Source organism: Brevibacterium sp. LAARM3_SD1 (assembly GCF_057364765.1).
The window spans coordinates 1-43,377 of record NZ_JBNFOL010000033.1 but is presented as its reverse complement, the minus strand read 5'-3'; the positions used below and the strand labels follow the sequence as shown (position 1 = coordinate 43,377).

At 65.2% G+C, this 43,377-nt stretch carries 37 protein-coding genes, 1 tRNA gene and 3 pseudogenes; 34 read left to right on the top strand and 7 right to left on the bottom strand.

What is annotated here, in order from left to right:
• Positions 1-55: 55 nt before the first annotated feature.
• Positions 56-1,876 carry a BCCT family transporter gene (locus AC2W7L_RS15665; RefSeq protein WP_486005179.1) on the bottom strand — a complete coding sequence of 607 codons (1,821 nt, stop codon included), beginning with the start codon at positions 1,874-1,876 and terminating at the stop codon, positions 56-58.
• Positions 1,877-2,157: 281 nt separating this feature from the next.
• Positions 2,158-2,230 (bottom strand) — tRNA-Asn (locus AC2W7L_RS15660).
• Positions 2,231-2,317: 87 nt separating this feature from the next.
• Between AC2W7L_RS15660 and smc the strand changes: the two genes are divergently transcribed.
• The 19 genes from smc (at position 2,318) to AC2W7L_RS15565 (ending at position 21,236) form a co-directional block, all read left to right on the top strand.
• Entirely contained in the window at positions 2,318-5,866 is a 3,549-nt protein-coding gene (smc, locus tag AC2W7L_RS15655; RefSeq protein WP_486005178.1) for a chromosome segregation protein SMC, read from the top strand.
• A 238-nt stretch (positions 5,867-6,104) separates the two neighbouring features.
• Entirely contained in the window at positions 6,105-6,506 is a 402-nt protein-coding gene (locus AC2W7L_RS15650; protein ID WP_025777325.1) for a hypothetical protein, read from the top strand.
• Positions 6,507-6,666: 160 nt separating this feature from the next.
• A complete protein-coding gene (gene ftsY / locus AC2W7L_RS15645) occupies positions 6,667-7,809 on the top strand; it encodes a signal recognition particle-docking protein FtsY (protein ID WP_167197486.1) in 1,143 nt (380 codons plus the stop codon).
• Positions 7,810-7,979: 170 nt separating this feature from the next.
• The gene (locus AC2W7L_RS15640) at positions 7,980-9,200 is read left to right on the top strand and encodes an ammonium transporter (RefSeq protein WP_025777323.1); all 1,221 of its coding nucleotides are present in this window, start codon (positions 7,980-7,982) and stop codon (positions 9,198-9,200) included.
• A gap of 308 nt (positions 9,201-9,508) precedes the next feature.
• Complete coding sequence (gene ffh, locus AC2W7L_RS15635; RefSeq protein WP_486005177.1) at positions 9,509-11,122, top strand: signal recognition particle protein; 1,614 nt, start codon at positions 9,509-9,511, stop codon at positions 11,120-11,122.
• Positions 11,123-11,279: 157 nt separating this feature from the next.
• A complete protein-coding gene (gene rpsP, locus AC2W7L_RS15630; RefSeq protein WP_486005176.1) occupies positions 11,280-11,711 on the top strand; it encodes a 30S ribosomal protein S16 in 432 nt (143 codons plus the stop codon).
• Position 11,712: 1 nt separating this feature from the next.
• Positions 11,713-11,943: an RNA-binding protein gene (locus tag AC2W7L_RS15625; protein ID WP_039210974.1), complete on the top strand. Its 231-nt coding sequence runs from the start codon at positions 11,713-11,715 to the stop codon at positions 11,941-11,943.
• A 178-nt stretch (positions 11,944-12,121) separates the two neighbouring features.
• Positions 12,122-12,622: a ribosome maturation factor RimM gene (rimM, locus tag AC2W7L_RS15620; protein WP_486005175.1), complete on the top strand. Its 501-nt coding sequence runs from the start codon at positions 12,122-12,124 to the stop codon at positions 12,620-12,622.
• A gap of 56 nt (positions 12,623-12,678) precedes the next feature.
• Positions 12,679-13,497, top strand: a complete 819-nt coding sequence (gene trmD / locus AC2W7L_RS15615; protein ID WP_167200938.1) for a tRNA (guanosine(37)-N1)-methyltransferase TrmD — start codon at positions 12,679-12,681, stop codon at positions 13,495-13,497.
• Positions 13,498-13,669: 172 nt separating this feature from the next.
• Positions 13,670-14,011, top strand: coding sequence for a 50S ribosomal protein L19 (gene rplS, locus AC2W7L_RS15610; RefSeq protein WP_486005174.1), 342 nt, complete (start codon positions 13,670-13,672; stop codon positions 14,009-14,011).
• A gap of 31 nt (positions 14,012-14,042) precedes the next feature.
• Complete coding sequence (gene lepB, locus AC2W7L_RS15605) at positions 14,043-14,666, top strand: signal peptidase I (protein ID WP_486005173.1); 624 nt, start codon at positions 14,043-14,045, stop codon at positions 14,664-14,666.
• 161 nt (positions 14,667-14,827) lie between these two features.
• Complete coding sequence (lepB, locus tag AC2W7L_RS15600; RefSeq protein WP_486005172.1) at positions 14,828-15,535, top strand: signal peptidase I; 708 nt, start codon at positions 14,828-14,830, stop codon at positions 15,533-15,535.
• Entirely contained in the window at positions 15,535-16,191 is a 657-nt protein-coding gene (locus AC2W7L_RS15595; protein ID WP_486005171.1) for a ribonuclease HII, read from the top strand. Before lepB (AC2W7L_RS15600) ends, AC2W7L_RS15595 begins: the two co-directional genes overlap by 1 nt.
• A complete protein-coding gene (locus AC2W7L_RS15590) occupies positions 16,170-16,352 on the top strand; it encodes a hypothetical protein (RefSeq protein WP_486005170.1) in 183 nt (60 codons plus the stop codon). Before AC2W7L_RS15595 ends, AC2W7L_RS15590 begins: the two co-directional genes overlap by 22 nt.
• Complete coding sequence (locus tag AC2W7L_RS15585) at positions 16,349-16,666, top strand: DUF2469 domain-containing protein (protein ID WP_135810242.1); 318 nt, start codon at positions 16,349-16,351, stop codon at positions 16,664-16,666. Before AC2W7L_RS15590 ends, AC2W7L_RS15585 begins: the two co-directional genes overlap by 4 nt.
• A gap of 132 nt (positions 16,667-16,798) precedes the next feature.
• A complete protein-coding gene (locus AC2W7L_RS15580) occupies positions 16,799-17,236 on the top strand; it encodes a YraN family protein (protein ID WP_486005169.1) in 438 nt (145 codons plus the stop codon).
• On the top strand, positions 17,233-18,861 hold the full coding sequence (locus AC2W7L_RS15575; RefSeq protein WP_486005168.1) for a YifB family Mg chelatase-like AAA ATPase: 1,629 nt from the start codon (positions 17,233-17,235) through the stop codon (positions 18,859-18,861). The genes AC2W7L_RS15580 and AC2W7L_RS15575 overlap by 4 nt, the downstream gene beginning before the upstream one ends.
• Complete coding sequence (gene dprA, locus AC2W7L_RS15570; protein WP_486005167.1) at positions 18,858-20,087, top strand: DNA-processing protein DprA; 1,230 nt, start codon at positions 18,858-18,860, stop codon at positions 20,085-20,087. The genes AC2W7L_RS15575 and dprA overlap by 4 nt, the downstream gene beginning before the upstream one ends.
• A gap of 27 nt (positions 20,088-20,114) precedes the next feature.
• Complete coding sequence (locus tag AC2W7L_RS15565) at positions 20,115-21,236, top strand: tyrosine recombinase XerC (RefSeq protein ID WP_486005166.1); 1,122 nt, start codon at positions 20,115-20,117, stop codon at positions 21,234-21,236.
• A gap of 16 nt (positions 21,237-21,252) precedes the next feature.
• On the opposite strand, the gene AC2W7L_RS15560 is transcribed toward AC2W7L_RS15565, so the two are convergent.
• On the bottom strand, positions 21,253-22,323 hold the full coding sequence (locus AC2W7L_RS15560) for a D-alanyl-D-alanine carboxypeptidase family protein (RefSeq protein ID WP_486005165.1): 1,071 nt from the start codon (positions 22,321-22,323) through the stop codon (positions 21,253-21,255).
• Between the two features lie 551 nt (positions 22,324-22,874).
• Between AC2W7L_RS15560 and rpsB the strand changes: the two genes are divergently transcribed.
• The 9 genes and pseudogenes from rpsB to AC2W7L_RS15515 all read left to right on the top strand — a co-directional run bounded on the left by rpsB (position 22,875) and on the right by AC2W7L_RS15515 (position 31,157).
• Positions 22,875-23,756, top strand: coding sequence for a 30S ribosomal protein S2 (gene rpsB, locus AC2W7L_RS15555; RefSeq protein WP_486005164.1), 882 nt, complete (start codon positions 22,875-22,877; stop codon positions 23,754-23,756).
• Positions 23,757-23,789: 33 nt separating this feature from the next.
• Positions 23,790-24,616: pseudogene (tsf, locus tag AC2W7L_RS15550) on the top strand (translation elongation factor Ts).
• A 184-nt stretch (positions 24,617-24,800) separates the two neighbouring features.
• Positions 24,801-25,552 (top strand): annotated as a pseudogene (gene pyrH, locus AC2W7L_RS15545) (UMP kinase).
• Between the two features lie 209 nt (positions 25,553-25,761).
• The gene (frr, locus tag AC2W7L_RS15540; RefSeq protein WP_486005163.1) at positions 25,762-26,319 is read left to right on the top strand and encodes a ribosome recycling factor; all 558 of its coding nucleotides are present in this window, start codon (positions 25,762-25,764) and stop codon (positions 26,317-26,319) included.
• 247 nt (positions 26,320-26,566) lie between these two features.
• Positions 26,567-27,336, top strand: a pseudogene (locus AC2W7L_RS15535) (phosphatidate cytidylyltransferase).
• A gap of 206 nt (positions 27,337-27,542) precedes the next feature.
• Positions 27,543-28,772 carry a 23S rRNA (adenine(2503)-C(2))-methyltransferase RlmN gene (gene rlmN / locus AC2W7L_RS15530; RefSeq protein ID WP_486005181.1) on the top strand — a complete coding sequence of 410 codons (1,230 nt, stop codon included), beginning with the start codon at positions 27,543-27,545 and terminating at the stop codon, positions 28,770-28,772.
• Positions 28,773-28,884: 112 nt separating this feature from the next.
• Positions 28,885-29,445, top strand: coding sequence for a DivIVA domain-containing protein (locus tag AC2W7L_RS15525; protein WP_025777300.1), 561 nt, complete (start codon positions 28,885-28,887; stop codon positions 29,443-29,445).
• Positions 29,438-30,178: a hypothetical protein gene (locus AC2W7L_RS15520; RefSeq protein WP_486005162.1), complete on the top strand. Its 741-nt coding sequence runs from the start codon at positions 29,438-29,440 to the stop codon at positions 30,176-30,178. Before AC2W7L_RS15525 ends, AC2W7L_RS15520 begins: the two co-directional genes overlap by 8 nt.
• Before the next feature lie 73 nt (positions 30,179-30,251).
• Entirely contained in the window at positions 30,252-31,157 is a 906-nt protein-coding gene (locus AC2W7L_RS15515; protein ID WP_486005161.1) for a N5-glutamine methyltransferase family protein, read from the top strand.
• 206 nt (positions 31,158-31,363) lie between these two features.
• Here the strand turns inward: AC2W7L_RS15515 and AC2W7L_RS15510 are convergent, their stop codons facing one another.
• A complete protein-coding gene (locus tag AC2W7L_RS15510) occupies positions 31,364-32,563 on the bottom strand; it encodes an acyl-CoA dehydrogenase family protein (protein ID WP_486005180.1) in 1,200 nt (399 codons plus the stop codon).
• A 159-nt stretch (positions 32,564-32,722) separates the two neighbouring features.
• Here AC2W7L_RS15510 and dxr point away from each other — a divergent pair, with 159 nt between their 5' ends.
• Together dxr and AC2W7L_RS15500 are read left to right on the top strand one after the other, a co-directional pair.
• Positions 32,723-33,943: a 1-deoxy-D-xylulose-5-phosphate reductoisomerase gene (gene dxr, locus AC2W7L_RS15505; protein ID WP_486005160.1), complete on the top strand. Its 1,221-nt coding sequence runs from the start codon at positions 32,723-32,725 to the stop codon at positions 33,941-33,943.
• Positions 33,940-35,379, top strand: a complete 1,440-nt coding sequence (locus tag AC2W7L_RS15500) for a M50 family metallopeptidase (RefSeq protein ID WP_486005159.1) — start codon at positions 33,940-33,942, stop codon at positions 35,377-35,379. The genes dxr and AC2W7L_RS15500 overlap by 4 nt, the downstream gene beginning before the upstream one ends.
• A 20-nt stretch (positions 35,380-35,399) precedes the next feature.
• Here the strand turns inward: AC2W7L_RS15500 and AC2W7L_RS15495 are convergent, their stop codons facing one another.
• Positions 35,400-36,800, bottom strand: coding sequence for a serine hydrolase domain-containing protein (locus AC2W7L_RS15495; protein ID WP_486005158.1), 1,401 nt, complete (start codon positions 36,798-36,800; stop codon positions 35,400-35,402).
• Between the two features lie 240 nt (positions 36,801-37,040).
• Here AC2W7L_RS15495 and ispG point away from each other — a divergent pair, with 240 nt between their 5' ends.
• Both ispG and AC2W7L_RS15485 read left to right on the top strand, forming a co-directional pair.
• Positions 37,041-38,204 (top strand): flavodoxin-dependent (E)-4-hydroxy-3-methylbut-2-enyl-diphosphate synthase, encoded by a 1,164-nt coding sequence (ispG, locus tag AC2W7L_RS15490; RefSeq protein ID WP_486005157.1) that lies wholly within the window; start codon positions 37,041-37,043, stop codon positions 38,202-38,204.
• 81 nt (positions 38,205-38,285) lie between these two features.
• Complete coding sequence (locus AC2W7L_RS15485) at positions 38,286-39,167, top strand: GNAT family N-acetyltransferase (protein ID WP_486005156.1); 882 nt, start codon at positions 38,286-38,288, stop codon at positions 39,165-39,167.
• Between the two features lie 12 nt (positions 39,168-39,179).
• Here AC2W7L_RS15485 and AC2W7L_RS15480 read toward each other — a convergent pair whose 3' ends face one another.
• Together AC2W7L_RS15480 and AC2W7L_RS15475 are read right to left on the bottom strand one after the other, a co-directional pair.
• Positions 39,180-39,596 carry an RNA-binding S4 domain-containing protein gene (locus tag AC2W7L_RS15480; RefSeq protein WP_486005155.1) on the bottom strand — a complete coding sequence of 139 codons (417 nt, stop codon included), beginning with the start codon at positions 39,594-39,596 and terminating at the stop codon, positions 39,180-39,182.
• A gap of 1 nt (position 39,597) precedes the next feature.
• Positions 39,598-40,446 carry an NUDIX hydrolase gene (locus AC2W7L_RS15475; RefSeq protein WP_486005154.1) on the bottom strand — a complete coding sequence of 283 codons (849 nt, stop codon included), beginning with the start codon at positions 40,444-40,446 and terminating at the stop codon, positions 39,598-39,600.
• A gap of 206 nt (positions 40,447-40,652) precedes the next feature.
• Here AC2W7L_RS15475 and AC2W7L_RS15470 point away from each other — a divergent pair, with 206 nt between their 5' ends.
• Positions 40,653-42,500, top strand: a complete 1,848-nt coding sequence (locus AC2W7L_RS15470; RefSeq protein ID WP_486005153.1) for a proline--tRNA ligase — start codon at positions 40,653-40,655, stop codon at positions 42,498-42,500.
• Positions 42,501-42,509: 9 nt separating this feature from the next.
• Positions 42,510-43,319: a TSUP family transporter gene (locus AC2W7L_RS15465; protein WP_486005152.1), complete on the top strand. Its 810-nt coding sequence runs from the start codon at positions 42,510-42,512 to the stop codon at positions 43,317-43,319.
• Positions 43,320-43,377 lie beyond the last annotated feature (58 nt).

The following is a 43,377-nucleotide window of genomic DNA, read 5'->3' as shown; positions in this document are numbered from 1 at the left end:
CCCAGCAACCTCGCGCGAGGTAGCTGGGCCGCCGTCAGGTAGTAATCAATGCGTTTTAGGCCTTCGGGGAGTCCTCGTTCTTGGACTTCGTGGCCGACTCGGCCTTGTCCTTGTCTGCATCCTCGTCCACTTCCTCGATCTGGAGTTCCGAGGTTTCGAGGCCGAAGATCTCGCCGTCGTACTCGTCGACCGCGGTGGCCACCGAAGTCTCGAGCACGTGTGCGGCCAGCTGCTCCTGGATGATGAGCGGATCCTTCGACAGGTCCTTCCAGACAGCCACGCACAGCAGCAGCATGACGATGACGAACGGCAGGGCGGAGACGATCGTGATGTTCTTCAGTCCGTCGAGCGCCTCGGCAGGATCGGAACCGCCCGCCAAGAGCATCACCGCAGCCACGGCACCGGTCGCGGTGCCCCAGAAGATGACGAGGCCCTTGCCCGGTTCCTGCACGCCGTTGGCCGACAGGGTGCCCATGACGATCGACGCGGAATCCGCGCCGGTGACGAAGAAGATCGCGATGAGGATGACCGTGACGATCATGAGGATGATCGCAATGAGGTTCGGCAGCGGCAGAGCGCCGAGGAGGTCGAACAGGATCGTATCCATGTTGATGTCCGGTTCGCCGTCGACGACCTTCGCCAGCGCCTTGACCGTTCCCTCGCCGCGCTCGGCGCGCTCCTGGATGCCGATGGCGCCGCCGCCGAAGATCGCGAACCAGATGGTCGAGACGACGGAGGGGACGATGAGCACACCAGTGACGAACTGACGGACGGTGCGACCGCGCGAGATGCGTGCGATGAACAGGCCGACGAAGGGCGACCATGACACCCACCAAGCCCAGTAGAAGACCGTCCACGACGACAGCCACTCATTGACACCCTGACCGTCGGCGGCGGTGCGCGAAGCCAGCTGCGGCAGATCCTGGATGAACGAACCCACCGAGGAGGGGATGACGTTGAGGATGAACAGCGTCGGTCCGCCGATGAAGACGATGAGGGCGACGATGACCGCGAGCACCATGTTGATGTTCGACAGCCACTGGATGCCCTTCTCCACACCCGAGACCGCCGAGGCGACGAAGGCGGCGGTGAGGATCGCGATGATGATGACGAGGACCGGTGAGGAGACATCGGACATGATGCCTGCGGACTCGATGCCGCCGCCGATCTGGATGGCGCCCAAGCCCAGCGAGCAGGCCGAGCCGAACAGAGTCGCGAGGATCGCAAGGATGTTGATGACCTTGCCGCCGATTCCGTTGACGGCGCGTTCGCCGAACAGCGGGGTGAACATCGACGAGAACAGCTGCGAGCGTCCCAGACGGAACGAACCGTAGGCCACGCCGAGTCCGACGATGGCGTACATCGCCCACGGGTAGAGCGTCCAGTGGAACAGAGTCGTTCCCATGGACGTGCCCATCGCCTGGGGGGTGGACCCGTCGACCGTGTTCGGGGGAGGGGACATGTAGAAGAACAGAGGCTCGCCGACCGCGGAGAACACGAGTCCGATGCCCATGCCCGTGGCAAACATCATCGCAATCCACGAGGAGGTCTTGAACTGCGGCTTCTCATCGTCCTTGCCCAGAGGGATCCGACCGAACTTGCTGACGGCGATGACGATGACGAAGATCGTGAAGATCGTGGCGGCGATGACGAAGAGCCACCCGAAGTTGTCCATCACTCCGGTCAGCAGAGTACCCGCCACCGAACCGAGGGACTCGGGGGAGACGAATCCCCAGACGACGAACGCGACGGCGAGGATGCCGGCCGCGAAGAAGACCACCTTGTCCAGACCCTCACGTTTGAAAGGCCGGAGCGCGGTCGTCGGATGCTTCAGGTGCTCGATGAGCTCCTGAGTCTTTGTATGTTCACTGCTCATAGTGATCGGGCCGATCGGGGCGGGTCCTCGGTGGAGCAGTTGAGAACGAGCTGCCGCCTCGGCGTTCCTTCCTTGACTGGACTGCATCGGACAAGTGGCCGAAGGGACCCGAGCCGAGTGCACCCGAACGCCTCTCACACATGATCATGGCAGAACATGAGCGAAGATAGTCGGAAAACCTCTTCTCGAACCACCATCGGTCGCCATTCGCTGTGCTTCACCGCCGCACGGCCGCGGTGAATAGCGAGGGACCCTGCCGCGCACGACAGGGCCCCTTCCAGCTCCCCCGGCTGGGCTCGAACCAGCGACCCTTCGATTAACAGTCGAATGCTCTGCCAACTGAGCTACGGAGGAAAACGGCGCAGTCGCCTACGCACGAGGAGAAACTCTACCAAAAGATTCGGGATCTCGCCGCCGCCTGCAGATATGCTGGTGCCCAATATGCATCTCAAAAGCCTGACACTGCGGGGATTCAAGTCCTTCGCCTCGGCGACGACCCTCCGATTCGAGCCGGGAATCACCTGCGTCGTCGGACCCAACGGCTCGGGCAAGTCCAACGTCGTCGACGCCCTGTCCTGGGTGATGGGCGAGCAGGGTGCGAAGAATCTGCGCGGCGGAAAGATGGACGACGTCATCTTCGCCGGAACCTCGAAACGTCAGGCTCTGGGCCGCGCCGAGGTGACCCTGACCATCGACAACACCGACGGAGCCATCCCCGTCGACTACACCGAAGTGACCATCTCGCGGACCCTGTTCCGCACCGGCGGATCCGAATACGCCGTCAACGGAGCGCCGGCGAGGCTGCTCGACATCCAAGAGCTGCTCAACGACTCCGGCCTGGGCAAGGAGATGCACGTCATCGTCGGTCAGGGCCGCCTCGACGCGATCCTCCATGCCGACCCGCTGGAGAGGCGCAGCTTCATCGAAGAGGCCGCCGGGGTGCTCAAGCACCGACGCCGTAAGGACAAAGCGGTCCGCAAACTCACCGGACTGCAGACGAACCTCGACCGGCTCACCGATCTGCGCACCGAACTCAACCGGCAGTTAGGGCCCTTGGGACGGCAGGCCGAAGCCGCAGCGAAGGCCGCGACCGTGCAGGCGACGCTGCGTGACGCCACCGCCAGACTGCTCGCCGACGATGCTGTGCGGATGCAGTCTTCCCTGGCCTCGACGAGCGAGGGCGAAGACCACAGCGACCGCATCGCCGAACTCGACCATCGACGCACTCGCACCGAGGCGCGCCTGGCGGAGATCGAAGCTCGGCTGTCCGAGCTCGACAGCGAACTCGAAGTCCAGCGCACCGCCGAATCGCGGACGCAGACGCAGGTCGTGCGTGCTCAGGGCTTAAGCCAACGTGCCGCGGACAAGCGTTCCCACCTGCTCTCGGAGGTTACGAGCCTGGGACAGAGGGAAGCGAAGTCACCCGAAGAGCTGCGCGAACAGGCCGAACGGTTCCGCGGTGAGCTGGGCGACGCCGAGGCGGCCGTGACCGAGAAGACGACCGCACTCGAGGCCAGCCAGCAGCGGAAAGAAGAGCTCACCCAGGCTCTGCGCACCGCCGAAGACGAGGTCAGGGCCGCACAGATCGCCATCACCGAAGCGGTGAAGAACCGGTCGGCGCTGCAGTCGAAGCAGACGCAGGCGGCCGAGCGGATCACCGACCTCAAGTCCCGGATCGAAGCCAACCGCGCAGAGATCGACACCGTCACCGCCCGCATCGCCGAACGTGAGAGGGAACTCGAAGCGGCCGAGACCGGTGTCGAGGACGTCGAAGCCGGTGAGACCGAACTCGACTCCGCCTACGAGGCGGCGCAGGAGAGCCTCGAGAAGCTGGAGACCGAACGCACTGAGCTGCAGGAACAGCGGGCGAAGGTCGCGTCCGAATTGTCCTCGGCGAGGGCCCGTGCGGAAGCCCTGGCCTTGGGCACCGCCCTGGAGGCCGACCTCGAAGACATCGTCAACGCGAACTTGCCGGGAGTGCACACGGCCGTGACCGAACGGCTGAGCGTCGACCACGGATTCGAGATGGCCGCGGCAGCGGCCCTGTCGACGACGGTCTCCGGTGTCATCGTCGATGACAGCGCAGCGGCGCTGGCAGTGCTCGACCACCTCGGCGAGGACACGAACGTGTCACTGACGATCCCCGCCGGAGTCGAACCAGCAGCAGGGAAGGGCGGTGGGACCACCCTTGACGCACTGCCGACCCTGCCCGCGCTGCCTGCGGTGGAAGGCCTGCGATGGCTCTCCGACGTCGTCGACAGCGAAGTCCCCGAACTGCGTGCTCTGCTGGCCCGGGCGCTGAATGGTGTCGTCTGCGTCCCCGATGCGCGCACCGGCATCGAACTGACCGAGGCCCGGCCTGAACTCACCGCCGTCACCGTCCACGGTGAAGTGCTCACCGCGACCCGCATCAGCCGGGCCCGGACCGCCTCGGGCACACGCCTGGCCTCGCAGACCGCGCTCGAGGACACCCATTCCCTCATCTCCGACCTCGAAGCTCGGGCGGGCAAGCTCGACGCCTCCTTGACCGAACTCGAACCGCGCCTGACCGCAGCACGTGAGGAATCAGCCGCAGCCCTCGACGCTCTTCACTCCTCGGATGCGAAGATCATGGCCGCGGCCGAGGAGGTCTCGCGCATCACCGGTGATATCGGTGTGGCCCGCACTCGCCTGCAGCGCGCGCAGGAGAACGCGACCGAACTCGAATCCCGCCTGGCAGCCGCCGAGCGCGACTCTCAGTCGGCCGCGGCAGCCCTGGCCGGAGCTGCCGAGGTCGACGAGGTCGTCGATACCGCCGCGCGGGACGAACTCAGCGTACAGGTCGCCCAATCCTCGGAAGACCTCGTCGAAGCCCGCATCAGCCACCGGTCGGCTGCCGACCGGGCGCGGTTCCTCAGTGACCGGGTGGACTCCCTCCTGCGGGCTGCGAAGGCCGAAAAAGCGGCGCGGGAGCAGACGCAGCGGACGATCGCGAAGAAGAAGCGCGCGGCCGCCTCGGTGCAGCTCATCGCCGAAACCGCGGCCGAAGCCGCGGAGCTGGCCACCTCCACGGTGACCGAGCTCGGTGAGGCGATCCAGGTTCTCGTCGACGAACGCGGCGGTCTGCGCGAAGAGAAGGCCCGCCTCGGCGAGGAATTGGGATCGACGCGAACCCAGCTGCAGAAGCTCAAGGACGCCGCGGCCGAAGCCGAACTCGCGAAAGAACGTTTCCGCCTGAGGCTCGAGGAGATCGCGCACCGATCGGAGGAGGAGACGGGGCTGGGAATCGACCGCCTCATCGACGAATTCGGGCCGCATCTGCCCGTTCCGTCGTTCGAGGAGGACGTCGAGGACCGGCCGTATGTGCGCGCCGAAGTGGAGAAGCGGCAGAAGCAGGCGGCGTCGCAGCTCAAGCGCATCGGCACGGTCAATCCGCTCGCGCTCGAGGAGTATGAGGCGCTGAAGGAACGGCATCAGTTCCTCGAGAAGCAGATCGCGGACATCGAATCCTCGCGCAAGGACCTCATGCAGCTCGTCGAGGAGGTCGACCGGCACGTCGAACGCGTCTTCGCCGAAGCCTATGCGGATACGGCGCGGGAGTTCGAAGACATCTTCTCCCGCCTCTTCCCCGGAGGTGAGGGCGCACTGAGCCTGACCGATCCGAACGATATGCTCACCACCGGTGTCGACGTGCACGCCCGCCCGGCCGGCAAGAAGGTCAAACGTCTGTCTCTGCTCTCCGGCGGGGAGCGGTCGCTGGTGGCCGTGGCCATGCTGGTCGCGATCTTCAAGGCTCGGCCGAGCCCGTTCTACGTCATGGACGAGGTCGAAGCGGCACTCGACGATCTCAACCTCTCGCGTCTGCTCACGGTGTTCAAGGAGCTGCAGGATTCCTCGCAGCTCATCGTCATCACCCACCAGAAGCGGACGATGGAGATCGCGGATGCCCTCTACGGAGTGACGATGCACGGTGATGGGGTGTCGAAAGTCATATCGCAGCGGATTCCGTGAACCGCAGCCCACGATCTGCCCGGCGCGCCCGAGGTGACAGGCCCGCCGCTGGGGCACAAGGTCGTTTGACGGTGATGCCCAGGACAGTCCCAGGGAATTTTGCAACTGCCGTACGGCGGGCGAGCACAATTGTCGTGGCCGAGGACTATAGACTTGGGCCGAGACACAGGTATTCGAAGAACGTGAGGAGCGAGACGTCCATGGCCGAGGCTGCTGTACTGCGAGGTGGCTCGAGGGCATGAATTCGGTACTTGTCGTCATCGTCGGACTCGCGATCTCCTTCGCTCTGGCACTCGTCGTCGTCCTCCTCGTGGCTCTGCCCGGCCTGCGCGCTGAAGGGCGCCTGCGATACTCCTCCGACGTGCAGCGATTCCGCCTGCCGCCCGAGTGGACCGGCTACGACGACGAAGTCCACGAATTCTTCGGCCACGATGACGGCACCTCGCACCTGGCGACCAGGGAACAGGCGGCGGTGACCGCGATCCGCGATCACTCCTATGTGCTGCGCCCCCAGCCCAGGCGCCATGCGGCCCCCTCGCTCATCACGGTGCGCCCGCGCACCCGCCACTGGAAGATCCCCGAGTCGGGAACCGGGTGGAAGACCACCGCCGGGCTGCTCTTCGGCAGCCGGGGGTCCTGACCTGAGACCCATGCGGCCTCGAGTGGTCGGGGCCGCGGACAACGGAGATCGCGCCGTCTGATTCCGGCGCGCTCACCGACACACAGACACCACCGGAAGAGTCCGGGAACTCGAGTGCCGACGGCCCGAACGGCGGCACTCAAAGGAGGACGGAAGAACCATGGATCAGCCGATCATCTTGCTCATCGTCGCGGCGATCGTGTTCGCAATCGTCGTCGGCGTGGGCATCTCCCTGCGCGTCAACGCCCGCAAGAAAGGCCTCGACGACAAGCGCGGCATCGATGCGGAGGTCACCGGTGAGCTGAGCATCGATGACGTCGCCGAGGCGGTCGAGAAGGACAAGGCCGAAGCACGCGGTTCCGAGGTTCCCACCGAACCGGCCAGCCGCCTCGTCCGCCTGCGCGAACGCCTGGCGAAGTCGAATTCGGGGCTCGGACGCGGACTGCTCAACCTCCTCTCCCGTGACAACCTCGACGAGTCCGCCTGGGAGGAGATCGAGGATACGCTCATCCTCGCCGACGTCGGCGTCGAACCGACGACCGAGCTCGTCGACCGCCTGCGCGAACGCGTCAAGGTGCTCGGCACCCGGGATCCCGAAGAGGTCCGCGGACTGCTGCGCGAAGAGCTCATCACACTCGTCGATCCGACGATGGACCGCTCGCTCGCCGATACCGGCAAGGGCGATGACCCCTCCGTCATCCTCGTCGTCGGAGTCAACGGTGCCGGGAAGACGACGACGGTGGGCAAGATCGCCCGCGTGCTCGTCGCCGAGGACAAGACCGTGCTGCTCGGTGCCGCGGACACCTTCCGTGCCGCCGCTGCCGAACAGCTGGCCACCTGGGGTGAACGCGTCGGCGTCGAAACCGTCCGGAAGGAAGAGGGCGCCGACCCTGCCTCGGTGGCCTATTCGGCCGTCGAACAGGGCCAGGCCGATGGCACCGATGTCGTCCTCATCGACACCGCCGGACGTCTGCAGAACAAGCGCGGACTCATGGATGAGCTCGGCAAGGTCAAGCGAGTGGCCACCCGCCCGCTGGGGGAGGGCCACGAGATCGACGAAGTGCTCCTCGTCCTCGATGCGACCACCGGACAGAACGGCATGCAGCAGGCGAAGGTCTTCGCCGAGGCGGTCGACATCACCGGAATCGTGCTCACCAAGCTCGACGGGACCGCGAAGGGCGGAATCGTCGTCGCCGTGCAGCGGGAACTCGGAGTGCCGGTCAAGCTCATCGGGCTCGGCGAAGGTGCGGACGACCTCGCTCCATTCACCGCCGAAGGGTTCGTCGACGCGCTTCTCGACTGATTCCGCACACTGATTCTGCCGGGTCTCACCCTTGTCTCTGCTGGGTGGGGCCCGGCTCGTCATATGCACGAAACATGACCGAAGCATCACTGTGACATGCGTCATGCAGACTGTGTCTGCCCGGTTCGTTTCGGAACCGGCCGAGACACGAAAGAGACGAAAGAGACGACATGGAACTCGATGCAGTGAATGTATGGATGATGGTCGCCGCGGGGTTGGTGCTGCTCATGACCCCCGGGGTGGCGTTCTTCTACGGAGGAATGACGCGGATCACCTCGGCGATCAATATGATGATGATGGTCTTCTCCGCGATGGCCGTCGGTGGACTCGTCTGGGTCCTCTTCGGCTACGGACTGAGCTCCGGTGACTCGATCGCAGGAATCGTCGGCAACCCGCTGTCCGAACTCGGACTCACCGGCTCGGTCGCGAACGACCCGGCCTCGCTGATCTCCATCGGCTACGGTTCGACGTTCGCGATGATCGCGATCGCCCTCATCGCCGGCGCGGTCGCCGACCGGGCGAAGTTCTCCACCTGGCTGGTCTTCTCCGCCGCGTGGGTGACCCTCGTGTACTGCCCCCTGGCGTTCATGGTCTGGGGAGACGGACTGCTCAGCGAATCCGGCGCGATCGGCAGTCTGTTCGGGCCGGCCATCGACTTCGCCGGAGGCACGGTCGTCCACATCAATGCCGGCATCTCCGCCCTGGTGCTCGTCGTCGTCATGGGTCGTCGCGCCCGCTTCTCGACCCCGCACAAGCCGCACAACATCCCGATCACCGTGCTCGGGGCTGCGCTGCTGTGGTTCGGCTGGTTCGGGTTCAACGGCGGTGCCGCCACCACCATCGAACAGGGCGGACTCATCTGGATCAACACGCTGGCAGCACCTGCCGCTGGCATGATCACCTGGATCATGATCGAACGCCTGCGCGCCTCGCGACCGAGCAGCATCGGCAGCGTCTCGGGAGCTATCGCCGGCCTCGTCGCGATCACCCCGGCGTGTGCGAACGTCGATCCCTATGCGGCCATCCTCATCGGAATCGCGGCAGGCGCCGGTGCGATCTTCGCCGTCGAAGCGAAGAACCGTCTGCGCTATGACGATGCGCTCGATGTCGTGGCCGTCCACCTCGTCGCCGGAATCATCGGCACCGTGATGATCGGGTTCTTCGCCTTCCCGAACGAAGACGGACCGGCCGGCCTCTTCTACGGAGGCGGACTCGAACTCCTCGTTGCACAGGTGCTCGCCTGTCTCGTGGCCATCGTCTTCGCCGGTCTCGTCACGCTCGCGATCTCGCTGGTCCTGCGCTCGACGATGGGGCTGCGGATCGACCCGCGGGAGGAACTCGAGGGAATCGACACCTTCGAACACGCCGAGCAGGCCTACTCGTTCCGGTGACCCCAACAGACGCCCGTCCAGGCGGCCGGTGGGTCTCGCCGGCCGCGTGAACGGGGGAGAGTGCGACGTCGTGCTCATTGATCGCCTCGGCAGGGTGGAAGCAGACCACCCCGCCGAGGCGATCGGCCGTTCCGCTTGCAGGTGAAGCATTTGTGCCGCCTCGGCGTTCGGCAATTGACGAATACTGGAAGGCCAGCGCCACCTCGGCGAGGGTTCACGGGGCATTGTCAGCACTCTTGGTTTCAGCCCGGCACGGGTGAGTTGCTAGTCTAGAGAGTCGACCAAACCATCGTGAAGAAGGCTTGTACGTGTTTAACTCTCTGTCCGACAGGCTCACCGCGACTTTCAAGAATCTGCGCGGGAAGGGCCGGCTGTCCGAAGCCGACGTCGATGCCACCATTCGTGAGATCAGACGTGCCCTGCTCGACGCCGACGTCGCCCTGCCTGTCGTGCGTGCCTTCACCGGCCGGATCCGGGAACGCGCCCTGTCCGAGGAGGTCTCGGGCGCACTCAATCCCGGCCAGCAGGTCGTCAAGATCGTCAATGACGAACTCGTCGGCATCCTCGGCGGTCAGACCCGTCGCCTCAACTTCGCCAAGCGTCCGCCGACGGTCATCATGCTCGCCGGCCTCCAGGGTGCCGGTAAGACCACCCTGGCCGGAAAGCTCGCCCACTGGCTGAAGTCCGAGGGCCACCGGCCGATGCTCGTCGCGGCCGACCTGCAGCGTCCCAACGCCGTCAACCAGCTCCAGATCGTCGGCGAACGTGCCGGCGCCGTGGTCTACGCTCCGGAGCCGGGCAACGGTGTGGGCGATCCGATCCAGGTCGCCACCGATTCGATCGAAGTCGCGAAGTCCAAACTCCACGACGTCGTCATCGTTGATACGGCCGGCCGCCTCGGCATCGACGAGGAGCTCATGCAGCAGGCCGCGGACATCCGCACCGCGGTCAAGCCCGACGAAGTCCTCTTCGTCATCGACGCGATGATCGGTCAGGACGCGGTGAAGACCGCCGAGGCGTTCCTTGCGGGCGTCGACTTCACCGGAGTCGTGCTCTCGAAGCTCGACGGTGACTCCCGCGGCGGTGCCGCGCTGTCCGTCGCCGAGGTGACCGGAAAGCCGATCATGTTCGCCTCGACTGGCGAATCGATGAAGGACTTCGAACAGTTCCATCCGGACCGGATGGCCGATCGGATCCTCGACATGGGCGACATCATGACGCTCATCGAGCAGGCCGAGAAGAACTTCGACGAAAAAGAGACCGAGAAGCTCAAGAAGAAGGTCGAATCCGGCGAGGACTTCGACCTCAACGACTTCCTCACGCAGATGGCGGGCCTGAAGAAGATGGGCTCGATGAAGAAGATGCTGGGCATGATGCCCGGCATGAGCCAGTATAAGGAGCAGCTGGCGAACTTCGACGAGCGTGAGGTCGACCGGGTCGAAGCGATTGTGAGATCGATGACACCCCAGGAGCGCTCCAACCCGAAGATCCTCAACGGCTCCCGTCGCGCCCGCATCGCCAAGGGTGCCGGCACCACGGTCACCGCGGTCAACCAGCTCATGGAGCGCTTCACTCAGGCGCAGAAGATGATGCGGTCGATGACCCGCGGTGGGGGTGGCATGCCCGGAATGCCCGGTGGCGGCGGGATGCCGCAGATGCCCGGAATGGGCGGAATGCCTGGTGCGGCGGGTGGAAAGAAGAAGAAACCCGCAGGGAAGAAGAAGGGCCGCAAGGGCGGTCAGTCGGGCAACCCGGCCAAGCGTGCGCAGGAAGCGCAGGCGCTGGCCGACAAGAAGGCGGGCAAGACCCAGGATCCGGTCGGTTCGGCCTTCGGCGGAGTCGATCTGGGCAAGGACGAGGAATTCGATCCGGCGAACCTGCCCAAGGGCTTCGGCGGAATCTTCCCAGGTGGCAAGAAGTAGCGCCTTCTGGCACAATTGACTCTTGTACTTTTGCTCTCGGTCCGGGCCCTCTCATCCGCGCCGAAGTGATAGTCCGAGCCGCGGCTTCCAGCAGATCAACCCCACGATTCTTCTGGTACAGCTGTGCACACAGAACACAAAAGGAGACACCACTAAAGTGGCAGTCAAAATTCGTCTGACCCGCATGGGCAAGATCCGTGCACCCTTCTACCGCGTCGTCGTCGCTGATTCGAAGACCCGTCGTGACGGTAAGGCCATCGAGCAGATCGGCATCTACCACCCGACCCGCGAGCCTTCGGTCATCGAGATCGATTCCGAGCGCGCTCAGTACTGGCTCTCCGTCGGTGCTCAGCCGAGCGACCAGGTCAAGGCACTGCTCAAGCTCACCGGTGACTGGCAGAAGTTCAAGGGCGAGGGTGAAGCGGTCAACACCGTGAAGCCGCAGCCGGAGAAGGAAGCCTACGTGGCCCCCAACGCCGAATCGGTGATCAAGGAAGCCATCACGCAGAAGGGCGGCAAGTCCGCTGAGGCTGCCGAGGAAGCAGCCGAAGCCGCACCTGAGGCTGCTGAAGAAAGCGCTGAAGCCTGAGATGTTGCCTGATTCGCTCGAACATCTGGTCCGCGGAATCGTCGATCATCCCGACGACGTCTCCGTTCGTTCGCGTTCTTCGCAGCGCGGCACGACCCTCGAGGTCCGGGTTCACCCCGAAGACCTCGGTCGGGTCATCGGCCGTGCAGGCAGGACCGCCAAGGCCCTGCGCACCGTGATGAACTCGCTGGCCGGCCGTGAGTCGGTGCGAGTGGACCTCATCGAGGCGTAATTCCAACATGCGAGAGGGGATGCGGCGCATATGCGCCGCATCCCCTCTCGTGCATTCACTTACCAGTCGCCGACTACACTGGTGCCAGAACACGGCGGTCCGCCGGCTGAGCGCAAGCGCAGTCATCCGGAGGCATGAACGGCCGGACAGACAGAGACAGCAGACTTCGAGGAGCAGTATGGACACGGTGATCGCCCGGCTGGGCAAGCCGCACGGAATCAAGGGCGAATTCACCGTCGAGGTGCGCACCGACCGACCCGAGGAACGGCTCAACCCCGGAGCGACCTTTGCCACCGATCCCGACATCGGACCGCTGACACTGAAGTCGGCGAGGTGGCACCGCGACCGTCTGCTCCTGGCCTTCGACGAGGTCCCCGATCGCAATCGCGCCGAGGAGATCCGCAACACCCTCATCCTCGCCGAGGCGGACGAAGAGGAAGACGAATCCGACGCCTGGTACCTCGATGACCTCATCGGACTCAAGGTGTATGAGAACGACGCCCTCGTCGGCGAAATCGTCGACGTCACCAACGGCATCGCCCAGGATCTGCTCCACATGAAGCACACCGCCGGTCACGTCGTCCTCATCCCCTTCGTCACCGAGATCGTGCCCGACGTCGACATCGACTCCGGCCGCATCAGCGTCACCCCGCCCGCCGGCCTCTTCGACGCTGAATGAGCGAACCGTCCCCGATGACCGACAACGACACCCCCACCGAGGCGGCCGGCCCGCAGATGTCGATCGACGTCGTCTCGATCTTCCCCGAATACCTCGCCGGACTGCAGCTCTCGCTCATCGGCAAAGCCGTCGACCGCGGGCACCTGCGCCTGGATGTCCACGACCTGCGCGACTTCACCTTCGACCGGCACAACACCGTCGATGACTCGCCCTACGGCGGGGGAGCGGGAATGGTCATGAAGGCCGAACCCTGGGCCCTGGCCCTCGAGCACATCCTCACGGGACGGGGAAGCGCCGAGGATGGTGACAGCCCTGATCGCGGCCTGGTTGACGGTGCCGCGGCTGGACCCAGACCGACGCTCATCGTGCCCAGCCCCGCCGGGCAGGTGTTCGACCAGCGCATCGCCGAAGACCTCGCCGGTCGCGACCACCTCGTCTTCGCCTGCGGACGCTACGAGGGTATCGACCAACGCGTCATCGACTGGGCGGGAGAGCACTTTGACCTGTTGCCCATGAGCATCGGCGACTACGTCCTCAACGGTGGTGAAGTCGCCTCGATGGTGATGATCGAAGCCGTCAGCCGCCTCATCCCCGGTGTCATCGGCAATCCCGAGTCGCTGACCGAGGAGAGCCACGAAGACGGACTGCTCGAATACCCCATCTACACGAAGCCGTCGACCTGGCGCGGACGCGAAGTTCCCGAGATCCTGCTCAGCGGCAACCACGCCGCGATCGCACGCTGGCGACGTGACCGACGTCTCGAACGCACCGCCGAGGTCAGACCGGATCTGCTCGAGAAGCTCAATGACCTGAACAAGGACGATCTGGCGGCGCTCGAGCGGTTTGAGTCTGAGCGCTCAACCGTGACAGAATAGAGCGTCGCGTTTGTTGGCACTCACCTGCTTCAGGGGGATGAGTGCCCACGGTGGCCCGTCGCTTCGATCGGCGGGTCGAAGGGGAGAGATCCCGACAGACGATCCAGCTACCGGTTCACCGGTCCGATATGCGTGTCCTCGACCTGAAGCAGAGGCCACAGGAGAAACCACAATGCAGAAGCTCGATGTTGTAGATGCAGCCTCGCTGAAGTCTGACGTTCCCGAATTCCGTCCGGGCGACACCCTCAACGTTCACGTCAAGGTGATCGAAGGTTCGCGCTCGCGTATCCAGGTCTTCAAGGGAATCGTCATCCGTCGCCAGGGCGACGGCATCCGCGAGACCTTCACCGTTCGTAAGATCAGCTTCGGCGTCGGTGTGGAGCGTACCTTCCCGGTGCACTCGCCCAACGTCGACAAGATCGAGGTCCTCACCCGCGGTGCCGTGCGCCGTGCGAAGCTGTACTACCTGCGCGAACTGCGCGGCAAGGCTGCTCGCATCCGCGAAAAGGCCTGATTTGCCCGGCGCTGTGGGAGATGATCACACGGTGCCGAACAGACATGAAGACGCGACCTTCGGGTCGCGTCTTCTGTCTTCGGCACGGTTCTGGAAGACGATCGCGGCGATCGTCGTCATCATCGTCGTCCTCGGCGGATCGATCCGCGGATTCGTCATCCAGCGCTTCACCATTCCGAGCGCCTCGATGGAGCCGACCCTGAAAGTCGACGACTCGATCACAGTGTGGCGACCGGACGCCCTGCGCGGAGAACTCCAACGCGGAGACATCGTCGTCTTCGACGGCCGCGGATCGTTCGTCGACGATGCGCTGCCCACTCCGCTGCAGAAGATCGGATCCTGGGTCGGACTCGGCCCCCGTGACGTCTACTACGTCAAACGCGTCATCGCCGTCGGCGGTGACACCTTGGAGTGCTGCGACGCGAAGGGGCGTCTGCTCCTCAACGGCAAACCTTTGAACGAAGACTACGCGCCCACCCCCGCCTCGGCGGTGGAGTTCTCCATCGAAGTCCCCGAGGGCACGATGTGGGTGATGGGCGACAACCGCAATGACTCCGCCGATTCGCGGTCGCTGTTGGGACGGCCCGGTGGGGGATACATCCCCACCGACCGGGTCATCGGCCCGGTCATCGGACACGGTTCCTCGATCGACTGAGCGCCCGCCTCGGCGAGGGCGATCGTCCTCGACTGAGTGTCTGTGAGGAGTTCTGAGCGTTCGCACGGAACTGCATTGCGGCTGAGTGTTCGGCGACAGCTGTGCTGATACGCTCGGTTCAGTCCACAGCCGCAGTCCTGGTCCGATGTGAAAGCGAACGAATGACAAGCGAATCCGAAGCTTCCCCGCCATCCGCCTCGAAACGGTTTGCGCGCGGGCTGCTGGAGACCCTGGCGATCATCGTCGTCGCCCTGCTCATCTCGACGGCGCTGAAGACGTGGGTCGTCCGCGCTTTCTACATTCCGTCCGAGTCCATGATGACCACCCTCCAGGTCGATGACCGGGTGCTCGTCAACCAGATGGCGCACCGCTTCGGACCCGCTGATCGCGGCGACATCATCGTCTTCGACGACCCGGATCATTGGCTCTCGGCCGCCGAGACCGCCGAGTACACACCGAACCCGATCCTCGAATTCATCGGCCTGGCGCCCTCGGATTCGGGAAATCAGCTGATCAAACGCGTCATCGGCGTCGGCGGTGACACGATCAAGTGCTGCGACGCCGAAGGCCGCCTGATGGTCAACGGCGAACCGATCGACGAGACCTACCTCGATGAGGGCACCGCACCCTCGGACGTCGAATTCGAAGTCACCGTGCCCGAAGGCCACTACTGGGTGATGGGCGACAACCGCAGCAACTCGGCCGACTCGCGGTATCATACGGACACGGACCCCTACGTTTCCGAAGATGACGTGGTCGGCACCGTGTTCCTCATCAACTGGCCGTTCAAGCACTTCAGCTGGGTCTCGACCCCCGATGAGGTCTTCGCGGACGTTCCGGACACCCCAGCAGGAGTCACCGGGAACTGATGGCTGCACGTGGACTGACCGACCTCAGCGTCGAACGAGGACTTCTCAGCGAGGGATTCGACTTCGTCATCGGTGTCGACGAGGTGGGCCGCGGGGCGCTGGCCGGACCCGTCAGCGTCGGTGTTGCCCTCTTCGACCTGCGCGCTCTCATTGCCGCCGAGGTGCCCGCCGGCATCCATGATTCAAAGCAGCTGAGCGCGCAGTCGAGGCAGGAGGCCACTGATCGCGTGCGATCGTGGGCGACCGCCGCGGCAGTGGGGTCGACGACCCCCGCCGAACTCGACGAGGTGGGGATGACGATGGCGCTCAACCTCGCCGGACGTCGCGCCATGCTCTCGATGTTCGGCGAATGGGTGGGCGCAGGGTCCGCCGCCGGGTCCACCGGGAACGCTCTGGCCGGTTCTGACGGCTCCGGCGGTTCCGAGGGGAGCGGGGAAGCCGCCTCGGCGAGGGGATTTACGGAGCGGACGATAGTCCTCCTCGACGGTCGCCACGATTGGCTCTCGGCCCCACTCACCCTCGACACCCTGGGGATATTCGGTGACTGTGCCGACCTCGAACTGCCGCCGGTGCGCACGTGGTCAAAGGCGACGGCTCCGTTCCGGCGATCGCGGCAGCGAGCATCGTGGCGAAAGTGGCACGCGACGAGACGATGATCGCGCTGGCCGAAGCCCACCCGCACTATGGTTGGGAATCAAACGTCGGATACGGGACGGTGAAGCACCGGCAGGGCATCACCGAACTCGGACCCAGTATCCACCACCGGAGAAGCTTCCGCCTGAGCGTGGACACAGGAGCGAAGGAGGGCCTGTCATGAGTGCCGATGATCTTGACGACTACGAAGCACAACTCGAGCTTGCGCTGTACAAGGAATACCGGGACGTCGTCGGGCTCTTCGCCTATGTCGTCGAGACCGAACGCCGGTTCTACCTGGCCAACCACGTCGACCTCAAGGCTCACAACGACGCCGGCGACGTGTACTTCGAACTCACCCTGCGCGACGCCTGGGTCTGGGACAGCTACCGGTCGTCACGGTTCATCAAGACCGTGCACGTGCTGACGTTCAAGGACGTCAACATCGAGGAGATCGCGAAGTCCGATCTCGAACCGCCGACGGCCATCCGCGGCTGAGGCACTCCTGCGCCGATCGCTGTGGACGTAGCCGTGACTTGACCGTCAGCAGCCTGTGGATGAGCAACGCTCTTCCACAGGCCGTTTTTCTGTTCTTCCCCTGATTGCTGTCACCGTGTTCATCTGACCGACATGGGACGGATACGAACACCCGGTCGAACACAGACGCCTGGTCGGAGCCGCACGGGGAAGAACACGAGGACCGCCAAAGGCCTGCGCAAACAGGCGCTCGGCAGCAGGGGAGAGGACCTCGCCGCGGAGTTCCTCGAAGACGCCGGTCTGGTCGTTCTCGAACGCAACTTCCGGTGCGCTCGAGGTGAGCTCGACATCATCGCCCGCGACGGTGACACCGCGGTATTCGTCGAGGTCAAGACGCGGCGCACCGCAATGCTGGGATCACCGTTGGAGGCCGTGACCCGCACAAAGCTTGCCCGGATCCGCATACTCGCAGGGATCTGGCTGAGCGGTCAGGACGAATACTTTCCCTCAACGCGCATCGATGCGCTTGGGATCATCATGGAACCGCGCGTTCAGTACTTCCACTGCCCGAACATCCAGGTCGACTCATGAGTGAGGAGACACCGGGTCGGGAGGATCCCCCGGTCGATCTGCCGGAGCCGATCGAGCCAGCCGAGGCCGACGATGGCGAACCCGCATCCTCGGCGCGTATCATCGGGCGGGCCTCCGCCGTGGCACTGTGGGGACTGACCGGGAAGATCGTGTCGATCGAAGCCAGCGTCAGCGCCGGACTGCCCGGAATCGACATCGTCGGATTGCCGGATGCGTCGGTGAGCGAATCACGCAAGCGACTGCGAGCAGCCCTTGCCTACCTCGGGAACCCCGTCGCCACAGAACACCTGACGATCAACCTCACCCCTGGAACAGTGCCGAAGATCGGCACTGGATTCGACCTCGGCATTGCCGTCGCCGTGCTCAGAGCACTGTCGCTGATCACCGATGACGACACCGGTGCCGTCATCCACTGCGGTGAGATCGGACTCGACGGCAGAATCCGTCCCGTCACCGGAGTGCTTCCGTCCCTGCACACGGCGCTGCAGGCCGGCTTCGACCATTTCGTCGTCCCCATCGGCAATGCCGACGAGGCCCGGCTCATCGGCCGAGCACGAATTCTCCCGGTTGCCTCTTTGGCCGAAGTGGTCAATGCCTACGGAGGATCGATGGCCGTACCCGCACTGCCCGCAGTCCTCGACATGGATCGTCCCGTCCCGGTCAATCCGGAACTCCACGATCTCTCCGAAGTCCAAGGACAGGCCGAGGGGCGATTCGGTCTCGAAGTCGCTGCCGCGGGCGGGCATAACCTGCTCATGCGCGGCACGCCGGGAGCCGGTAAGACCCTGCTGGCCCAGTGCCTGCCCGGAATTCTGCCGCCGCTCGACGATGAGGAAGCCGTCGAAGTCGCCACCGTCCGCTCCCTGCGCGGAGAACTCGACGGCAGCGACGGACTCGATCACCGGCCCCCGTTCGAGGCGCCCCATCACCGCAGCACCGCCTCGGCGCTCATCGGCGGACGCAGACCCGGAACGGTAGGAGTACTGAGCCGCGCCCACCGCGGGGTTCTGTTCATGGATGAAGCTCCCGAATTCTCCCGCGACGTCCTCGAAGCACTGCGACAGCCGATGGAATCCCGTCGCGTCCACATCCACCGGGCCTGGGGTTCGATGGTGCTTCCGGCGTCCTTCCAGCTCATCATGGCCGCGAACCCGTGCCCCTGCGGGGTTGGGATGGCTGGAGCCGGCGCGGACTGCCGGTGTACGCCCTTGGACAAACGCCGCTATCGCAATCGGCTGTCCGGGCCACTCCTCGACCGAGTCGACCTGCAGCTCGAACTGTTCCCCGTCTCTCCCGCCGACATCCGGCTCGGCGAGGATCAGGAGTCGAGCACCATGGTGGCCGCTCGCGTGCTCGAAGCGCGGAATCGGCAGGCGGAACGCTTCGCCGACTGCGACTGGAGACTCAATGCCGAAGCGCCCGGAACCTGGCTGCGCGAGCACTTCGCCCTCACACCGGTCGACCTGGCCGATCTTGATCGGGCGCTCGACACCGGCCGGATCACCATGCGCGGCTATGACAGGGTGCTGCGCGTTGCGACGACGCTGGCGGATCTGGCTGGGAAGCCCGGACCCGACCCGGACACGATGAGAATGGCGCTCGCCCTGAGGACACAGGAGTCATGACCGTGAACACACACGAAGACGTCCGCGGGGCCATCGCCTCGCTCCTGCGCATCGGCGAACCCGGCGACGGTCTGCTCAAACGGCTCGTCGACGGGATCGGTCCGGTTGCCGCCCACACGATCATCGTGGCCGTCGGCCGTGGCGAGACCACAGCTCACGAAGCCGTGCAGGGCCTCGCCGCCACGGGCACCGAGGCGGCCGAACATGGGCAGATGTCGGAGGCCATCGACCGGTGGGCAGTGAGAGCTGGGGACGCCGAGACGAGAGGGAATGATCTGGACATGGTCGCGAGGGTCGGCGGTCGTCTGGTCATTCCCGAAGACGAGGAGTGGCCCGGAATGCTCGATGACCTTGGTCCCGCAGCGCCGTTGGGGCTGTGGGTGCGGGGAGTCGCCTCGCTCAGCACCGTGCTGAGTCGCGCCGTCGCCGTCGTTGGTGCCAGGGCGGCCAGCAACTACGGAACCAAATGCGCCTCCGACCTTGCCTGGGATCTTGCCGCTCGAGGAATCACCGTCGTGTCCGGTGGTGCGTTCGGAATCGATGCGGCCGCTCACCGTGCCGCCATTGCGCGCGAAGCACCGACGGTGGCATTCATGGCTGGGGGAGTCGACCGTTTCTACCCGGCGGCGAATGCCGAACTGTTCGACCAGATACTCGCCACCGGTGCCATCGTGTCCGAGACGGCTCCGGGAATGACGCCGATGCGCCACCGGTTTCTGCTGCGCAACAGACTCATCGCCGCCTCCTCGCAGGTGAGTGTCATCGTCGAAGCCGGTTGGCGCAGCGGGGCCCTCAACACCGCCCGGCATGCCCTTGAACTCTCCCGGCAGGTCGCGGCCTTCCCCGGATCCGTGTATTCGGCGTCCTCGACCGGGGCACACAAATTGGTCCGAGAACACGAAGCGGAACTCGTCACCTGCAGCGACGATGTCAGCGCGCTCATGGACGATGACTCTCCGGCCCTCTTCTCAGCGACCGCAGACGGTGCTGCTTCGGAGAACGGAGACCATCCGTCGAAAGCTGACCCCCGTGAAGCGCTCGACGAGAGGGAGAAGATCTGCCTGAATGCGCTGACCGTGTCGAAGCCGCTCGACGTCGGGACCATCGCCTCCCGGGCGGGGCTGACGATCGCCGATGCGCTCAACTCCCTGAGTGCACTCGACCTGGCTGGTTTGGCCGAGCGCCGCGACACAGGGTGGGTGAAGCTGCACAAGTCTCGAGGCTGAACCGGATCGTCCGCGTATCCTGGGGACGTGAGCACATCAACGACCGTCGCCGAGGTGGTGGCCGGCTATTCCGACCACCTGCGGTCTCGTGATGTCTCCGAGCACACCGCTCGTGCCTATATCGCCGACGTCTCCGATTTTCTCGATCACGCCGTGCACTCGACGAAGCTCCGCCGCGGGACCGCGGGAGGAGCGACAACGCGTGCGTCGGAACAGGCTCCGAATGATAGCGGTCAGCGCTCGCCGGACGGCGTTGGAGCCTCTCAGCGGGCCCCAGGTACACGTATTGATCTGGCCAACATCGAACTCGATGATCTGCGGTCGTGGCTCATCGCCCTCGATGATGCCGGTGCCGCGAAATCGACGGTGGCCCGCAAGATCGCTGCCGTGCGCTCCTTCTTCGCCTTTTGCGTGAGCAATCTGGACCTGCAGAACAACCCTGCCGCACGCCTGCGGACACCGAAGAAGGACTCCCGTCTGCCCACAGTGCTCAAACCGAAGCAGGCGGCCGACCTCATCTCCGCTGCCGAGAGATCCCGCGATGCTCAACGCGACACCGGGCAATCACGGTCGGATGGTTTCGCCCGCAGCGGCACAGAGACAGACGACGCCTCGGCCGAGGGGAAGCCTGATCCGCTCTCAGCGGCCAAACGCATTCGCGATTCCGCGATCCTCGAAATGCTCTACGCCACCGCCGTGCGCGTCTCGGAGCTGACCGGACTCGACCGCAGCGATATCGATCACCGGGCATCGATGATCACTGTGCTCGGCAAGGGCAACAAGGAACGTCGCGTTCCGTTCGGAACCCCGGCACGCCGGGCCCTCGACGACTGGCTCGCCACCCGCGAACTGTTCGTCGGTCCCCACAGCGGCGACGCACTGTTCCTCGGCGTCCGTGGGCGACGCATCGGTGCGCGGCAGGTGCGCGAACTCGTTCATCGGTACGGCTCTGACGACCCCAGCGCCCCGGACATCGGACCACACGGGCTGCGACACTCGGCGGCCACTCATATGCTCGACCGCGGAGCCGACCTCAGGCAGATTCAGGAGCTGCTCGGCCACTCCACCATGAGCAGCACTCAGATCTACACGCACGTATCCATGCAGCGGCTGCAGGACACCTACCGTCGAGCACACCCCCGAGCCTAAGACTCACAGCGGTTCTCTACTTCCGGAATTCCCAATGCCACGGCTCGGGCAGCGACCCCGTCTGCCTCGCCCAGCCCGGATGGATCCACCCGAACTTCGGAGCATTCGCCCGCATCCACTGATGCTGCGCGGTGCCGAAGGAATTGATCCCGCTGCCGAGGTCGACCGCCAGCGCCCACCCATGATTCGACGTTCCCGGTGTCGCCGCCATCCGCCCCTTCCGCCGTTTGAGGATCACCTGCGTGGCGTAGTCCCGGTAGGCATCGGTGACGGAGATCGGGGCACCGAACCGAGCTTCGAACGCCGTCGAGAGCCGATCGAACGCCGCCTGAGCATCACAACGCAGCATCTGCCCGGGAGCCGTATTCAGCTGACACATCGCCGAGGCGGGAATCCGCCCATTGCTGTGACCGCCCCACGCCCCGGCACCGGAAGTGGTCGAATCCCCGCCGCCCTTCGGTTCTTTTGCAGGCTTGCGTGACAGCGGCAGCAATGCCGACTGCTCCTGACCGAAGAATTTGCCCGGGTCGACGTATCTCCTGTCGCTTGCGGCCGGCCATGCCCCGATATGCAGACATGAACGCTGACAGTGACCTCCGCTGCCCACCGTGCCGATCTGCTCACCGGCGGTGAAACTCTCACCCTTCTTCAGCGACGTTGCGGCCGGTTGGAAGGTGAGCACATGATCGGACTCGGTGAGGATGCTGACAGTGGCCACTCCCGCCACCGGTCCTGCAAAGCGGACCGTCCCTCCCGTCGGTGCCCGCAGCGGCTCGCCCTCGAGAGCGAGCACGTCGATTCCACGATGTCCCTTGAGCCACGGCTTGTCCGGGGGATCGAAGGCTTCGATGGTCTCCATCGCCGGGACCGGAGTGACCCAATTCGTCGGAGCACTCCTCTGCGAACCGCTCTGCGCCGTTGTCGACACGGGCCCGGAAGCGGCGCTCGCCTCCGGGGGAGTGGTCGTGACCACCAGAGCCGCTGCGATGATCACGGCAAGAAGCAGTGACTCTGGTGAGCCGAGGTGGGAGCGTCTCGTTCGGAGACGGAACAGCAGTCGGAGGCGGTCGAACGCGAAGAGAGACATAGGAGCATGCAACCCCATGGAGCACGGTCGAGTCACGGTAGAGAATCACCGCTGTGGACGAATCGTCTCCCTCCACAGGGCTCCGACGTTCGAGTCAGACGACCGTCCACAGGAAACGGTGGCCCAGTGCACCGAAACGACGGCCACCCAGCTCACCACGACCGAAGCGAATCGTTCACAGCGGCGCACCCCGAACCGAACGATCCACACCGGTCGACGCACGAGTCGATGCGGCGATGAGGGTCGGTGGGCCGCCTCGGCGAGGGATCGATCTCGATTGGAAATGACTTGCCCAACCGGGATAGACTTGAGCCCAGCAGAAGCGTGTCTTCTGACTACGCGTATCCGAATTCTTCTCCTTCCCATGGTGCAGGCAGCCGTCAGGTGTGCCTGTGGGGCGGACGAACCGGGTACCAGGAATCAACCGAAAATGTCATCGACGCATCCCGTCGGTCGAATCGATGCGGACCCTCAGAGGTTCGCTTTGAGAACGGGCGACGCGCGCGTGACGTAAAAGCACCCTGAGGGTGCACAGAAAGGAGGGCGTCGGCATGGCCGTCGTCACCATCCGCCAGCTGCTCGACAGCGGCGTTCACTTTGGACACCAGACCCGTCGTTGGAACCCGAAGATGAAGCGCTTCATCTTCACCGAGCGCAACGGCATCTACATCATCGACCTGCAGAAGTCGCTGGGCTACATCGACAACGCCTTCGAATTCGTCAAGGAGACCGTGGCCCACGGCGGCTCGATCCTCTTCGTCGGCACCAAGAAGCAGGCCCAGGAATCCATCGCTGAGCAGGCTCAGCGCGTGGGTCAGCCCTACGTCAACCAGCGTTGGCTCGGCGGTATGCTCACGAACTTCCAGACCATCTCGATGCGTCTGCGCCGCCTCAAGGAACTCGAAGAGATCGACTTCGACGACGTTGCAGGTTCCTCGCACACCAAGAAGGAACTGCTCATCCTGCGTCGCGAGAAAGACAAGCTCGAGAAGACCCTCGGCGGTATCCGCGACATGCAGCGCACTCCGTCTGCCGTCTGGATCGTCGACACCAAGAAGGAACACCTCGCGGTCGACGAAGCCAAGAAGCTGGGCATCCCGGTCATCGGCATCCTCGACACCAACTGCGACCCGGACGACGTCAACTACCCGATCCCGGGCAACGACGACGCCATCCGCTCCGTCTCGCTGCTGACCCGCGTGGTCGCCGACGCCGTGGCCGAGGGCCTCATCGCCCGCCACTCCTCGGACGACGCCAGCGGTGAGAAGAACGTCTCCGCCGTCGAGCCCATGCCCGAGTGGGAGCGCGAGCTCCTCGAAGGCAAGACCGAAGAGAACGGCACCGAGGCTGCTGCCCCGGCCGAAGAAGCCGCTCCGGCCGCTGAGGCCGAAACCGCTGAAGCTGCCGACTCCACCGAGTCGACCGAGTCCTGATTTCGTTTAACTCCACCATCCTGAGGAGAAGGAATGGCAAACTACACTGCCGCTGATATCAAGGCACTGCGCGAGAAGACCGGCGCGGAATGATGGACGTCAAGAAGGCTCTCGACGAGTCCGACGGCGACCAGACGAAGGCCATGGAAGCCCTGCGCATCAAGGGCCTCAAGGGCGCCACCAAGCGCGAAGGCCGCTCGACCTCCGACGGTCTGGTCGCGACCTCCGTCGAAGGCGGAGTCGGCACCATGATCGAGCTCAACTCGGAGACCGACTTCGTGGCGAAGTCCGAACCGTTCGTCAAGCTCTCGGAAGAGGTCCTCGGACTGGCCGTGGCGAACAAGGCCGATTCGGCCGAGTCGCTGCTCGCCGCTGAGACCGACGGCAAGCCCGTCTCCCAGTTCATCACCGAATCCGGTGCCTCCCTGGGTGAGAAGGTCGACCTGCGTCGCGTGGGTCGCCTCGAGGGTTCCAAGATCGCCTCCTACCTGCACCGCACCAACAAGGACCTGCCCCCGCAGGTCGGCGTGCTGCTGGCATTCGAGGGTGACGACGAGACCGTGGCACACGATGTCGCCGTGCACATCGCCGCCATGGCCCCGAAGTACTTCTCCCGCGAAGACGTTCCCGCCGATCTCGTCGAGAACGAGCGTCGCATCGCCGAAGACACCGCGAAGAACGAAGGCAAACCCGAGCAGGCTCTGCCGAAGATCATCGAAGGTCGCGTCAACGGCTTCTTCAAGGAGAACTGCCTGCTCGACCAGGGATTCGCCAAGGATCCCAAGCAGTCCGTGGCCAAGGTGCTCGAGGCTGCCGGCGTCAAGGCAACCGGCTTCCTGCGCTACCGCGTCGGAGCCTGATACACCACTGACCGTGAAGCGGATACGTCTCTGCTTCCGAGGTTCAGCGCGTGAGTGAGAACTCACCCGAGGAGCGGGGTCGGACCAATCGGTCCGGCCCCGTTTTTCGCTAGACTGTCCCAGACGCCCGATCACAGTGAAGATCCCACCGGGCACAGACCTGCCCGCACGGAAGAAGGACTCCATGACAAGCACCCCAGTTCACGAATCCAGCTACGCCAGTCGAGCGGTGCGCACTCATCGCCGCCGTGTTCTGCTCAAGCTCTCCGGCGAGGTCTTCGGCGGCGGCAAGATCGGCGTCGACCCCGACGTCGTGGCCGCTGTCGCCCGTGAGGTCGCTCCCACCACCGAGGATGTCGAGGTCAGCATCGTCGTTGGCGGCGGCAACTTCTTCCGCGGCGCCGAACTCTCCCAGCGCGGCATGGACCGCACCCGTGCGGACTACATGGGCATGCTCGGCACTGTGATGAACTGCCTGGCTCTGCAGGACTTCCTCGAGCAGACGGTGTCGACACCCGCGTGCAGACCGCGATCCCGATGTCGCAGGTCGCCGAATCCTATATTCCCCGCCGCGCCATGCGTCATATGGAGAAGAACCGCGTCGTCATCTTCGGCGCCGGAGCCGGACTCCCGTACTTCTCCACCGACACCGTGGCCGCCCAGCGCGCGCTCGAGGTCCACGCCGATGAGGTCCTCATCGCCAAGAACGGTGTCGACGGCGTCTACACCGCCGACCCCAAGGTCGACCCGAACGCCGAGAAGATCGCCGAGATCAGCTACCAGGACGCCTTGCAGCGCGGCCTCAAAGTCGTCGATGCGACCGCCTTCAGCCTGTGCATGGACAACAAGCTGCCGATGCACGTCTTCGGTATGGAAGGCGAGGGCAACCTGCGCAAAGCCATCATCGGTGAGAAGATCGGCACGGTCGTTCACTGAGACCCATCCCGCCGAGGCGGTTCATCCCAGCGAGGTGGCCCGGCCCTGACCGCAGGTCGATCCCGACAGCGTTGAACCGCTGACAACGAGGCGGCCTGCCCCCGCACATCCACGCAGGTGAGAACACTCCTGCGAAGATTCGGTGCGGCATTTTCCAGCGATGACCCATAGAATGAACTCAAAGCTTTAAGAGATGGAAAGAGGCAACCGTGATTGAAGAGACACTGGCCGAAGCCAGAGAGAAGATGGACAAAGCCGTCGAATTCACGCAGGACGACTTCGCGTCGATCCGCACCGGCCGCGCCAACCCCGCACTGTTCGCCGAAATCGAGATCGACTACTACGGTGCCCCGACGCCGCTGCAGCAGCTCGCCTCGTTCCAGACGCCCGAGGCACGCACGATCCTCGTGACCCCCTATGACAAGGGCACGCTGAACGACATCGAGAACGCTCTGCGCAACTCCGACATCGGTGCGAACCCCGCCAACGACGGCAACGTCATCCGCGTCGTCCTCCCGGACCTCACCGAGGAACGCCGCAAGGAATACGTCAAGATCGTCAAGGGCAAAGCCGAAGACGGCAAGGTCTCCATCCGCAACATCCGCCGTCACGCCAAAGAGACGCTCGAACGGATCAAGAAGGACGGCGAAGCCGGCGAGGACGAGGTCACTCGCAGCATCTCCGAACTCGACGATCTGACGAAGAGCAAGGTCGAAAGCGTCGATAAGCTGCTTGCGCAGAAGGAAGCTGAGCTGCTCGAGGTCTGATGATCGCAGTGACAGGGTCCGACAGCCCCGCGACAGATCCGGCTCCCTTCGGGGAGCCGGATCCGTCAGGCGAGGCCGCGCGGTCAGAGACCCCTTTCCCCAGACGCCGAGATCTGCGCAACTCGGACAAGCCGTATTCGCCTGACGACCCGGAGTCGAACCCCACCGCCGAGGCGCCGCGGCCGAAAGCGAACTAGAGCAGAAGGACTACGGTCGGGCCGGACGCAACCTGCCGGCCGCGATCGGCATGGGGCTGCTCATCGGCGGAGTAGTGCTGGCATCTCTGATCTTCCTGCCGATCTCCTTCCTCTTCATCGTCCTCATCGGCATCGTCGCCGCAATGTGGGAGCTGGCGAACGCGCTGTCACGCTCCGGTTCCCTCGTCTCCCGCGTGCCCACAATGGTGTCGGCCGCCTGTATGGTCGTCGCCACCTTCATCGGCGGCCGCGAAGCCCTCTGGGTGACCTTCGCCGCCAGCGCCGGAGCGGTCATGCTCTTCACGATGGTCGAGCGCCGGAAGAACGCAGTCAAAGACGTCTCGCTCTCCCTCTTCGCCCTCACCTACGTCGGCCTCATGGCCTGCTTCATCGTCTACATCCTCACCCAGCCGGACGGCAATTTCTTCGTCATCATCTTCCTCTCCGCCGTCGTCGCCTCCGACACCGGCGGCTACGTCTTCGGCGTGTTGTGGGGCAAACACCCCATCGCCCCGAGGATCTCCCCGAAGAAGTCCTGGGAGGGCTACCTCGGCTCCACCGTCTTCGCCGCAGTCGTCGCGACGATCCTGGCGGTCACGGTCGTGCGGCGTTCTGGACCGGTCTGGTCATCGGTGCAGTCATTCCCGCTTTCGCCACCCTCGGCGATTTCAGCGAATCGATGATCAAACGCGACCTCGAACTCAAGGACATGGGCACCCTGTTGCCCGGGCACGGCGGTGTGATGGACCGACTCGACTCGATCCTGCCGACAGCTCCCGTTGCGCTCGTCCTCTTCTCGGTGCTGCCCGGCTACCTCTGACCTGCCCGGCTGACACCGACTCGTCTGGCCGACTCCGCCCAGGGCCTGGTTCGCACGCGCCCCGTTCTCATCCCGCCCGACGTGGCGGCTCACACACGACAGCCGCGCGGCGAACATGAGACAATGGCCGTGTGAGTTCTCAAGCAGGCAGAAGGCAGACCAGGCCCGTCGTCGAACATGCCGACGGCACGACATCGAAGACCCCGATGCGCGATGGCCGTCCCCTTCTCAACTTCAAGTCCGCACGGGTCAAGCAGCCGCCTCAGCATCTGGCCGATATGACGATGGACGAACGCATCGACGCGGTCAAGGAGATGGGACTGCCCGCATTCCGGGCCAAGCAGGTCTCCACCCACTACTTCAGTCACTACGTCACCGACACCGAGGCGATGACGGATCTGCCCAAGGACACGCGGGCTGAGATCCAGGAACGGTTCTTCCCGCACCTGCTCACCGAGGTACGCCGCCTGCGCACCGAGAACGGCGACACCATCAAGTTCCTGTGGCGCCTCTTCGACGGAGCTCTCGTCGAGTCCGTGCTCATGCGCTACCGCAACCGCGTCACCCTCTGCGTGTCCAGCCAGTGCGGCTGCGGAATGAACTGCCCGTTCTGCGCCACCGGCCAGCAGGGTCTGACCAGGAACATGTCCACGGCCGAGATCGTCGAACAGGTCGTCCGCGCCAACCAGGTCATCGCCGCCGGCGAACTCGCCGAGGCTCCGAAGTCGGATATGCCCGGTGCCGGCGAGACCGCGCTCGGCGCGGAAGCCGACGATGACGATGCGGCGGGGGAGTCCGCATTCGACGGGGAGGCCACGGCCGCCTCGGCGAGCGGACCCGAACGGGTCTCGAACATCGTCTTCATGGGTATGGGCGAACCCCTGGCCAACTACAAGCGAGTGATGAACGCGGTACGCCGATTCGTCGGACCCACGCCCGAAGGATTGGGCATGTCGGCACGGCGGATCACGATCTCCACGGTCGGCCTGGTGCCCGGCATCAACAAGCTCGCCGCCGAGGACATCCCCGTCACGTTCGCGCTCAGCCTCCACGCGCCCGATGACGAACTGCGCGACGAGATGATCCCGGTCAACACGCGCTGGAAGGCCGACGAAGCCATCGACGCCGCCTATAACTACTACCAGGTGACCGGACGGCGAGTGAGCATCGAATACGCGCTCATCAAGGACATGAACGACCACGCCTGGCGCGCCGAACTGCTGGCGAAGAAACTCAACGCCCGCGGACGCGGCTGGGTCCACGTCAACCCGATCCCGCTCAACCCGACGCCGGGCTCGGTGTGGACGGCCTCCGAACCGGAAGTCGCCGACGAATTCGTCCGCCGCCTCATCGATCAGGGCATCCCGACGACGATCCGCGATACCCGCGGCTCCGACATCGACGGCGCCTGCGGACAGCTCGCCGCAGCCGACTGATCGACGCCCGGAACGACGTCCGGATCGGCACTCGCCGACCGCGGCCACGCAATTTCTGCGGCTTCCATCTAAGATGGTGGAAACACCACAGCCACTCGCTTCTGGAGGAGACATGGCGGACACGACTTTCCCTCGAATGTCCGGTTGGAAGAACGGATACGACCCCAAGCAGGTCGACAGCTTCTTCAAGCGCGCACGTGAGTCCTTCGAACGGCCGACGCCGCAGCCCGGCGACCTCGACTCCCGGGCGGTGCGCACGGTCGGCTTCGACCTCGTCCGCAAGGGCTACCACGTCGCCGTCGTCGATGCCGCACTCGACCGTCTCGAAGACGCATTCGCCAAGCAGGCGCGCGATCGTCTGATCGCGCAGTCCGGTCAGGACGCCTGGGTCTCTGAGCTCACCCGTGTGGCAGCGTCCCTGCGGGGACGCCTGGTCCGCGAACCCGGAGAGCGCTTCGACAACCCGCCTCCCGGAGTCATCGGCTACGACATCACCCAGGTCGACGACATGTGCGACAAGGTCAACTCGTACTTCACGCAGGGCGTGGCGATGAGCGTGGACCAGGTCCGTCGCGTGCTGTTCAAGACGGCGAAAGGCAAGAAGGCATACAACGAGGACCAGGTCGATGCGTTCATCGACCGCGTCGTCGAAGTGATGGCTTCCGTTGACTGATTTCCACTACTTCGCGGTCCCGACCGCGACCGATCCCGGCACGCTCAACCCGGTGTACGAACTCCTCGACTTCCCGATCGCGATGGGCAAGGCCGAAGACATCGTGCTCACCGGACCGGCTCCGGAGAAACCGCTCGTCGACGGCCGCGAAGTCACGGATCCGCGCCTGATCAAGGCGCTGTCCGTTCCCGTCGAACTCGACCGCGCCGAGGTACTCGACCGCAGCTCGAAGCTCGCCGGAGTGCTGCGTGCCATGGGCGTGGTTCCGGAATCCGGTGCCACGCTCACCCTCGCCGAGGATGTCCCGCCCTTGGCGCGGGCGCTCGGACTGCTCGCTGCCGCCCGGATCGGACTCCCGGTGGATCTGCGCGCCGGGACCGGCGGAGCGACTTTGGGTGTCGGAACTGACGGTGGCGGTGCTGGCGTTGGTGCCGGCGAAGGAGTCGGCGCAGATTCTGCCCAGAACACGATCGTCCTGCACGGAATCGTTGCCGAACCGATCGAGCCGGGCCGTGCCTCAGTGCGGGTCACTCGTTCACGCTTCGAAGGTGTCGGCCTGACTATCGGCTCCGAGACCGCGAACCTCGACCAGGCGATGCGCGACTCCCGAGTCGAATTCGCCGCTGTCGTACCGCTGGCACCCGACCACACGCTGTTGCTCACCGACGACGGTGAGATCGCAGCCGGATCGAGCCTCAACTGGTACCGCAACGAGGTCCTCTCTGCCTCCTGAGGCCTGGCAGACCAGGGGCTTCGACCCGAGAGACGACATCGACGCTCGGGCTGATCGGCGCTTCCCGCAGACCGTGGACACGCTGCGCGCGGCGGGCTGCGTCTTCGCCGAAGACGAAGCAGTGATCCTCCTTGAGGCGGCGGTCGCAACTGACTTCACTGGCTCCGCACCTGTCGTCGATGGCTCCGCAACTGCCGTCGCCGGCTCCGCGCCGAGACTCGATGGGCTGGTGGCTCGCCGTGTATCCGGTGAGCCCCTCGAGCAGATCGTCGGATGGGTCGACTTCGCCGGTTTGCGATTGAGTGTCCAGCCCGGAGTGTTTGTGCCACGGCAGCGGACAAGACTGCTGGCCGAACGCGCAGTGGCCGCCGTCAGGCAGCTGACCGACCACCGGGGGAGTGGCGCCGGACCAGGAGCGCAATCGGTCCCACAACCCATTGTGCTCGAAGCCTTCTGCGGAGTTGGTCCCGTCGCCGCCGTCGTGGCCGCCTTGGTGCCGGATGCGGTCATCCACCTCGGTGATGCCGACGAACAGGCTTTGCGATGCGCCGTGACGAACGTGGAAGCCTCAGCACAGACGGGGGAGTCCGGTGCCACCGTGGAAGGGCATGTCCTCGACTGTCTGGACGGACTGCCGGACGAGCTGCGCTGCGGCGTTGACGTCATCGCGGCCGTCCCGCCCTATGTGCCCGTCACCGCCGTCGACTTCCTGCCGCGCGAAGCTCTCGACTTCGAACCGAGCACTGCTCTCTTCGGCGGCCCCGATGGGCTCGACCTCGTTCGACGGCTCATCGCGGAGTCGCTCGACTGGTTGGCTCCGGGCGGTGTGCTGCTCATCGAACTCGGCCGCGACCAGGTCGCGGAGGCCACCGGGTTCGCCACCGCGCGAGGGCTGGAAGTCCGGAGCCACCTCGGCGAGGATGACCACACCGTCGTCCTCGAACTGCGACGGGCACCTGCGGGCCACGGGAAGAAATGACAACGGTCGGCTGAAGTCGGGTGGTTTCAGCCGGCCCGGCTGCCTACCGACTGGTTCTAAATGCACGCGCACGGCCTTAAGGCTGCGCGCCTGCACGTTGAACTAGTCGGTGCGGGTGGCGTCGGTACGCAGACCGCCCGCCGAATCCTTGCGGATTCGACGGGCGGTAGGTTGCTCAGCGCTCAGCAGCGCCTAGGCGACGTCGCTCAGTTGGCGAAGGCGTTGATTCCGGTCATCGTGCGACCCAGGGTCAGCTGATGCACTTCGTGCGTGCCTTCGTAGGTGAGCACGGTCTCCAGGTTGACCGCGTGACGCAGCGGCGGGTACTCGCTCGTGATGCCCGAGCCGCCGAACAGTGCGCGCAGGTCACGGCAGACATTCATCGCGGTGTCGACGTTGACCATCTTGCCCAGGCTGATCTGCTCCGGACGCACACCCTTCTCCGAGTCCTTGATCTTGCCCAGGTGAGCGGCGAGCAGAGTGATCTGCGAGTACTGGCCGAAGGCCTTCGCGAGTTTCTGCTGAGTGATCTGGAACGATGCCAGCGGGCGATCGAACTGGACGCGGGTGCCGGTGTACTCCAGAGCGGAGAGCAGCGCGTCGCGGGCGGCTCCGGTGACACCGAAGACGATGCCGTAGCGGGCCTCGGACAGGCAGGACAGGGGGCCCTTGAGTCCCTTGGCCTTCGGCAGCATGGCATCCTCGGGGAGACGAACGTTGTCGAGGACGATCTCACCGGTGATCGACGCACGCAGCGAGATCTTGCGGTGGATCTCCGGAGTCTGCACACCCTCGGTGTTCGAGGGGACGACGAAGCCGCGGACGACGTTCTTGCCCTTGTCGTCGACCTCTTCGGTCTTGGCCCACACGACCATGACGTCGGAGACAGGGGAGTTCGTGATCCACATCTTCGCGCCGTTGAGGATCCAGTCGGATCCGTCCTTCTTCGCGGTCGTCTTCATGCCCGACGGGTCGGAGCCGACATCGGGTTCGGTCAGACCGAAGCAGCCGATGGCCTTGCCGGCGGCCATCTTCGGCAGCCATTCTTCCTTCTGCGCTTCCGATCCCCAGTGGTGGATGGCGAACATCGCCAGCGAACCCTGCACAGACACCAGCGAACGCAGACCGGAGTCGATGGCCTCGAGCTCACGGCAGGCCAGTCCGTACTGAGTTGCGGTCGATCCGCCGCAGCCGTAGCCGTCGAGGTGCATGCCCAGCAGGCCGAGTTCGCCGAGTCCTTCGGCCAGTGCGCGGGCGGGGATGGTGGCGTCGAGGAAGTAGTCGCCGATCTTCTCACGGACGTTCTCGTCCAGCCACTTCTTCACGATCGATGCGAATTCGAGGTCATCGGGTTCGAAGACCGAATCCAGTCCAAGAATGTCGTCAGGGCTCAGCGTCTTGCTCATATCCATCTCTTTCGCCATTGATTCTCTTCACTCACTTACTCTGCCCGAACACCTCGAAGGGTCGGTGTCCCGAAGCGCGTCAGATGACCATGGTCCGTCGGGCGCCACACGAGTCCGTGTCGAGTCATTTCCCAGAGAACTTTGGCATCATCGGTTGGCGTGAGTAAACGTGGTTTCATTGTAGTCGGCTCAACCGGTTCGGTCGGCACCCAGGCCCTTGATGTCCTCGCCGAACACCGGGACGAGCACGCGGTTCTCGGCTTGGCCGCCGGGACCCAGATCGACCTTCTGCTCGAGCAGGCCCTCGATTTCCACGTCCCCGTCATCGGGCTCACGATCCCACCAGCCGGAGGCGAAGCCGAGGTGCGTGCGCGGCTGACCGAGATGGCTGCCGAGCGGGGCATCGCCGATCCCGTCGAAGCCATCCACTTAGGTGTCGACGCCGCCGAGGCGGTCGCGGGCTTGGACGCGGACATGGTCCTCAACGCGATCACCGGTGCCGCCGGCCTCGGCGCAACCCTGGCCGCTCTCGACCGCGGCACGGATGTGGCCCTGGCGAACAAGGAATCGCTCATCATCGGCGGATCCATTGTGCTCGACGCCGCTCGTGCCTCCGGCGCACGACTCGTACCGGTCGACAGCGAGCACTCCGCCATCGCCCAGGCGCTGCGCGCCGGCACGCACGGAGAAGTCAGCAAACTCATCATCACCGCCTCGGGCGGGCCCTTCCGCGGCATGACCCGTGATGCCCTGCGTCGGGTCACTCCCGCTCAGGCGCTCAACCATCCCACGTGGTCGATGGGGTCGATGATCACCATCAACTCGGCGACCCTGGTCAACAAGGGCCTCGAAGTCATCGAAGCGCACCTGCTCTTCGGCATCGACTTCGACCACATCGAAGTCGTCGTGCATCCGCAGTCGCAGATCCATTCGATGGTCGAATTCGCCGATGCTTCGACGATCGCACAGATCTCCCCGCCGGATATGCGCCTGCCGATCTCCTACGCTCTGGGCACCCAGGACGACGGAACGACGAGGCGTTTGACCTCGGGAGCCGTCCCGCACAACTGGGGACAGCCCATGCACTGGTCATTCGAACCGGTCAACCATCTCGCCTTTCCCGCGCTCGGTCTGGCCATCGACGCCGGCCGAAAGGGTGGCAGCTATCCGGCGGTGCTCAACGCCGCCAATGAGGAGCTCGTCGCCGCATTCATCGCCGGCGACATCGCCTTCACCGGAATCGACAAAGGTCTGGCCCGTGCTTTGGCCGCTCACGAACCGGCGGCCGAGCATACGGTCGAGACCGTGCTGGCCGCCGACGCATGGGCACGCGACTTCGCTCGCGCCGATGTCGCCGATCAGAACGGAGGCCGCCGATGACAGTTGTGCTCTACATCGTCGGGATCATCCTCTTCCTCATCGGCATCTCGATCTCGATTGCGCTGCACGAACTCGGCCACCTCACCCCGGCGAAGAGGTTCGGGGTCAAAGTCACGCACTATATGGTCGGCTTCGGACCGACCTTGTTCTCCTTCCGCCGCGGTGAGACCGAGTACGGCATCAAAGCGTTCCCGCTGGGCGGGTTCATCGCGATGCCGGGAATGTATCCGCCCGAGGAGGCGACGAAGGCTCGCCATGAGGGAGCCGTCGCGGCGCAGAAGGGCGGCAGTGCCAGCGGCGTCGCCGCTCCGCTGCGCCGGGACCGGAAGAAGCGGAAGGGGCGGCTGTTCGAGGACACGATGGCCGATGCCCGGGAGTTCTCGAACCAGGAGATCGAGCCGGGGGAGGAGCACCGGACGTTCTATGCGCTCAGCGTGCCCAAACGGCTCGTCGTCATGTTCTCTGGTCCCTTCGTCAACCTCGTCCTGGGCATCCTCATCATGGGAATCTCGCTGCTGGGCATCGGTGTGATCACCCCGACGACGACCGTCCAGACCGTCGTCGAATGTGCGGTGCCCGCCTCCGAAGCGCAGCAGCGTCCCGCCTCGGAGCAGAACACCTGCCGTGACGACGATCAGCTCACCCCTGCGTGGGAAGCCGGGATCAAACCGGGGGATGAGATCACCGCGATCGCCGGCACCGAGACGAACGACTGGGACCAGCTGTCCTCGGTCATCAAGGACCATGCCGGCGAACGCGTCGACGTCGACTTCATCCGCGACGGTCAGTCCCAGACAGTGACCGTGCCGATCATCGCCACCGAACGGCCGAAGGTCGACGAGAACGGCAAGGCCATGGTCAACGCGGACGGGACCCCGCAGACGGAGACCCAGGGATTCTTCGGCGTCGGACCGGTGCAGGAACGTCAGTCCCTGCCGCTCGGGGAGTTCCCCGGAGCCGTGTGGGACCAGGTGAGCGGTGTGTTCCACGCGATCATCACCCTGCCGGTCAAACTCGTCGACATCGGCGAGGTGGCGGTCGGCACGAAGGATCGCGACGCCGAGGGACTCGTCGGCATGGTCGGCGTCGGGCGTATCGCCGGAGAGATCGTGTCAACCGACCAGATCGACGTCATTGACAAGGCGCAGATGGGGCTGGGCATGCTCGGCTCGCTCAACATCTTCCTCTTCGCGTTCAACATGATCCCGCTGCTGCCTCTCGACGGCGGGCACATCGCCGTGGGCCTCTACGAAGGTGCGCGCCGCCGCATCAACCGGTGGCGCGGACGCGGACTCGTCGGCCCCTTCGACACTGCGAAGCTGCTGCCGCTGACGTATGTGTGCATCGGACTGATGCTGTGCATGACGGCGCTGCTCGTCTACGTCGACCTGGTCAAACCCATCACCCTCGACGCGATCTTCAACTCCGGGGGTTAGTTTCCGGGCGGCAGGAGGGCTCAGGAACTGAGGGTGATCGCCTGCACCTCGCCGAGGTGATTGAGTCCGACCGTGATCGTGGCCTTCGCCTCTGCCTTACTCGGCACCGTGACGATTCCGCGCAAAGGGGAGACCATCGTGAGGTCCGCCTCGGTGAGGGGACGGTCGAGCTGCTTCTCCGTTCGCCACCGTGCGAAGCGCTCCCGCCGCTCGTCGCGGGGTTCGTCGAGGTCCATGTTCATCGAGAAGATCGCCTCGGCGAGGTTGTCGTCGAAGTTGTTGACGAGGTTCGCCGCCGCTATGACGGTGTCGATCTGGGCCCTGGCCGCGGGGTAGCGGGGCACCGGTGCCGAGGTGGTCCGACGTTCCAGTCGGGTGCCCGGTCGTCCCGTGGCCGCCGCCCAGCCGAGATCGAGTGCGTCCTGGACGACGCGCTGCGCCGGATAGTACGTTGTGTTGCCGAGGGCGACGATGCTCATCCCGAGATCCGGGAACCAGCGCATATGTGAGCCGTACCCGGGGTAGCCGCCGGAATGGCAGACGACGCGACCGAAACGCGTGTCCAGACGTGTCTCGAGCCCGTGCCCGTAGCTGAGCGACTCCGCGTGATGGTCGCTCCTCTGGACCTCCATGGTCCGTCGTGGCTGCTGGTTGTCGGTGAGGATCCGCGATCGAGACGCGAGTTCGTAGGTATCCATGCGTTCGAGAGCGTCGAGATGCGCGTCCATCCATGTGCCGATGTCGTTCACGGTGGAGATGACCCCGCCGATCGGGGAGAAGACCCCGGGACCGGTGAGCTCGGCCGGGTGGAGGCCGCCATTGAGGTCAACGCGGTGACCGGGAGCAAGGTCCGGGAAAACGGTGTGGTCGAAACCGGTGCGCTCCAGTTTCAGGGGTCCGAAGACCTCTGTGGACGCGAACTCGGTGAAGGTCCTGCCCGCGACCGCCTCGGCGACCATGCCGAGCAGGGCATAGCCGAGGTTCGAATACTCATAGCCGGTGTCGGCGGGGGCGCAGGCGATCGCACCTCGGTGCACCCAGTCGGTGAGCTCGGCCGGAGTCATCGCCTCCATCCGGTCGGCCCAGGGATCGTCCTTCGTGAACCCGGTGCTCATCGTCAGGGCCTGTCGGCAGGTGCGGTCGGCGATGGCCGTATCAGCCAGTTCAGGGAGCAGGGCACCGAACGACTCGTCGAGGTCGAGCCCGTCCGCGGCGAGCAACCCGATGGCCGCGGCGGTGAAGGACTTCGTCATCGAAGCGATCCGGTACGGGACGTCGGCGTTCGCGGTTCGGGCAGGGCCGCCTCGGCGAAAGATTCCCCAGGCCAGGGACCCGCCCTGGTCGTTGAGCTTCTGTGCTTCGGCGTCGAGGGCCGCGGTCATCGCCTCGACATCGGGTTCGACGAATCCGGGTGTGCTCACAGTTCGCTCCTTCGTGCAGGCTTCACGTCACCTTCACACTACCGTCGGCCGGTGAAACGCGAGCCGGGCCGGTGGGGCGGTGGCGGCGCTGCGGGTGGCGTCACGGGATGCGCCCTGCGGACGCACAGTGGTGTGTCAGTGGGAGGTCCTACAATGGTGATGGTTCGCACAATCCGGGTCCCGCATCGGCGCCGGCTCGGACATTGTGGCTGGTCAGCAGCCCGACTGAAGGGATCCTTCGTGACATCGGTCAATCTCGGAATGCCCGCCCCACCGCCTCCCGTGCTTGCTCCGCGGAGGAAGACGAGGCAGATCAATGTCGGAAAGGTCGGGGTCGGATCCGATTCCCCGGTGAGCGTGCAGTCGATGACGACGACGCAGACGACGGACATCAATGGGACGCTGCAGCAGATCGCCGAACTCACCGCCGCCGGCTGCGATATTGTGCGCGTGGCCTGCCCCACCGCCGACGACGCCGCGGCTCTGCCGATCATCGCCGGCAAATCGCAGATTCCCGTCATCGCCGATATCCACTTCCAACCCAAGTACGTCTTCGCCGCCATCGATGCCGGCTGTGCGGGCGTGCGCGTCAATCCCGGCAACATCCGCAAATTCGACGACCAGGTCAAAGAGATCTCGAAGGCCGCCGCCGAGGCGGGCGTGTCCATCCGTATCGGCGTCAACGCCGGATCGCTCGACAAACGACTGATGGACAAGTACGGCAGAGCGACGCCCGAGGCGCTCGTCGAATCAGCGCTGTGGGAGGCGTCCCTGTTCGAAGAGCACGGGTTCTATGACTTCAAGATCTCCGTCAAACACCATGACCCGGTGATCATGGTCCGCGCCTACGAACTGCTCGCCGAGCGCGGCGATTGGCCGCTCCACCTCGGCGTCACCGAGGCGGGACCCGCTTTTCAGGGCACGATCAAGTCTGCCACGGCGTTCGGTCACCTACTGGCCGAGGGGATCGGTGACACCATCCGGGTGTCGCTGTCCGCGCCTCCCGCCGAGGAGGTCAAGGTCGGCAATCAGATCCTCGAATCCCTCAACCTGCGGCCACGGAAGCTCGAGATCGTCTCCTGCCCGTCCTGTGGGCGCGCGCAGGTGGACGTGTACACGCTCGCCGAACGCGTCACCGAAGGCCTCGAAGGCATGGAGGTGCCGCTGCGTGTGGCCGTCATGGGGTGCGTCGTCAACGGCCCCGGTGAGGCCCGCGATGCCGACCTCGGTGTGGCCAGCGGCAACGGCAAGGGGCAGATCTTCGTCAAGGGCGAGGTCATCCGAACCGTGCCCGAATCCGAGATCGTCGAGACCCTCATCCACGAGGCCAACCGGATCGCCGAGGAGGCAGCGGGGCAGCCATCCGGTGCTGCGTCGGGGCCGCCTGAAGTCACCGTCGGGTAGGTGCGATACCTTGTGAGGACGAACAGAGACATGGTCCAGCCATTGGCCCATGCTCACGGCTGAGAAAGAGTTCAGGGGCACATGGCGCTGAGGATCGCACGACTGGAACATCAGCACACTCGGTGGCTGACGGACCTGCTTGCGCGCAACCCCTGCGAGAACGTCTACCTCATCTCCCTGCTCGAAGTCACGGGCACGGCCCGGGTGGGGTCCCCGGCCGGCACGCTGTACGGAATCTTCGACGGCGACCGGCCCGTCGCCGCCTACTGGGTGGGCGGCAACATCATCCCGGTCGCGGCGACCCCGGCGACGAACGAAGTGCTCGCCCGCAAACTCAACGCCGACGGACGCGTGTCCTGCTCACTCATCGGCAACCGGTCCGTCATCCTCGACCTGCAGCAGCGACTCAATTGGGGCCGAGCGCGCGGAGTGCGCGAACGGCAGCCGCTGCTGGCCATCAGCTCCGACCCGCAGGTGACCCCGGATGAGCACGTGCATCGAGTGACCCTCGACGACCTCGGCGCGGTGTTTCCCGCCAGCGTCGACATGTTCACCAAAGAGGTCGGATTCTCACCGATCGAGGACGGCACCGCCGGATACCTGTCGCGAGTGCGCGGAATCATCCGCGGCAAGAACTGCTACGCCCGGATCTCGTCGACCCTGCCGCAGGGAGGCGCAGTTCCCCACTGGCCGGCCACCGAACAGGACGAACAGGTGCTGTTCAAGGCCGATATCGGCATCCGTGCCCGCCGCATCGTCCAGGTCCAAGGCGTGTGGGTCCACCCCGAGGTGCGCAACCAGGGTCTCGGGGCCGCCGGCATGGCAGCAGTCGTCCAACGCACCCGCGACAAGGGCCATTCCACAGTGAGCCTGTACGCCAACGACTACAACGAGACGGCGCTGCGCATGTATGCCCGCGTCGGCTTCGAACAGGTCGGAACCTTCGCCACCGTCATGTACTGAGAGGTCGGGATGTCAGTCGCGGCGGTTGCGCGACTGCGGCTTGGCCATATCGCCGAGGAACTTCTCCATCTCCCGACGGTCCTTCTTCGTCGGACGTCCCAGACCCTTGTCACGCCGGGGCACGAACCCGCGCAGCGCGGGATCGGGCGGGGGAGTGAGGTCCTCATAGCACTGAACGGCGATGGAGGCCTGCATCCGCGTGGGGATGAAGCCGGTGATCTTCCAGATGAACTCGGAGCCGGCCTTGCGCACCCGCACCTCTTGGCCGATGTTCACTTTCTGCGCGGCCTTGACCCGCTGACCGTCGACCTGTACATGCCCGCCGCGGCAGGCCTGAGTGGCGAGATTGCGGGTCTTGAACATCCGCGTCGTCCACAGCCACACGTCGACGCGCATGTGTTTGTCCGCGTCTCGGTTGATCTCCGTCATCTCACTCCCGTCGGGGTCCCTCGGGGACCTGGACCCGGGTGTCGGCACGCAGCGCCAGAGCCGAGCGCCGGGTGAATGTCTGCGCGGGACGGCCTCGTCCCTGGCTGACAGCTTCCCCGGTGGGGTCGAGCAGCGGCAGCATGGTGCGGCGGAACGTATCGGCCTGCAGGCTCTCACCGGCGACGATCTCGTGGAGTTCGCGCAGCTGACGCAGCGAGAACTCCTTCTCCAGCAGTCCGAAGGGATCCGGGGTGCGCTCGTGGAACGCCCGCAGTCGGTGCACGGCCACGCGGACGATCTCCTGATGTTCGGCACTGAGCTCGCCGACGTCGTGGACGGGAACGAGCTTCCGTCGGTGGACGGGGGAGTCCGGGTGATCGGAATCCGACTCCGGCAGCTCAGCGTCGGCGGTTTCGGGGATGGCCGCCTCGGCGGGGGTGTCATCGGTACCTGGTGCAGACGAATCCGCGACGGCCGCCTCGGTGGGTGCGTCTTCCGTATCCTGCTCACCTGGACCGCCATCCTCGGCGAGTCCGACATCAGCGGCGGAGAGGACATCGAGGTGGGCCACGGAGATGACCCAGCCGCGATCATCACGGTCGGGCTGGTCGAATACGTGCAGCTGGACGGGAGCGCGGTCGACGAGGCGGGCCTTCTCACGAAGACAGCGGGCGACCGCCTCGGCGAGGCGTTCCTGCGGACGCAGGATCGACCCGGGCAGCTGCCACACCCCGTCCCCGGGATGGGTCATGAGAACATGCAGGCCACGGCCGGGCACGGGGCAGAGGACCGCGGTGTCGACCGCGACCGAGGGCCGCGGGAACTGCGTGAGTTGGCTGGGATCAGGCATGCTCTTCGTATCGTTCGGACTCGTCATCTCAGCGGGGACCGGCCGGGGTTCCGGACGGCCCCGACCGATGCTGGGCTTCGGTGCTGCAGCCCCCAGTCTAATTCTCTTCCCCCAGGTGACGAATCCGCGCCCGCACCGATTCCCTCCGGCTCGCCCGCGTGCGATAGTGTTCGATCTGAGTCTTGACAAGTTGAGGAGATTTACCCATGGCCCTGCGCATGTCGTCCCTGTTCGTGCGAACCCAGAAGGAGGACCCGGTCGGCGCCGAGGTGGCCAGCCACAAACTGCTGCACCGTGCCGGATACATCCGCAGGTCGGCACCGGGAATCTACACGTGGCTGCCGCTGGGACTGGCCGTGCTCGGCAAGATCGAGGCCATCGTGCGCGAAGAGATGGCGCTCGCCGGCTCCCAGGAAGTCCACTTCCCGGGCCTGCTGCCCGCCGATCCGTACAAGAAGTCCGGTCGGTGGGAGGCCTTCGGACCCGACCTCTTCCACCTCAAGGACCGCCGCGAGAACGACTACATCCTCGCCCCCACCCATGAGGAGGTCTTCACCCTCCTGGTCAAGGACCTCTACTCCTCGTACAAAGACCTGCCGCTGTCGATCTACCAGATCCAGACGAAGTACCGCGACGAGGCTCGTCCGCGCGCCGGTCTGCTGCGCGGCCGCGAATTCATCATGAAGGACGCCTACTCCTTCGACATCGACGACGCCGGACTCGACGCCTCCTACGAGGCCATGCGCGTGGCCTACCTGCGTGCCTTCGCCCGACTCGGCCTGCCGTGCCTGCCGGTCAAGGCGACCCCGGGCGCCATGGGCGGCTCCGGAACAGAAGAGTTCATCTACCCCTCCGAGGTCGGAGAGGACACCTTCGTGAAGTCCCCGGGCGGATATGCCGCGAACGTCGAGGCCGTGACCTCGATCGTGCCCGAGGCGATTCCCTACTCGCAGTCGCCCGCCGCGCATGTCGAGGACACCCCTGACACCCCGACCATCGAGACCCTCGTGGCCGCTGCGAACGCATCGCACCCGCGCACCGATCGCGAATGGACCGCCGCAGACACGCTGAAGAACGTCGTCTGCGCCGTCACCCACCCCGACGGCACCCGCGAGATCGTCGTCATCGGTCTGCCCGGTGACCGCGAAGTCGATCTCGACCGCGCCGCCGGCACCGGAATGCTCGGCGACGGAGAGGTCGACCTCGAAGCCGCCACGCCTGAGGATCTCGCCGCCCACCCGGAGCTCGTCAAGGGCTACATCGGGCCCGGAAACTCGCTCGATGCGCCGGTCCTCGGCCTCGAATCGCCCTCGAAGATCCGTTATCTGCTGGACCCCCGCGTCGTCGACGGCACCCGCTGGATCACCGGAGCCAACCAGCCCGGCCGCCACGTCTTCGACCTCGTCGCCGGACGGGACTTCGTCGCCGACGGCACGATCGAAGCCGCCCAGGTCGTCCTCGGCGATCCGGCACCGGACGGTTCCGGACCGTTGGAGCTGGCCCGCGGTGTCGAGATCGGTCAGATCTTCAAGCTCGGACGTAAGTACGCCGACTCCCTCGACCTCAAGGTCCTCGACCAGAACGGCAAGGCGACGACCGTGACCATGGGCTCCTACGGCCTCGGCGTCACCCGCGTCATGGCGTGCATTGCCGAGGAATACCACTCCGAGGACGGACTTCTGTGGCCTCAGCACCTGGCCCCGGCCGATGTGCACATCATCGTCGCCGGCAAGGGTGAGGAGATCGCGCAGGCCGCCGAGACGATGACGGCCGAACTCGAAGCCGAAGGTGTCAGCGTCCTGCTCGATGACCGCAACAAGGTCTCGCCCGGATTCAAGTTCGCCGATGCCGAGCTCATCGGCATCCCCACCGTCATCGTCGCCGGCCGCGGTCTGGCCGAAGGCGTCGTCGAGGTCCGCGACCGGTTGGCCGGGGAGAAGTCCGACCAGCCCGTCGCCGAGGTGGTGCCCACCACCGTGGCACGTGTACGTGAGGCGTACGCGAAGGCCGCAGCCGCGGCCGACGCGGCGATCAGCGCCGACCAGAACGCCTGAGCCGCCTCGGTGTTCGAAGCCCTCGCCGGTGGCATCGACGTCACGTGGACGATGGTCCTGTGGCTGCTCGCCGCGGGAGTCCTCGCCGGGTGGATCGATGCCGTAGTCGGCGGGGGCGGTCTGATCCAGCTGCCCGCGCTGCTGCTGGTGCCGGGGATGAGCCCCGTCCAAGCGGTCGCGACGAACAAGATCGGGTCGATTGCGGGCACGACCGCCTCGGCGGTCACCTATCTGCGCAAGATCACCCCGGACCGGTCGGCGACGATCCCGGCGGCAGCCTCGGCGTTCTTAGGCGCCGTGCTCGGGGCGAAGCTCGCGACCTTGGTGCCCAGCGACGCGTTCACCCCGATCATCCTGGTGGCGCTCATCGGCGTCGGGATCTTCACCGTGCTCAACCCGAGCCTCGGCGCCGATGCCACGCTGCGCTTCGGGGAATCGTCGAAACGCCACCACGCGCTGTCGTGGCTGATCGGGCTCGTCATCGGCATCTACGACGGAGTGCTCGGGCCGGGGACGGGATCGTTCCTCGTCATCGCCTTCGTCTCGATCATCGGATTCTCGTTCCTGCAGGCCTCGGCCACGGCGAAGGTCATCAACTGGGCGACGAACTTCGGTGCGCTCGTCTACTTCATCCCCGACGGTCAGGTCGTCTGGCTGCTGGGCGTGATCATGGCCGTCGGCAATGTCACCGGCGGAATCTTCGGCGCCCGCACCGCGCTGGCGAAGGGCTCGGGGTTCGTCCGCGTCGTCTTCGTCATCGTCGTCTCCGCCCTCATCCTCAAACTCGGCTTCGACGTCATCACCACCCTCATCCACTGATTGCTACCTGCGGACCGGCGTCCCAGCAACCTCGCGCGAGGTATCTGGGCCGCCGTCA

Excerpts from the sequence above, each read along its gene's own strand:
- AC2W7L_RS15665 (WP_486005179.1), bottom strand. The coding sequence starts at position 1,876 with ATGAGCAGTGAACATACAAAGACTCAGGAGCTCATCGAGCACCTGAAG.
- smc (WP_486005178.1), top strand. The coding sequence starts at position 2,318 with ATGCATCTCAAAAGCCTGACACTGCGGGGATTCAAGTCCTTCGCCTCG.
- AC2W7L_RS15650 (WP_025777325.1), top strand. The coding sequence starts at position 6,105 with ATGAATTCGGTACTTGTCGTCATCGTCGGACTCGCGATCTCCTTCGCT.
- ftsY (WP_167197486.1), top strand. The coding sequence starts at position 6,667 with ATGGATCAGCCGATCATCTTGCTCATCGTCGCGGCGATCGTGTTCGCA.
- AC2W7L_RS15640 (WP_025777323.1), top strand. The coding sequence starts at position 7,980 with ATGGAACTCGATGCAGTGAATGTATGGATGATGGTCGCCGCGGGGTTG.
- AC2W7L_RS15625 (WP_039210974.1), top strand. The coding sequence starts at position 11,713 with ATGTTGCCTGATTCGCTCGAACATCTGGTCCGCGGAATCGTCGATCAT.
- rimM (WP_486005175.1), top strand. The coding sequence starts at position 12,122 with ATGGACACGGTGATCGCCCGGCTGGGCAAGCCGCACGGAATCAAGGGC.
- trmD (WP_167200938.1), top strand. The coding sequence starts at position 12,679 with ATGTCGATCGACGTCGTCTCGATCTTCCCCGAATACCTCGCCGGACTG.
- rplS (WP_486005174.1), top strand. The coding sequence starts at position 13,670 with ATGCAGAAGCTCGATGTTGTAGATGCAGCCTCGCTGAAGTCTGACGTT.
- lepB (WP_486005172.1), top strand. The coding sequence starts at position 14,828 with ATGACAAGCGAATCCGAAGCTTCCCCGCCATCCGCCTCGAAACGGTTT.
- AC2W7L_RS15595 (WP_486005171.1), top strand. The coding sequence starts at position 15,535 with ATGGCTGCACGTGGACTGACCGACCTCAGCGTCGAACGAGGACTTCTC.
- AC2W7L_RS15585 (WP_135810242.1), top strand. The coding sequence starts at position 16,349 with ATGAGTGCCGATGATCTTGACGACTACGAAGCACAACTCGAGCTTGCG.
- AC2W7L_RS15580 (WP_486005169.1), top strand. The coding sequence starts at position 16,799 with ATGGGACGGATACGAACACCCGGTCGAACACAGACGCCTGGTCGGAGC.
- AC2W7L_RS15575 (WP_486005168.1), top strand. The coding sequence starts at position 17,233 with ATGAGTGAGGAGACACCGGGTCGGGAGGATCCCCCGGTCGATCTGCCG.
- dprA (WP_486005167.1), top strand. The coding sequence starts at position 18,858 with ATGACCGTGAACACACACGAAGACGTCCGCGGGGCCATCGCCTCGCTC.
- AC2W7L_RS15560 (WP_486005165.1), bottom strand. The coding sequence starts at position 22,323 with ATGTCTCTCTTCGCGTTCGACCGCCTCCGACTGCTGTTCCGTCTCCGA.
- rpsB (WP_486005164.1), top strand. The coding sequence starts at position 22,875 with ATGGCCGTCGTCACCATCCGCCAGCTGCTCGACAGCGGCGTTCACTTT.
- rlmN (WP_486005181.1), top strand. The coding sequence starts at position 27,543 with ATGCGCGATGGCCGTCCCCTTCTCAACTTCAAGTCCGCACGGGTCAAG.
- AC2W7L_RS15525 (WP_025777300.1), top strand. The coding sequence starts at position 28,885 with ATGGCGGACACGACTTTCCCTCGAATGTCCGGTTGGAAGAACGGATAC.
- AC2W7L_RS15510 (WP_486005180.1), bottom strand. The coding sequence starts at position 32,563 with ATGAGCAAGACGCTGAGCCCTGACGACATTCTTGGACTGGATTCGGTC.
- AC2W7L_RS15500 (WP_486005159.1), top strand. The coding sequence starts at position 33,940 with ATGACAGTTGTGCTCTACATCGTCGGGATCATCCTCTTCCTCATCGGC.
- AC2W7L_RS15485 (WP_486005156.1), top strand. The coding sequence starts at position 38,286 with ATGGCGCTGAGGATCGCACGACTGGAACATCAGCACACTCGGTGGCTG.
- AC2W7L_RS15480 (WP_486005155.1), bottom strand. The coding sequence starts at position 39,596 with ATGACGGAGATCAACCGAGACGCGGACAAACACATGCGCGTCGACGTG.
- AC2W7L_RS15475 (WP_486005154.1), bottom strand. The coding sequence starts at position 40,446 with ATGCCTGATCCCAGCCAACTCACGCAGTTCCCGCGGCCCTCGGTCGCG.
- AC2W7L_RS15470 (WP_486005153.1), top strand. The coding sequence starts at position 40,653 with ATGGCCCTGCGCATGTCGTCCCTGTTCGTGCGAACCCAGAAGGAGGAC.